50 protein-coding genes and 1 tRNA gene (1 of these 51 running past the window's edge) are annotated in these 56,525 nt (G+C 62.7%); 26 read left to right on the top strand and 25 right to left on the bottom strand.

Annotated elements, in window-relative coordinates; translation table 11 throughout:
• The 3 genes from ACUXUR_RS22800 to ACUXUR_RS22790 form a co-directional block, all read right to left on the bottom strand.
• On the bottom strand, positions 1-274 hold the 5' portion of the coding sequence (locus ACUXUR_RS22800; protein ID WP_445504643.1) for a DUF2937 family protein. Its footprint begins 242 nt before the window's first position; 274 of the gene's 516 nt are visible here — the first part of the coding sequence; the start codon lies at positions 272-274; the stop codon falls past the left edge of the window.
• A gap of 109 nt (positions 275-383) precedes the next feature.
• On the bottom strand, positions 384-662 hold the full coding sequence (locus tag ACUXUR_RS22795) for a hypothetical protein (protein WP_445504642.1): 279 nt from the start codon (positions 660-662) through the stop codon (positions 384-386).
• A gap of 8 nt (positions 663-670) precedes the next feature.
• Positions 671-1,678: a WD40 repeat domain-containing protein gene (locus tag ACUXUR_RS22790; RefSeq protein WP_445504641.1), complete on the bottom strand. Its 1,008-nt coding sequence runs from the start codon at positions 1,676-1,678 to the stop codon at positions 671-673.
• 171 nt (positions 1,679-1,849) lie between these two features.
• Here ACUXUR_RS22790 and ACUXUR_RS22785 point away from each other — a divergent pair, with 171 nt between their 5' ends.
• Positions 1,850-2,113 carry a hypothetical protein gene (locus ACUXUR_RS22785; protein ID WP_445504640.1) on the top strand — a complete coding sequence of 88 codons (264 nt, stop codon included), beginning with the start codon at positions 1,850-1,852 and terminating at the stop codon, positions 2,111-2,113.
• A 53-nt stretch (positions 2,114-2,166) separates the two neighbouring features.
• Here the strand turns inward: ACUXUR_RS22785 and ACUXUR_RS22780 are convergent, their stop codons facing one another.
• The 5 genes from ACUXUR_RS22780 to ACUXUR_RS22760 form a co-directional block, all read right to left on the bottom strand.
• Positions 2,167-3,129, bottom strand: a complete 963-nt coding sequence (locus ACUXUR_RS22780) for a CobW family GTP-binding protein (RefSeq protein WP_445504639.1) — start codon at positions 3,127-3,129, stop codon at positions 2,167-2,169.
• A 210-nt stretch (positions 3,130-3,339) separates the two neighbouring features.
• Positions 3,340-4,272, bottom strand: coding sequence for a metal ABC transporter substrate-binding protein (locus tag ACUXUR_RS22775; RefSeq protein WP_445504638.1), 933 nt, complete (start codon positions 4,270-4,272; stop codon positions 3,340-3,342).
• A 22-nt stretch (positions 4,273-4,294) separates the two neighbouring features.
• Positions 4,295-5,203: a zinc ABC transporter permease AztB gene (gene aztB, locus ACUXUR_RS22770; RefSeq protein ID WP_445504637.1), complete on the bottom strand. Its 909-nt coding sequence runs from the start codon at positions 5,201-5,203 to the stop codon at positions 4,295-4,297.
• Complete coding sequence (gene aztA / locus ACUXUR_RS22765) at positions 5,172-5,921, bottom strand: zinc ABC transporter ATP-binding protein AztA (protein WP_445504636.1); 750 nt, start codon at positions 5,919-5,921, stop codon at positions 5,172-5,174. Before aztA ends, aztB begins: the two co-directional genes overlap by 32 nt.
• Positions 5,922-6,213: 292 nt before the next feature.
• Positions 6,214-7,791: an OpgD/OpgG family glucan biosynthesis protein gene (locus ACUXUR_RS22760; RefSeq protein WP_445504635.1), complete on the bottom strand. Its 1,578-nt coding sequence runs from the start codon at positions 7,789-7,791 to the stop codon at positions 6,214-6,216.
• Between the two features lie 160 nt (positions 7,792-7,951).
• Between ACUXUR_RS22760 and ACUXUR_RS22755 the strand changes: the two genes are divergently transcribed.
• The 3 genes from ACUXUR_RS22755 (at position 7,952) to ACUXUR_RS22745 (ending at position 11,679) form a co-directional block, all read left to right on the top strand.
• Positions 7,952-8,917, top strand: a complete 966-nt coding sequence (locus ACUXUR_RS22755; RefSeq protein ID WP_445504634.1) for a TAXI family TRAP transporter solute-binding subunit — start codon at positions 7,952-7,954, stop codon at positions 8,915-8,917.
• A 93-nt stretch (positions 8,918-9,010) separates the two neighbouring features.
• Positions 9,011-11,311, top strand: coding sequence for a TRAP transporter permease (locus ACUXUR_RS22750; protein WP_445504633.1), 2,301 nt, complete (start codon positions 9,011-9,013; stop codon positions 11,309-11,311).
• The gene (locus ACUXUR_RS22745; RefSeq protein ID WP_445504632.1) at positions 11,308-11,679 is read left to right on the top strand and encodes a DUF1850 domain-containing protein; all 372 of its coding nucleotides are present in this window, start codon (positions 11,308-11,310) and stop codon (positions 11,677-11,679) included. Before ACUXUR_RS22750 ends, ACUXUR_RS22745 begins: the two co-directional genes overlap by 4 nt.
• A gap of 2 nt (positions 11,680-11,681) precedes the next feature.
• Here the strand turns inward: ACUXUR_RS22745 and ACUXUR_RS22740 are convergent, their stop codons facing one another.
• Positions 11,682-11,918, bottom strand: a complete 237-nt coding sequence (locus ACUXUR_RS22740) for a hypothetical protein (RefSeq protein WP_371679239.1) — start codon at positions 11,916-11,918, stop codon at positions 11,682-11,684.
• A gap of 100 nt (positions 11,919-12,018) precedes the next feature.
• Between ACUXUR_RS22740 and ACUXUR_RS22735 the strand changes: the two genes are divergently transcribed.
• A complete protein-coding gene (locus tag ACUXUR_RS22735) occupies positions 12,019-13,614 on the top strand; it encodes a gamma-glutamyltransferase family protein (protein WP_445504631.1) in 1,596 nt (531 codons plus the stop codon).
• Between the two features lie 16 nt (positions 13,615-13,630).
• Here ACUXUR_RS22735 and ACUXUR_RS22730 read toward each other — a convergent pair whose 3' ends face one another.
• The 3 genes from ACUXUR_RS22730 to ACUXUR_RS22720 all read right to left on the bottom strand — a co-directional run bounded on the left by ACUXUR_RS22730 (position 13,631) and on the right by ACUXUR_RS22720 (position 16,023).
• A complete protein-coding gene (locus ACUXUR_RS22730; protein WP_445504630.1) occupies positions 13,631-14,245 on the bottom strand; it encodes a YitT family protein in 615 nt (204 codons plus the stop codon).
• Positions 14,246-14,356: 111 nt separating this feature from the next.
• Positions 14,357-15,379 carry a nickel/cobalt transporter gene (locus ACUXUR_RS22725; protein ID WP_445504629.1) on the bottom strand — a complete coding sequence of 341 codons (1,023 nt, stop codon included), beginning with the start codon at positions 15,377-15,379 and terminating at the stop codon, positions 14,357-14,359.
• Positions 15,370-16,023: a DUF1007 family protein gene (locus tag ACUXUR_RS22720; RefSeq protein ID WP_445504628.1), complete on the bottom strand. Its 654-nt coding sequence runs from the start codon at positions 16,021-16,023 to the stop codon at positions 15,370-15,372. Before ACUXUR_RS22720 ends, ACUXUR_RS22725 begins: the two co-directional genes overlap by 10 nt.
• A 217-nt stretch (positions 16,024-16,240) precedes the next feature.
• Between ACUXUR_RS22720 and ACUXUR_RS22715 the strand changes: the two genes are divergently transcribed.
• A complete protein-coding gene (locus tag ACUXUR_RS22715; RefSeq protein WP_445504627.1) occupies positions 16,241-19,744 on the top strand; it encodes an indolepyruvate ferredoxin oxidoreductase family protein in 3,504 nt (1,167 codons plus the stop codon).
• 270 nt (positions 19,745-20,014) lie between these two features.
• Here ACUXUR_RS22715 and ACUXUR_RS22710 read toward each other — a convergent pair whose 3' ends face one another.
• Together ACUXUR_RS22710 and ung are read right to left on the bottom strand one after the other, a co-directional pair.
• On the bottom strand, positions 20,015-21,214 hold the full coding sequence (locus tag ACUXUR_RS22710) for an amino acid aminotransferase (protein WP_445504626.1): 1,200 nt from the start codon (positions 21,212-21,214) through the stop codon (positions 20,015-20,017).
• A gap of 93 nt (positions 21,215-21,307) precedes the next feature.
• Positions 21,308-22,015 (bottom strand): uracil-DNA glycosylase, encoded by a 708-nt coding sequence (gene ung, locus ACUXUR_RS22705; RefSeq protein ID WP_445504625.1) that lies wholly within the window; start codon positions 22,013-22,015, stop codon positions 21,308-21,310.
• A 197-nt stretch (positions 22,016-22,212) separates the two neighbouring features.
• Between ung and ACUXUR_RS22700 the strand changes: the two genes are divergently transcribed.
• The 6 genes from ACUXUR_RS22700 (at position 22,213) to ACUXUR_RS22675 (ending at position 29,479) form a co-directional block, all read left to right on the top strand.
• Positions 22,213-23,721, top strand: a complete 1,509-nt coding sequence (locus tag ACUXUR_RS22700; RefSeq protein ID WP_445504624.1) for a bifunctional metallophosphatase/5'-nucleotidase — start codon at positions 22,213-22,215, stop codon at positions 23,719-23,721.
• Between the two features lie 159 nt (positions 23,722-23,880).
• On the top strand, positions 23,881-26,100 hold the full coding sequence (locus ACUXUR_RS22695) for an HWE histidine kinase domain-containing protein (RefSeq protein WP_445504623.1): 2,220 nt from the start codon (positions 23,881-23,883) through the stop codon (positions 26,098-26,100).
• 126 nt (positions 26,101-26,226) lie between these two features.
• Complete coding sequence (hemH, locus tag ACUXUR_RS22690) at positions 26,227-27,288, top strand: ferrochelatase (RefSeq protein WP_445504622.1); 1,062 nt, start codon at positions 26,227-26,229, stop codon at positions 27,286-27,288.
• An 81-nt stretch (positions 27,289-27,369) separates the two neighbouring features.
• A complete protein-coding gene (locus ACUXUR_RS22685; RefSeq protein ID WP_445504621.1) occupies positions 27,370-28,359 on the top strand; it encodes an SPFH domain-containing protein in 990 nt (329 codons plus the stop codon).
• Positions 28,356-28,805 (top strand): NfeD family protein, encoded by a 450-nt coding sequence (locus ACUXUR_RS22680; protein ID WP_445504620.1) that lies wholly within the window; start codon positions 28,356-28,358, stop codon positions 28,803-28,805. The genes ACUXUR_RS22685 and ACUXUR_RS22680 overlap by 4 nt, the downstream gene beginning before the upstream one ends.
• Positions 28,806-28,825: 20 nt before the next feature.
• Positions 28,826-29,479 (top strand): glutathione S-transferase family protein, encoded by a 654-nt coding sequence (locus tag ACUXUR_RS22675; protein ID WP_445504619.1) that lies wholly within the window; start codon positions 28,826-28,828, stop codon positions 29,477-29,479.
• A gap of 11 nt (positions 29,480-29,490) precedes the next feature.
• Here the strand turns inward: ACUXUR_RS22675 and ACUXUR_RS22670 are convergent, their stop codons facing one another.
• Together ACUXUR_RS22670 and ACUXUR_RS22665 are read right to left on the bottom strand one after the other, a co-directional pair.
• Positions 29,491-30,486 carry a KpsF/GutQ family sugar-phosphate isomerase gene (locus ACUXUR_RS22670; RefSeq protein WP_445504618.1) on the bottom strand — a complete coding sequence of 332 codons (996 nt, stop codon included), beginning with the start codon at positions 30,484-30,486 and terminating at the stop codon, positions 29,491-29,493.
• A 50-nt stretch (positions 30,487-30,536) separates the two neighbouring features.
• Complete coding sequence (locus tag ACUXUR_RS22665; RefSeq protein ID WP_445504617.1) at positions 30,537-31,403, bottom strand: UTP--glucose-1-phosphate uridylyltransferase; 867 nt, start codon at positions 31,401-31,403, stop codon at positions 30,537-30,539.
• 212 nt (positions 31,404-31,615) lie between these two features.
• Here ACUXUR_RS22665 and galE point away from each other — a divergent pair, with 212 nt between their 5' ends.
• The 3 genes from galE (at position 31,616) to ACUXUR_RS22650 (ending at position 35,351) form a co-directional block, all read left to right on the top strand.
• Entirely contained in the window at positions 31,616-32,602 is a 987-nt protein-coding gene (gene galE, locus ACUXUR_RS22660; RefSeq protein ID WP_445504616.1) for a UDP-glucose 4-epimerase GalE, read from the top strand.
• A gap of 220 nt (positions 32,603-32,822) precedes the next feature.
• Positions 32,823-34,037, top strand: coding sequence for a lytic murein transglycosylase (locus ACUXUR_RS22655; protein ID WP_445504615.1), 1,215 nt, complete (start codon positions 32,823-32,825; stop codon positions 34,035-34,037).
• A 54-nt stretch (positions 34,038-34,091) separates the two neighbouring features.
• Positions 34,092-35,351 carry an SGNH/GDSL hydrolase family protein gene (locus ACUXUR_RS22650; RefSeq protein ID WP_445504614.1) on the top strand — a complete coding sequence of 420 codons (1,260 nt, stop codon included), beginning with the start codon at positions 34,092-34,094 and terminating at the stop codon, positions 35,349-35,351.
• A 56-nt stretch (positions 35,352-35,407) separates the two neighbouring features.
• Here the strand turns inward: ACUXUR_RS22650 and ACUXUR_RS22645 are convergent, their stop codons facing one another.
• Together ACUXUR_RS22645 and gltB are read right to left on the bottom strand one after the other, a co-directional pair.
• The gene (locus tag ACUXUR_RS22645) at positions 35,408-36,829 is read right to left on the bottom strand and encodes a glutamate synthase subunit beta (protein ID WP_445504613.1); all 1,422 of its coding nucleotides are present in this window, start codon (positions 36,827-36,829) and stop codon (positions 35,408-35,410) included.
• Positions 36,830-36,847: 18 nt separating this feature from the next.
• Positions 36,848-41,548, bottom strand: coding sequence for a glutamate synthase large subunit (gene gltB, locus ACUXUR_RS22640; RefSeq protein ID WP_445504660.1), 4,701 nt, complete (start codon positions 41,546-41,548; stop codon positions 36,848-36,850).
• Between the two features lie 621 nt (positions 41,549-42,169).
• On the opposite strand from gltB, the gene ACUXUR_RS22635 reads away from it, so the two are divergent.
• The gene (locus tag ACUXUR_RS22635) at positions 42,170-43,246 is read left to right on the top strand and encodes a threonine aldolase family protein (RefSeq protein WP_445504612.1); all 1,077 of its coding nucleotides are present in this window, start codon (positions 42,170-42,172) and stop codon (positions 43,244-43,246) included.
• 166 nt (positions 43,247-43,412) lie between these two features.
• On the opposite strand, the gene ACUXUR_RS22630 is transcribed toward ACUXUR_RS22635, so the two are convergent.
• Positions 43,413-43,871 (bottom strand): Hsp20 family protein, encoded by a 459-nt coding sequence (locus ACUXUR_RS22630; RefSeq protein ID WP_445504611.1) that lies wholly within the window; start codon positions 43,869-43,871, stop codon positions 43,413-43,415.
• A gap of 177 nt (positions 43,872-44,048) precedes the next feature.
• On the opposite strand from ACUXUR_RS22630, the gene ACUXUR_RS22625 reads away from it, so the two are divergent.
• Positions 44,049-45,122, top strand: a complete 1,074-nt coding sequence (locus ACUXUR_RS22625; protein WP_445504610.1) for an alpha/beta fold hydrolase — start codon at positions 44,049-44,051, stop codon at positions 45,120-45,122.
• On the opposite strand, the gene hisN is transcribed toward ACUXUR_RS22625, so the two are convergent.
• Positions 45,042-45,824: a histidinol-phosphatase gene (hisN, locus tag ACUXUR_RS22620; protein WP_445504609.1), complete on the bottom strand. Its 783-nt coding sequence runs from the start codon at positions 45,822-45,824 to the stop codon at positions 45,042-45,044. The two genes, ACUXUR_RS22625 and hisN, sit on opposite strands and share 81 nt — an antisense overlap.
• A 242-nt stretch (positions 45,825-46,066) precedes the next feature.
• Between hisN and ACUXUR_RS22615 the strand changes: the two genes are divergently transcribed.
• Positions 46,067-47,326: an MFS transporter gene (locus ACUXUR_RS22615; RefSeq protein ID WP_445504608.1), complete on the top strand. Its 1,260-nt coding sequence runs from the start codon at positions 46,067-46,069 to the stop codon at positions 47,324-47,326.
• Positions 47,327-47,487: 161 nt separating this feature from the next.
• Here ACUXUR_RS22615 and ACUXUR_RS22610 read toward each other — a convergent pair whose 3' ends face one another.
• Positions 47,488-48,378: an N-formylglutamate amidohydrolase gene (locus ACUXUR_RS22610; protein WP_445504607.1), complete on the bottom strand. Its 891-nt coding sequence runs from the start codon at positions 48,376-48,378 to the stop codon at positions 47,488-47,490.
• 171 nt (positions 48,379-48,549) lie between these two features.
• On the opposite strand from ACUXUR_RS22610, the gene cpdR reads away from it, so the two are divergent.
• From cpdR to ACUXUR_RS22585, 5 genes are all read left to right on the top strand, one after another.
• Positions 48,550-48,906 carry a cell cycle two-component system response regulator CpdR gene (gene cpdR / locus ACUXUR_RS22605; protein WP_047191407.1) on the top strand — a complete coding sequence of 119 codons (357 nt, stop codon included), beginning with the start codon at positions 48,550-48,552 and terminating at the stop codon, positions 48,904-48,906.
• A 92-nt stretch (positions 48,907-48,998) separates the two neighbouring features.
• Positions 48,999-49,073, top strand: a tRNA-Val gene (locus ACUXUR_RS22600).
• Between the two features lie 43 nt (positions 49,074-49,116).
• Entirely contained in the window at positions 49,117-49,242 is a 126-nt protein-coding gene (ykgO, locus tag ACUXUR_RS22595) for a type B 50S ribosomal protein L36 (RefSeq protein WP_009763379.1), read from the top strand.
• A 150-nt stretch (positions 49,243-49,392) separates the two neighbouring features.
• On the top strand, positions 49,393-49,980 hold the full coding sequence (locus ACUXUR_RS22590) for a tetratricopeptide repeat protein (protein ID WP_445504606.1): 588 nt from the start codon (positions 49,393-49,395) through the stop codon (positions 49,978-49,980).
• A gap of 169 nt (positions 49,981-50,149) precedes the next feature.
• Entirely contained in the window at positions 50,150-51,136 is a 987-nt protein-coding gene (locus tag ACUXUR_RS22585) for an alpha/beta fold hydrolase (RefSeq protein WP_445504605.1), read from the top strand.
• A 74-nt stretch (positions 51,137-51,210) separates the two neighbouring features.
• Here ACUXUR_RS22585 and pyk read toward each other — a convergent pair whose 3' ends face one another.
• The 3 genes from pyk to ACUXUR_RS22570 form a co-directional block, all read right to left on the bottom strand.
• Positions 51,211-52,647, bottom strand: coding sequence for a pyruvate kinase (gene pyk, locus ACUXUR_RS22580; RefSeq protein ID WP_445504604.1), 1,437 nt, complete (start codon positions 52,645-52,647; stop codon positions 51,211-51,213).
• Entirely contained in the window at positions 52,644-53,105 is a 462-nt protein-coding gene (locus ACUXUR_RS22575; protein ID WP_445504603.1) for a DUF1036 domain-containing protein, read from the bottom strand. Before ACUXUR_RS22575 ends, pyk begins: the two co-directional genes overlap by 4 nt.
• Positions 53,106-53,308: 203 nt before the next feature.
• Positions 53,309-54,232 (bottom strand): DMT family transporter, encoded by a 924-nt coding sequence (locus tag ACUXUR_RS22570; RefSeq protein ID WP_445504602.1) that lies wholly within the window; start codon positions 54,230-54,232, stop codon positions 53,309-53,311.
• Between the two features lie 108 nt (positions 54,233-54,340).
• On the opposite strand from ACUXUR_RS22570, the gene ACUXUR_RS22565 reads away from it, so the two are divergent.
• From ACUXUR_RS22565 to ACUXUR_RS22555, 3 genes are all read left to right on the top strand, one after another.
• Positions 54,341-55,174, top strand: a complete 834-nt coding sequence (locus tag ACUXUR_RS22565) for an N-formylglutamate amidohydrolase (RefSeq protein ID WP_445504601.1) — start codon at positions 54,341-54,343, stop codon at positions 55,172-55,174.
• Between the two features lie 13 nt (positions 55,175-55,187).
• Positions 55,188-55,493, top strand: a complete 306-nt coding sequence (locus tag ACUXUR_RS22560; protein WP_445504600.1) for a DUF1244 domain-containing protein — start codon at positions 55,188-55,190, stop codon at positions 55,491-55,493.
• 63 nt (positions 55,494-55,556) lie between these two features.
• Complete coding sequence (locus tag ACUXUR_RS22555; protein WP_091137461.1) at positions 55,557-55,814, top strand: DUF2312 domain-containing protein; 258 nt, start codon at positions 55,557-55,559, stop codon at positions 55,812-55,814.
• A 209-nt stretch (positions 55,815-56,023) separates the two neighbouring features.
• Here the strand turns inward: ACUXUR_RS22555 and ACUXUR_RS22550 are convergent, their stop codons facing one another.
• Positions 56,024-56,422: a hypothetical protein gene (locus tag ACUXUR_RS22550; protein WP_445504599.1), complete on the bottom strand. Its 399-nt coding sequence runs from the start codon at positions 56,420-56,422 to the stop codon at positions 56,024-56,026.
• Positions 56,423-56,525 lie beyond the last annotated feature (103 nt).

Raw genomic sequence — 56,525 nt, 5'->3', positions numbered from 1 at the left:
GAAGCCGTTCGAGGCGCTCCACATTCCCCTGCATGGCCGCCCCCTGTCGGTTGACGAGAGTGTCCGGGTTCGAGCGCAATCGTGCGATGGCGCCATCCTGCGTTTCGCCATTGGCCTGCGCATCCGCATCGAATCGCGCGATCACGCGCTTGAGCTCGTCGATCGCACCGCCGAGGCGCTGGCGATATTGCTGGGAATATTCCGGTCCCTGCGACGCAACAACACCGCCGAGCAGACCGAGGCCGAAAGCGATGATGCGAACGATGCGTGACACGGCTCAAACCTCTAAGCCATCGGGTGGATCCCTTTATACACAGCGCATCGTTCGAGCGGAAAGCCGGTCCACTTTTTGCTGACGCGGCCCTCCGGTTCCGCGCGATGCGCTAAGCGTCAAACGCAGCGCGGATATCTTGTTCCGTCACTTCGTCGAGGGTCTTCTGCACTTTGAGCGCTCTGGTCTTCTTTCCCGGCTCCATCACCAGAATGACGGTTTCGATGCCGGGACAGCCAGGATCGTTGCAGGCAATCTCGTTCACGGCAAAGGCCGTCTCGGGCGAAGACTGGAGCGCCGTGCGCGCCAGCTCCTTCACGCGCTCGACAGCCTTCCGATCCGGTTTCGGTAGGCCGAACGATCCTCTCAGGAAAGCGCCGAACAGAGCCACGGGCGATCTCATGCGGGCAGGGTCAGGATGCCGGCCTGGCCGTCCTCGCAGCCGAAGGCGAGGCGCTTGCCGCCCTTGTCCCAAGCCATGGCCGTGACGCCGCTGCCCTTGACGGCAGGCCGCACGAGCAGCTCGGAAGCATCGTTCAGGCGAATGAGCAGGATGCAGCCGTCCTCGTAAGCGACCGCCAGCACATAAGTATTGGGATGAAACGCCACGCGGCTCACTTTTGCGGGCCGCACGCCGCATTCGCGCGGGGCCTTGCCCATGGGGCCTTCCTTCGACTCGAAAGGCCAGATGATCGCCGCCTCCGCACCGGAGGTGGCAAGCCATTTGCCGTCATGCGACCAGGAGAACGAGCGTGTCTTGGACGGGTAGCCGCTCATGCGCATGTGGCCCTTGTCGGGAATGAGCCGCCAGCCGTGAAGCGCATTCTCCTGCATGGAGGTCACCACGAAGCGGGCATCGGGCGACCAGGTCACATCGAGATGCGAGCCTTTCCACTCGAGCACTTCGGGCTTTGCTTCCACGTTGGGGAACCACAAGGTCGCGCCGTTGTAGTGCGAGATCGCGAGGCGATAGCCCTTGGGGGCGAAGGCAAGGCCGCGCGCGGTGGAGGGCGCCTCCAGCATCTTCTCGCGGCCCCTGTCGTCGCGGGCGAAGACGCGCTTGCCCGCAGCATAGGCGAAGGCGCCGCCGGCGCTCAGCGCCAGCGAGTCGATCCACGCACCCTTGGCCTCGGCCAGGGTCTTCGTGGAACCATCGGCACCGGTCACGGCCACGCGCCCGTCGTCGCCACCGGTGACGAAGCGCTCGCCGTCGCTCGCGCCGACCAGAACGCCTGCATCGGGATGGGCTTCCACGCGATGGGTCTCGCCATCCTTCACCAGCAGCACGCCGCCGTCGCCAAGACCAAAGGCGGCGGTGCCCTTCAGCCAGCCGATGGCGGTCACATGCGCGCCGGCAGCAACGGGCGCCACACTTTGGGTCAAGGACGGAGCAGCTCCAGCACTCATCGAAACATTCCCTTCAGGTGGGTTCCCCATAGCATGGTTGCAGGGATGGAAGGCAAGGCAGGGTTTTACGCTCAGGATGCGCCAAGGCACCTTTGCGGTAAGCCTTTTGAGACATGGCCATCACCGAGCGGCAGACCCATCATAGGATTTTTGATGATTGGGAGCTGCGGCATGCGAATTTTGAGCTTGATCGCTTTTGTCATGACGGCGCTCGGTTCGATGGGAGCCTCTGCTCAGACCATGGGCGGGATTCCCGCTCAAGGAGGGAGCGAGGCCTCGGCTCAAAGGGCGGCTCAAAAGGCATCCTGCGAGAGGGATGCCCGGTTGATTTACCGGAACGGCAGAGACATTTCCGAGCAATGGCTCCAGCAGGTCAGGGCGACCCGCAGAGCCTATGTTCAGGAATGCATGACGAAGGCCGGCTTTGCGCCATGAGCCGATTGTGATTCCAGGGCGCAGGCGACCTGCCTCCTGGAGTGAAACGCGGTTCAAGCCGCGCAGGCGAGGAAGCCCTCGCGGATCGCTTTCTCGTTCAGGTCGCGACCGATGAAGACCACCTTGGAGGTGTGCTTCTCGCCAGGCTTCCACTCACCCTGCACATCGCCGTCGAGAATCATGTGCACGCCCTGGAAGACGAAGCGTTTCGGCTCGTTGGGGAAGGCCACGATGCCCTTGCAACGCAGGATGTTCGGACCCTCGACCTGGGTCAGGTTCGAGATCCACGGCATGAACTTTTCAGGATCCACCTCGCCATCGATGGCGACGGAGACGGACTGCATCTCCTCGTCGTGATGATGGTGGTGGCCTTCCTCCAGGAAGTCAGGCTCGAGTTCGATGATGCGGTCGAGGTCGAAGGCCTTGCGGTCGAGCACTTCCGAGATGGGGATGGCGCAGTTCTGCGTGCGGTGGACCTTCGCATAAGGGTTGATGGCGCGGATGCGCGCCTCGACCTCTTCAAGCTGCTCAGGAGTCACGAGATCGATCTTGTTGAGAATGATCACGTCGGCGAAGGCGATCTGGTTCTTGGCCTCGGGCGCGTCCTTGAGGCGGTCGGACAGCCATTTGGCATCGGCCACCGTCACCACGGCATCCAGGCGCGCGATGTCGGACACGTCCTGGTCCATGAAGAAGGTCTGGGCGACGGGAGCGGGGTCCGCAAGGCCCGTGGTCTCGACGATGATCGCGTCGAACTTGCCCTTGCGCTTCATCAGGCCGTCGAGAATGCGGATCAGGTCGCCGCGCACGGTGCAGCAGATGCACCCGTTGTTCATCTCGAACACTTCCTCGTCGGCGCCGACGACGAGTTCGTTGTCGATGCCGATCTCGCCAAACTCATTGACGATCACGGCATATTTCTTGCCGTGGGGTTCGGTGAGGATGCGGTTGAGGAGGGTGGTCTTGCCGGCGCCGAGATAGCCTGTGAGGACGGTAACGGGGATCTTGTCGGTCATCGGATGGTCCGCAACTTTCATCCTCCCCTTGAGGGGGAGGATCGGCCGAAAGGCCGAGGTGGGGTGGAAACACCAGGTCAGGTGAGGTCGCGCTGCCACCCCACCCCGGATCGCTTACGCGCTCCGACCCTCCCCCATGCAAGCCGGGTGTTCCCGGTTTGCACAGCTAATCGGATCTTGGAACACCCAAGATCCGTGGGAGGGTGGCCTTCAGCTCGACAGGGCCGCGCTGAAAGCCCTTATATTGTGTCTCATCATGTCAATGTAAGTGCCGGCGGGGCCGTTCGGCTCCGAAAGCGCATCGGAATAGACTCTCTCGCCGATCTTGGCCCCGGTCTCCTTGGCGATCCGCTCCATGAGGCGGGCGTCCGAGACGTTCTCCACGAAAACGGCACTGATCTTCTCCCGCTTGATCTGCTGGATGATCCTGGCCACGTCCTTGGCAGAGGCTTCGGCATCCGTCGAGACGCCCTGCGGGGAGACGAAGTCGATCCCATAGGCGTCCTCGAAATAGCGGAAGGCATCGTGAGAGGTGATGATCTTGCGCCGGTCTACAGGGATCTTGGCGACGAGATCCTTCAGTTCCGCCTCGAGGGCATCGAGCTTGGCGAGATAGTCGGCGGCATTGACCTCATACGTCGCCTTGGCTGCAGGATCTGCGGCAATCAGGGCGTCGCGGATATTGGCCACGTAGATCTTCACGTTGCCGATGTTCTGCCAGGCATGTGGATCGACGCCCTCATGACCATGGTCGTGTCCCTGATCATGGCCGTGTTCCTCCTCTCCCTCGAGAGGTTTGAGGCCCTTGGACACTTCGATCTTCGCCGCCCTGGTGCCGGAAGACTTCACGAGACGGTCGATCCAGCCTTCGAACTTGAGGCCGTTGGTGAAGACGATCTTCGCTTCCGTCAGACGGCGTCCGTCGGCGGGTGTGGGCGAATAGACATGAGCATCGCCGTTGGGGCCCACGAAGGTCGTCACATCCACGCGCTCGCCGCCGACATGACGCACGAGATCGCCGAGGATCGAGAAGGTCGCCACGACCTTCAGCTTCTCAGCGGTCTGCGCCGCGGCCGGCATGAGCGTAAAGGCCAAGCCCAGAGAGCCTGCGAGCCAGGACAGAACGGTTCTTCTCGTCGGCATGATGAGATCCTTTGCTTGGATTTTAAGCTTCGAGATGCCTGCCGGGCCATGCGAGCCACAGCACGCCGCCTTCGCGGCCGATCAGGAGAGACGCGACATAGACGACACCGGCCGAAAGAATGATCGCCGGACCCGCGGGCAGTTCCGCATGGAACGAGAGCAGAAGCCCCGCGACACCTGAAACGATGCCGATGAGGATGGAGACGATCATCATCATGGTGATGTCGCTGGTCCAGAAGCGCGCCGCCGTGGCGGGCAGCATCATCATGCCGACGGCGAGCAAGGTGCCCAGGGCATGAAAGCCGCCGACCAGGTTCATCACCACGAGGCCGAGAAAGATGAGATGCGTCGGCGTTCCGGCACGGCTCACGGAGCGCAGAAAGATCGGATCCACGCATTCGAGCACGAGCGGGCGGTAGAGAACGGCGAGCGCCAAAACCGTCAGCGATGAAATGGACGCGAGCAGCAGCAGCGTGTTGTCATCAAGCGCGAGCACCGTGCCGAAGAGCACGTGCAGCAGATCGACATTCGAGCCGCGAAGCGACACGATGGTGACGCCGAGCGCGAGCGACAGCAGATAGAAGGCTGCGAGCGACGCATCTTCCTTCAGAGATGTGAAGCGCGAGACGAGGCCCGCCGCCATGGCGACGACGACGCCTGCCGCCAATCCGCCGACAGTCATGGCGGGAAGCGACAGGCCCGCGAGCAGATAGCCGATCGCCGCGCCAGGCAGGATGGCATGCGCCATGGCATCGCCCGTGAGGCTCATGCGGCGCAGCATCAGGAACACGCCGATGGGACCGCCGCCGAGGGCGATGGCGATCACGCCCACGAGCGCGCGCTGCATGAACTCGAATTCGGAGAAGGGGGAGTAAAGGAGGTCGAGCACGGATGGTTCCTTACGCGGCGCCGCGCTGGCAGATATGCGCATGCGGATCATACGCCTCGACCATGCGGCGGGCCTTCAGGAGATTTTCGGCGCTCAACACGCCAAGCGTCTCGCCCCAGGCCACAGGCTCGCGGGCAATGAGCAGCGTCTTGGGGAACACACGGCGGACCATGTCGAGATCGTGCAGAACCGCCACGACCGTGCGGGATTCGTCATGCCAGCGGCGCACGAGATCGAGCAGGTCGGCGGTCGTCTTTGCGTCGATGGCGGTAAACGGTTCGTCGAGCAGGATCACCGGCGCATCCTGCAGCAGCAGGCGCGCGAAGAGGGCACGCTGCATCTGGCCACCGGAGAGGGTGGAGATGGGACGACGCTCGAAACCGATGAGGCCGACGGCCGCCAGGGCTTCCTCGACCCTGGTGCGATCCTTCGCCGAGATGCCGCCGAAAAGCCCCGAGCGGGACCAGAGCCCCATGGCGACGAGATCATAGACCGAGAGGGGGAAGGACCGGTCGATCTCCGCCGCCTGCGGCAGATAGGCGATCTCGGAGGAGGGGCCGTCGAGCCGGATATGGCCCTCGAGCGGCTTCAGGGTGCCGACGATGCCCTTGAGCAGGGTCGACTTGCCGGCGCCGTTGGGGCCGACCACGGCCATGAGGCTCCCGGCCGGGATGTCCCCGTCGAGATGGTGTACGGCAGGCCTGCGGCCATAGCCGAGGGTCACTTCATCGAAACGGATGGCAGTCGAGGGCTTCGGCATGGCTTATCCCATCACCTGGAGAACCATCAGCCACAGGGCGCCCAAGAGCACGGCAGCGCCCGCCAGTCGCTGCCAGACCGAGAGGCGAAGCAGCGAAAAGGTCGGGTCTGCGGCCAAAACTCGGTGTTCCAAAGCTTGGTGTCCATGGACCCGGTGCTCATGGCCATGATGATGTTGACCGTGGTGGTGGCTGTGCGACATGCCCCCACACATAGACCGGATCGGCCGCCATTTCCAGGGGCGTACAGTATTTTATACGCCCCTGTTAATAGCATGGTTTGCAAGCGAAATCTTAGAACGCTGGATGGTATTGGTAGAGCCAGGTCTCGCTCAACACCTCATCCCCGTTGCGGAGATAGCAGCGCATCTCCACCGGCTCGGTGCCGGTCACCGTCAGGTCGAACTGGGTGCGCCAATGTCCAGGCACGTTGTCGGGCACCGCCTCGGTGAGAACATTCGAGAACTCGCCGCGGGAGGCGGAGAGCACGGGCTTCGGGATCACGCCGCTGGGTAGCTTCGTGAGAGGCTCGCCGATGAACTCCACCATGAACTTGCGCACGCCCTTGGGGCGAGCCGTGCCGGCCTGCCCGCCATTGCCGAAGCGGGTGGCGATCACGCGGGCGAGGGGGGTCGGGTAGGGCTCGTCCGCCGACCAGTGCATGCGATAGCGGAAGTTGAGTGCCTGGCCTGCACGGGCTGGGTCCGCGGGTACCCACATGACGACGATGTTGTCGTGGATCTCGTCATCGGTGGGGATTTCCACGAGCTGGATGGCGCCCTGGCCCCAGGAGCCCTGCGGCTCGATCCAGAGCGAGGGGCGGCGGTCGTAATAGACGCCGTCGAGATAATGGTCGAAGTTCCGGTCGCGCTGGAGAAGGCCGAAACCCTTCGGGTTCTCGTCCGAGAAGGCCGAGGTGATGATGCGCGGCGGGTTGTTGAGGGGGCGCCAGATGCGCTCACCGGTCCCGGTCCACATGGCCAGACCGTCGGAATCGTGGATTTCCGGACGCCAGTCGATCGCGGTGGTCTTCGCCTTCTCCGAGTACCAGTACATGGAGGTGAGCGGAGCGATCCCGAGGCGCTGGATATCCTTGCGGAGGAACAGGGCGCTGTCGAGATCCATGGTCACGGCGGCAGCGCGCTTCATCACGAAGCGATAGGCGCCCGCCACACTCGGTCCGTCGAGGAGGGCATAGACCGTGACCGTGTCGGAGCCAGGGCTTGGCGTCTCGAAGTAGACATGGGTGAAGTCCGGGAATTCCTCGGCCTTCCCATGAACCGCCACATCTACGGCGAGGCCGCGGGCGGAGAGGCCGTACTGATAAAGCTCGCCGATGGCGCGGAAATAGGACGCGCCGAGGAAGGCCACCCAATCGTTCTTCTTCCAGTCGAGCTTGCCGTTCCGGGCCTCCTGGAAACGGAAACCGGCAAAGCCCGTGTTGTCAGGGAGTTTCCGGGCAGGCGAGTCCGCCGGCATGTCGAAATACTCGGTGTCGTAGATGATCTCCCGAGCCTGGCCGTTCTCCACCACATGCATGCGCACCGGCTTCTGGAAGAAGCGGCCCATGTGGAAGAAGGTCACCGGGAACTCGCCGGGGCCATTGGCCCAGAGCGCGAGATCCGTCTTGAACCTGATCTTGCCGTGGGCGTCGTAGTCGATCTGGTAGAGAATGTCCGGCGAGGGGCTCGGTGGGGCCATATAGGCCGTGCGGGCCATCGTCTCTGCCTGCTTCTTCAGGTCATCGAAGGAAAAGGGGGCCGGTGCTCCCATCTTCAAACCCTGCTGCGCCATGGCCCGGCTTGAGAAGCCCTGGGCGGCCAGAGCGGCCGTGGCGGTGGCTGTTTGGAGAAACTGGCGGCGGTTGAGCATGGTTCGACGCATTGATTAGTTGTGGAGAGACGGACCCCTACCGACCAAGGTGGCAGGAATAAGTCTCTCTTATCCTCTTGAGAAATCCTCGTCAGCCGTCAAAACTAGCCCCATGCACAAGCGCCGTAACGTCACAGCGCCACAAAACAGGGAGTATGCCATGCGTCAAACATTCACGCGCCGCCTCGTCGGCGCAGCGGCAGCCATTGCCATTGCGGGAGCAAGCCTTCCTGCCCAGGCCCAGGATTTCATCAATATTCTGACCGGCGGCACTTCGGGCGTCTATTATCCCCTGGGCGTTGCTCTCTCCAAGGTGTTCACGGAAAAGGTCCAGGGTTCGCGGCCTTCCGTTCAGGCCACCAAGGCTTCTGTTGAAAACCTCACCCTGCTGCAGCAGGGCAAGGGCGAGATCGGCTTTACCCTCGGCGACAGCCTGGCCATGGGCTGGGCCGGCGACGAGGAGGCGGGCTTCAAGTCCAAGCTCGACAAGCTGCGCGGCATCACCGCCATCTATCCCAATTACATCCAGATCGTCGCCACCCAGGAATCCGGCATCAAGTCGTTGGCCGACCTGAAGGGCAAGCGCCTCTCCGTCGGCGCGCCGAAATCCGGCACCGAACTCAATGCCCGCGCGATCCTCCAGGGGGCTGGCCTGACCTACAAGGATCTCGGCAAGGTCGAGTACCTGCCCTTCGGCGAATCCGTCGAGCTCATGAAGAACCGCCAGCTCGACGCCACCCTGCAATCGGCAGGTCTCGGCGTGTCCTCGATTCGCGATCTCGCCACCTCCGTACCGATCGTCGTCGTGGAGATCCCCACCGCCATCGTGGATAAGGTCGGCACGCCCTACATCAAGGCCACGATCCCGGCGAACACCTATGAGGGCCAGACCGCTCCGGTGCAGACGGCCGCCGTCGTGAACTATCTCGTCACGCATTCCGGCGTGAAGGACGAGACCGTCTATCAGATGACGAAAGCTCTCTACGAGAGCCTGCCCGAGCTCGCTGCCGCTCATGCTGCCGCCAAGGACATCAAGCTCGAGAACGCGCTCTCCGGCATGCCGATCCCTGTGCATCCGGGTGCGCAGCGCTATTTTGATGAGAAGGGCGTGAAGAAGGGTTCGTAAGCCCTTCGGCCGATTTACATTCAAGCCGGGGCAGGTGAACTGCTCCGGCTTTTTGCATGACAAGAAGAACAATTCATCAAGGAGAGGGCGCAGATGAGCCACGGCATGAATGCATCCGAGATCGCAACATTGGAGCAGCCGTCCACGCCGCCAGCCAATCCTGAGCACGGCCTGCCGGAGAATTTCGGCGAAGGTGTTCTGGGCACGCTCCTGTTCTGGATAGCGGTGGCCTTCTCGACTTTTCAGATCGTTACGGCCTTCGGCATCCCGCTCGACCATCCGCTTTTCGGTGGCGTGTCGATCATTTATCTGATCGGTGCAGCCTTAGTGGCTTGGGCCGGATGGCTCGTCTTTCTGAGCCTCAAGGGCCGCAATGTGATCAATGGCGCCTTGGCGCTTGTCTCACTCGCCGTTACCTACCTGCTCATCTTCAAGTTTCCCGGCAGCTTGCCGAGCCAGGTGGTGCGTGCGCTGCATGTGGGATTCCTCTGCCTCGTCGCGGGCGCGATGCTCGCGAACCATAAGGCACGCAATCCCGTCACCGTTGCGCTTGGCTGGATCGTCGGTCTCATCGGCTTTGGTATCGGCGTCTACCACTGGGCCCTCTACGAGCAGCTCGTGGCCCGCTCAGGCGAACTGACGCAATCCGATCTCGTGGTCGGCATCGCGGCCATTGCGGTTCTGTTTTATCTCGTGTGGCGCGTCATGGGGCCCGCGCTTCCCATCGTCGCCGGGATCTTTCTCGCTTATTGCCTGTTCGGTAATTATCTGCCCGCACCGTTCGATCATCGCGGCTATTCGCTGGAGCAGGTGGTCGAGCATATGTCCTTCGGCACCGAGGGGCTGTACGCAACGCCCACCCTCGTTTCCGCGACTTACATCTTCCTCTTCATCCTCTTCGGTGCGTTCCTTGAGCGTGCTGGCATGATTCAGCTCTTCACCGACGTGGCCATGGGCCTGTTCGGCGGAGCGCGCGGTGGGCCGGCGAAGGTCGCCGTCTTCTCGTCCGCGCTCATGGGTACGATCTCGGGATCGGGTGTCGCGAACGTCGTCTCCACGGGCCAGTTCACCATCCCGCTCATGAAGCGCTTCGGCTACAAGGCGGAGTTCGCAGGCGGCGTCGAAGCCACAGCGTCCATGGGTGGCCAGATCATGCCGCCGGTCATGGGCGCGGTCGCCTTCATCATGGCCGAGACCATCGACGTGCCTTATGTCGAGATCGTGAAGGCCGCGATCATTCCGGCCATTCTCTATTATGCGTCCGCCTTCCTCGCCGTCCATCTCGAAGCCGGTCGCTCCGGGCTCATGGGGCTTGCGAGATCCGAACTGCCGAGCGCAGCGCGCGCGCTGAAGGAGAAGTGGCATCTCATCCTGCCGCTCGCAGTTCTCGTCTATCTGCTCTTCTCCGGCTATACGCCGCTGTTCGCAGGCTCCATCGGCCTTGCCCTCACCGTCGTGCTGATCCTTGCGGGTGCACTCGCCCTGGGCCTCGTGAACGAGACGGTGCGCCTCGTGTTCTGGATCGGGCTTGGCCTTCTGGCGGCAGCGTTCCTCTGGGCTGGCGTGACGCTCGTGCTCGTTCTCGTCGCGGCTCTCGTGCTCCTGAGCCTGTTCGTGCGCGGTGGTCCTGAAACGCTGGAAGCCTGTCGCGATGCTCTTGCCGATGGTGCGCGTCAGGCGCTGCCTGTCGGCTTGGCGTGCGCGGTCGTCGGCATCGTGATCGGTACGATGACACTGACTGGCGTCGGCACGATCTTCGGTAACTGGGTGGTGTCCATCGGACGCGACTCGCTGATCACGTCGCTGGTGCTCACCATGTTCGTGAGCCTCATTCTCGGCATGGGCATCCCGACGATCCCGAACTACATCATCACGTCGTCTCTCGCCGCACCTGCACTGCTGACCTTGGGCGTGCCGCTCATCGTCTCGCACATGTTCGTGTTCTATTTCGGCATCATGGCGGACCTTACGCCGCCGGTGGCGCTCGCGGCCTTCGCAGCGGCTCCCATTGCGAAAGCATCGGGTTTCAAGATCGGATTCCAGGCTTTGCGCATCGCGCTGCCCGGATTCGTCATTCCCTACATGGCTGTTTACGATCCTGCTCTCATGATGCAGCCCGTGGCGGGCCTTTCCGGCGCTGCCTATTGGGCGAACGTCGCTTATATGGTCGTGAAAGCTGGTCTTGCCGTGGTACTTTGGGGCGCGGCCTCCGTCGGCTATCTCAATGCGAAGATGCCCTGGTGGGAGCGCCTTGCTGCCGCCGTTGCAGCGGCCTTCCTGGTGCTGGCCTTGCCGGTCACAGATGAGATCGGCTTCGTCCTCACCGTGCTCGTTTTCGGCTTCCATTTCTGGCGCTCACGCCGGACGGCCTCGACGGTCGCGGCCCGCTCATGATCTGCCTGGTCGCGGGCAAGGTCATCGCGCCGCTCATGGCTGGCGCGATGACCCTTGCCTGGACGCACTCGGTCGAGAAGATCGCGTGGGAGGAGGATTGGCGCGCCACGCCTGCGGGGCTCGAACTGATGGAAGCGCGGGTGAAGGGCTCGGGCGCCGGGATGGAGCCGCCGCCGGACGCGCGGCTCGTCAATGGATCTTACGTGTGGAAGCCGAACCTGCAGCCTCAGGCGGAGGTGGTCATGCGCCGCTCGGGCGCCACGGCGGATTGGCGGATCTGCATCGAGGGGCAGTGCCGCCCCATGGAGGCCTATGTGCCGCCCCAGGCCGATCCGGTCGTGATGGAGGTTTGTAAGGAAAGCCCGTGAGCTTACTCGGCCAGGGGCTCGACGGCGACGCAGCGGCGCCAGAGGTTCACGAGGAAGTAGGCTGCGAGCAGGCTGAAGAGGCCCATGAGGGCATAGCCCACGATGTGGCCCAGCTCGAAGAGGCCCGCGATGGCCCAGCCGGCGGAGATCGCCACGCCGAACACCTCCGCACCGACCAGAATCATGATGCTGATCACGGTGATGAGGTTGCGCCAGTTGGTGCTTTTCGCCTGAGCCACGGTCACGTACTCCATTCTTTGCCGGAAGGGACTACCCTAAACGCCCCCTCCGGTGCAAGTTTTGCTTAGAAATCCCTTCTGACGCCTCCATCGAAGAGACATGCCCGAAACCCCTGTATTCTCGACTGCCGCCGTCGCCGCTCCCCATATGCTCGCCGCCGAGACCGGCCAGACCATTCTGGCTGCGGGCGGGAACGCCGTGGAGGCCATGGTCGCCATGGCCGCCACCGTTGCCGTCGTCTATCCGCACATGAACGGCTTAGGCGGCGATGGGTTCTGGCTGGTGCGGGAGCCTCATGGCCGCGTGCATGCCCTCGACGCCTCGGGACCTGCCGGGTCGCTCGCCACCATCAAGCGCTATCGGGACAAGGGCTATGACAGCATTCCCCCACGCGGGCCCGATGCGGCACTCACCGTCGCGGGAGCCGTGAGCGGCTGGGGCCTGGCGCTGGAATTGGCCAAGGCGCTCGGCGGGCAGCTGCCGCGCGACATGCTGCTGGCCGATTCGATCCGCCTTGCCCGCGAGGGTTACAGGATCGGCGCCGCCGAGGGGCGTAATCCCCTGCTGGAGGAGGCCGCACTCTTCGCCGCTCCCGGCTTCGCCGAGGCCTTTCTCAAGGATGGCAAGCTGCCGTCTGCGGGCGAGACGCGGCGTTCCCTCAAGCTCGCGGACGCCCTCGAACAGCTCGCCCATGCTGGCTTTGCCGATTTCTATCGTGGCGATGTGGGGCGGGAGATCGCGGCGGACCTGGAGCGGATCGGCAGCCCCATCACGCGCAAGGACGTCGAGGCCTATCAGGCCCGCGTGGTGAAGCCGCTCTCCGTGGAGCTGAGGCATTCAACCGTCTACAACATGCCGCCTCCGAGCCAGGGTCTTGCCACGTTGCTGATGCTCGGCCTGTTTCATCGGCTCGATGTGAAGCATGGCGAGACGCCCGAGCACCATCATGGGCTGATCGAAGCGGCGAAGCGCGCCTTTGCCATCCGCGACAAGGTCGTCACGGATCCGCGCGACATCACGCTCGATCCGGCCTCATTTCTTAACCCTGCCGTGTTCGAGAAGGAGGCGGCGATGATCGAGGCGCGCCGCGCCGGACCCTATCCGCCGCGCCCGGCGGACGGCGACACGATCTGGATGGGCTGCATCGACAAGGATGGCTTGGCGGTCTCCTACATCCAGTCGGTGTACTGGAGCTTCGGTTCGGGCTGCGTGCTGCCGACGACGGGCATTCACTGGCACAACAGGGGCTTCAGCTTCTCGCTCGATCCGAAGAGCCTGAAAGCCCTGGCGCCGGGCAAGAAACCTTTCCATACGCTGACGCCCGGTCTCGCCGTGTTCAACGACGGGCGTGTGCTCTCCTACGGCACCATGGGCGGCGAGGGACAGCCGCAGATTCTGGGCCAGATCTTCACGCGTTACGCCGATTTCGGCATGAGCCTCGCGGATGCCATCGATGCGCCGCGCTGGCTCTTCGGCAAGAGATGGAAGGAGCCCTCCGCAACGCTGAAGGTCGAGAACCGCTTCGATCCGAGCCTGCTGCGTGCGCTCTCGGGCTACGGCCATCCGGTCGAGGAGCTGGCCAAGCCTTATGCGGACATGATGGGCCATGCGGGCATGCTGGTGAAACACCCGCGCAACGGCCGCGTCGAGGCGGTGCACGATCCGCGCTCGGATGGCGGCTCGCTCGGATTGTGATCAGCTCACGTCCGAACTAGCTGACGCCCATGTAGCGACCGGGCCGGTGATTGGTCGCGAGGATGAGGTTGAGCACCGCAGTGCCGACGAGGGAGAGCGCGACCTTGTCGTACTCGATCACGAAGAGCGACGAGAGCAGGATCACCGCGTCGATGCCGAGCTGCACATAGCCCGCGCGGATGTTGTAGCGCTCCTGTGCATAGAGCGCGAGGATGTTGATGCCGCCGAGACTCGTGCGGTGCCGGAAGAGGACGAGAAGGCCGACGCCCATCAGCACGCCGCCCATCACCGCCGCATAGATCGGATTGAGATGCTCGATCCCGAGCCAGCCGGGCGTGAACTTCGAGAGGTACGACACGAGGAGTACGGCGAGAAACGTGCGCAACGTGAGCTTCCAGCCCATGCGCAGAATGGAGAGCCCGTAGAAGGGCAGATTGATGGCAAAGAAGAGGGGGCCGAAATCGAGCTGCGTGGCATATTGCAGGAGCAGCGCGAGGCCCGCCGTGCCGCCGGTGAGGAGCGTTGCTTTCGTGTAGAGCGTCACGCCGAGCGCGACCATCAAGGTGCCGGTGAGCCCGGCCGAGATGTCTTCATAAAGTCGATGCGCGCTTGGTGAAGAAGGATTGGACACGCTCTTGCCCCTGTGCCTGCTCGGCGGAGCTATAGCGGGCCTTCTGAGGTGCCACAACGCATCGAAACGAAGAAACGTGTCGAAAGCGTTGCGCTCCTTGCAATCCTCAGGTCAGAGCCCCTGGCTCCAGAGGCCGATGAGGAGACTCGCTCCCAGAACCAGAACGAAGGCGGCGGCCAGAAGCTCGATGCCTGCGATAGCGATGGCACCCGTCGCTCCACGTCCGCCCGCCAATCTCAGCGCCAGCGTCTTGGCAAAGACCGCAACCGCCGCGATGGCGCTGGTGGTAAGCGCCGTGCCGAGCGCCATGGCGAAGGTGGCGGCGATTCCGGCTGCGAAAAGACCCTGCGCCAGCGAGAAGACGAGCACGATGAGGGCCCCGGCGCAGGGGCGAATGCCGGCGGCAATCGCCACGCCCGCCATGTCGCGCCAGCGGGTGAGGCGGTTAAGCTCCTCGGGCGGCGGCATGTGCACATGATCGCAGCTCTCGTCCTGCGCCGGAGCCAGAGGATTGCGTGCGAGCGCCAGCACGCCCAGCACCTTGCCGCTCTTGCGCCACGTGATCGCAAGCCCGAGCAGGGCAACGGCGATGAAGCTCACGAGCTCCACGTTCATGGCGAGCTTGTTCATGGTGGAAGCGGTGGCGCGCAAAGCGAGGCTCACCGTGCCGACGATGGCAATCGCGACGAGCGCCTGCACCAGGGCGGCGGCAAAGCTCAAGAGAAAGCCTTTGCGCAGCGCCTTCTCGTCGGCCATCAGATAGGCCGAGATCACGCTCTTGCCGTGCCCCGGGCCCGCCGCATGGAAGACGCCATAGGCGAAGCCGACGAAGAGAAGGGAGCCCAGGGCTGCGCCACTCTCCTTCAATGCGCGCACGCTCGCCTGGAGGCTCGCATAGAAGCCGGATTGGATGGAGAGGATCCAGGCGCCGAAATTACCGGAAGGAGCGGCCTCCCGGATTCCCATGCCGAAGGGGCTGCGGGGTGGAGGCGCACTGACAGGGCCGATCCAGAATGCGAGCAGTGCCATGGCGGCGGCCATGATGGCGACCGCCGCAACCATCAGGCCAAGCCGCTGCCAGAACCGTGCCCGGCCGGAGGCCGGAGAGGTGAGGGGAGCCGAGCTCACGGACATGCGATGATGGCCTTGTTGGAATACTCGACGCTGAAATTCGCGTTTGGCGGCGCGGCCTGGATCGCCCCCTCGTCCTGCAGAATCTTCTGCATGGTGGCATCGAGCGCCTTGGCCTTGGCGATGCTCGTGATGCAGCCTTGAGGCGCATTGGCGAGCGTCACAGCGGATTGGTCCGTGAGGCTGAAATAGACGAAGAAGGTCGGATCATCGATCTCGATGGCGAGAGCTCCGGAGACCGAGGTCGGAGCCTTCAAGGGCAGCAGGAACGAGAGGGCGACCTGCTGGGGCTTCTCCATCGTCATGCGGGCTTCCCGCGGCTCGCCGAATCCTTGAGGCTTTCCCTTCACCTTCAGGGTCGTGAAATAGTCGAATTCGGTAAGGCCGGCGGCGTTCTCGTTCGCCAGATCCTGCAACTCCTCCGGGGAGAGCTTGCCGTCATTGTTCTTGTCGAGCCCCTGGGTCACGTAGGCCGTATAGGCCTCGTCGAAGGTCCAGTGATGGCGGATGCCCGTGACCTTGCCGTCGGGGGCGAAGACCACCTCGGCCCTGGCGCTGATCCACACATGGGGATGCGCGAAGGCAGGCAGGCTGAAGCCCGTCAGCAGGGTGGCGAGGCAGAGCGTGAGACCAGGGCGGCGTTTCATGTGTCGACTGTAACAGCAGCGCTTCCAGGGACATGCGGAAGCTAAGAGAACAATATCTAGACGCATCATGGTTAATGGAGGCGAAACGAAGGCCAAGAGCCAGCTCGCTTGATTGACGGGCTCCGGTAATTATGTCAGCATTGCTGACGTAAATTCAAAAATCGATAAGAACCGGGTAACCGGCAAACGGGGCGAGAGGGCTCCAAGGAGGAACGGCATGGCCGAAGGTCATGTGGCGCTTCGTAGCGTTACGCTCGACGACAAGTACGATCTCACCAAGGATCACGTGTTCATCACGGGCACGCAGGCCGTCATCCGCATGCTGCTGATGCAGCGCGAGCGGGACAGGCTGGCAGGCCTCAGCACGGCAGGCTTTGTCTCCGGCTATCGCGGCTCGCCCATCGGCGGCCTGGACCAGAACCTCTGGCGGGCCCGGAAATGGCTTGAAGCCTCGAACATCGTTTTCCAGCCCGGTCTCAACGAGGAGCTGGCGGCCACCGCCGTCTGGGGGGCGCAACAGGCCGAGATCCGCGGCGACGGCAAGTATGACGGCGTGTTCGGCCTCTGGTACGGCAAGGGCCCGGGCGTCGACCGCTCCGGCGACGTGTTCCGCCACGCCAACATGGCCGGTTCCTCGAAGCATGGCGGCGTGCTCGCGCTGATGGGCGATGACCACACGGCCGAGTCGTCGACTGTCGCGCATCAGTCCGAATTCCACTTTGTCGACGTGATGATCCCGATCCTGAACCCGGCAGGCGTTCAGGAGATCCTCGACTACGGTCTCTATGGTTACGCCATGAGCCGCTTCTGCGGCACGTGGGTCGCGTTCAAGTGCGTGAAGGACAACATCGAGTCCACCGCCTCCGTGGACGGTTCGCTCGACCGCGTGAAGATCGTCATGCCCGATGACTTCACCATGCCGCCCGGCGGGCTCAACATTCGCGCCCGCGACGGCGTGCTCGATCAGGAGGCGCGCCTTCAGGACTTCAAGCGCGACGCGATGCTGGCGTTCGTGCGCGCCAACAACCTCAACCGCATCATTTTATCAGGCGGCCGCAACGCGAAGATCGGCGTGATCACGGTCGGCAAGTCCTATCTCGACGTACGCCAGGCGCTCGACGAACTCGGTCTCGACGAGGTGAAGGCGAACGACATGGGTCTTCGCCTCTACAAGGTTGCGTGCCCCTGGCCACTCTCGCAGCGCGAGTTGCTTGAATTCGCGCAGGGTCTCGACAAGGTCATCGTCGTCGAGGAGAAGCGCTCCCTGATTGAAGTGCAGCTGCGCGAGGAGCTTTACGGCACCGCCAACCAGCCGCTCTGCATCGGCAAGAAGGATGAGGGCGGCAACTGGCTTTTCCCCGTCAAGGGCGCACTCGATCCGAACGATATCGCCATCGTCATCGGCGAGCGTCTTCTCCAGTACCACAACAACGACGATCTGCGCGGCCGTGTGGCGCGTCTTCGTCACGCGCAGGAGGTGCTGAAGGCCACCAACGACGTGGCGACCCGCGTGCCGCATTTCTGCTCCGGCTGTCCGCACAACACCTCGACCAAGGTGCCCGAGGGCATGCGCGCCTATGCGGGCATCGGCTGTCATTACATGGTGCAGTGGATGGACCGCTCCACCGATGGCTTCACGCAGATGGGCGGAGAGGGCGCAAACTGGATCGGCGAAGCGCCGTTCTCCACGCGCGATCACGTGTTCCAGAATCTCGGCGACGGCACCTACAACCATTCCGGCATTCTGGCCCTGCGCTGGTCGGTCGATACCAAGACCAACGTCACCTACAAGATCCTCTTCAACGACGCCGTCGCGATGACCGGCGGGCAGCCGCACGAGGGCAGGCTCACCGTCGACATGATCGCCCGTCAGGTGCGCGAGGAGGGCGTGGAGCGGATCGCTCTCGTCACCGACGAGCCGCACAAATATCCGAAAGACATCCGCTGGCCTGCCGGCATGACGATCCATCACCGCGACGAATTGGATAATGTGCAGCGCGAGCTGTCGCAGATCCCGGGCGTCACGGTGATGATCTACGATCAGACCTGCGCCTCCGAGAAGCGCCGCCGCCGCAAGCGCGGCGAGTTCCCGGATCCGGACAAGCGCGTCATCATCAACGATCTCGTCTGCGAGGCCTGCGGCGACTGCTCCGTGCAGTCGAACTGTGTGGCCGTGCAGCCGGTCGAGACCGAGTTCGGCCGCAAGCGCCAGATCGACCAGTCGAACTGCAACAAGGACTTCTCCTGCGTGAAGGGCTTCTGCCCGTCCTTCGTGACGGTACACGGCGCCAAGATCAAGAAGGCGGTGCCGGAGACGCTCTCGACGGATGGCATGACGCTCACGAAGCTGCCCGATCCGGCGATCCCCGCCATCGACCGCACCTTTAACGTCATCGTGACCGGTGTGGGCGGCACGGGTGTCGTGACCATCGGCGCGATCCTCGGCATGGCGGCGCATCTCGAAGGCAAGGGCATGGGCATGATCGACATGGCCGGCCTCGCGCAAAAAGGCGGCGCTGTCTACAGCCATGTGCGCCTGGCCAATAAACAGGAAGACATCCACGCCATCCGCGTCAGCGCGGAATCGGCACACCTTGTCCTCGGCTGCGATCTCGTGGTGACGGGCACGAAGAAAGTGCTGGCCTCCGTGAAGCAGGGGCAAACCGCGCTTGTCGTGAACACGGCGGAGGTAATGCCCGGCGAGTTCACGCGCAATGCCGATTTCTCGCTGCCCACCGAGCGCCTGAAACGCGCGATCAAGGGGGCTGCCGGTGAGAACGGCGCAGCCTTCGTGGATGCGACGGCGATTGCCACTGCGCTTCTCGGCAATTCGATCGCGGCCAACATGTTCATGCTGGGCTATGCCTATCAGGCTGGCCATGTGCCGCTGTCGGCTCAGGCCATCGAGAAGGCGATCGAACTCAACGGCGAAGCGGTGAAGATGAATTTGTCCGCCTTCACCTGGGGCCGCCGCGCGGCGGCAGAGCCTGAGCTGATTGCGACCATGATGAGCGAGCTGAAGGCGCCGAACGACGAGCTGAAGATCTCCAAGACCCTGGACGAGGTGATCGAGCGGCGCGTGACGTTCCTCAACGAGTATCAGAACAAGCGCTATGGCAAACGTTATCGCACATACGTTCAGCGTGTGCGCGAGGCTGAAGGAAAGGCCGTTCCGGACTCGACCGCGCTGACCGATGCGGTGGCGCGCTCGCTCTTCAAGCTCATGGCCTACAAGGACGAGTACGAGGTGGCCCGTCTCTACACGAGTGGTCACTTCGAGCGCCAGGTCGCCTCGGCTTTCGAGGGCGAGAACCTGCGTTACGAATTCCACATGGCTCCGCCCATTCTGGCCAAGAAGGATCCGGCCAGCGGTCTGCCCAAGAAGATGAGCTTCGGCCCGTGGATGATGAAGGCCATGCGGGTTCTGGCGAAGTTCAAGAGCTTGCGTGGCACGCCGCTCGATGTCTTCGGCTACACGCACGAGCGCCGCACCGAACGCGAACTCATCCGCGAGTTCGAGGGACGCGTCAGTGAGATCGTGGCAAAGCTCAACGCAGACAATCACGCGATTGCCGTGGGCCTCGCCACCATTCCGCAGAAGATCCGCGGTTTCGGCCACATCAAGGAGCGAAACCTTAAAATCGCGAAGGCGGAAGAGGCGGAGCTGCTTGCCAAGTTCCGCGCCGAGCCGCAGCAGCCATTGCCGATTGCGGCGGAGTAAGGAGCATTACTCGGACGCCTCGCACTTTCATGTCTTGGCCGTTCCTGGACTTGATCCGGGGATCAGTCCCGGCCACCGCCTTTTCACATTCACAGTCCTCATCCTGAGGAGGTCGCACCGCGACCGTCTCGAAGGAGGATCCAGTGCTCTCTGGATCCTCCTTCGAGACGCAGCCTCACGGCTGCACCTCAGGATGAGGGTGAAAGAAGCGGAAACGAAAAATGCCCGGCATATAGCCGGGCATGATGAATGGAGTGACGTTGTTGAAGCTTACGCCTGGCTCACTTCCACGAAGCTCTTTGCGACCTTCGGCACGTTCTCCTCGTTGAGGCCCGCCACGCACATGCGGCCCGAACCGACGAGGTAGACACCGTCCCGCTCGCGCATGGTGTCGACCTGCTGTCCGGAGAGCCCCGTGTAGCTGAACATGCCACGCTGGTTCGTGAGGAAGCCCACGTCGACTTCGTTGGACAGGGCGCGGATGTGCTCGGCGAGAAGCTTGCGCACCAAATCCATGCGGGTGCGCATCTCATCGACCTCGCGGATCCACTGGGCACGAAGGTCGTCGTTGCCGAGAACGGTGGCGACGAGGAGGCCGCCCATCATCGGCGGACTCGAATAGCTGCGGCGCACGGCGAGCTTCAGCTGGCCCAGCACGCGCTCCGCCTCGTCGCTGTCCTGGCAGACGACGCTCAGGCCACCGCAGCGCTCGCCATAGAGCGAGAAGTTCTTCGAGAAGGAATTGGCGATGAGGCAGCTGGCGCGCTCCGCGTACCGGCGCACGAAAGCGGCATCCGCATCGAGGCTCGTGCCGAAGCCCTGATAGGCCATGTCGAACACGACGATGTGGCGCTTGGCGACCAGCACATCCGTGACGGCAGCCTGCTGCTTCTCATCGAGATCGACGCCGGTCGGGTTGTGGCAGACGGGCTGAAGAATCACGATGGAACCGGAATCAGCAGCCTCCAGTGCTTTCACCATTCCGTCGAAATCAACGGATTTGGTGGCGCGGTTCCAATAAGGATAGGTTGTCGTCTTGAAGCCCGCGCGCTGGAACAGGCCGTGATGGTTCTCCCAGGTCGGATCGCTGACGAGAACGGTGCGGCCGGGGCAGTGCTTGGCCAGGAAGTCGGCTGCGATGCCGACCGCGCCCGTGCCGCCGATGGTCTGGATCGTGGCGATACGCTTCGCCTCGCGGGCCGGGTGATTGTCGCCGAAGATCAGCTTCTGCACGCCCTCGCGATAGCCGGGGTGACCTTCCATCGGAAGATAGGGCCGCTCGGCAAAGCCGATGCGCTCATAGGCAGCTTTCACCGAGCCCAGCACAGGAATGCGGCCTTTCTCATCCGTGTAGACGCCAATGCTGAGATTGACCTTTTCGCTCCGGGGATCGGTCTTGAAGCTGTCGTTGAGCGACAGGATCGGGTCGCCCGCGAAGGCTTCGACGCGTCCAAACAATGATTCCGCCATGCTGATCTCCAGGCTCATCGCGGTATGTGCTTCGCGAGAGCATCGTTGTTTCGCGAGAGACCTACCCCTTAGGCAGTCCCCCGGCAAGGTCGTTCAGGTGTCGAGCCGCCAATCCACCGGCTCCAGGCCCTTCTTGACGAGCCAGGCATTGGCGCGGCTGAAGGGGCGGGTGCCTTTGAAATCGTTGAGGCGGTTGAGCGGAGAGGGGTGTCCCGCCTCAACGATGAGATGCTTCTTCCGGTCGACGAGTGCGGCACGTTTCCGGGCGGGCCCGCCCCACAGCAGGAAGACCACGGCAGATCGCCGCTCGGAGATCGCGGTAACGGCCTGATCGACCAGTTCCGACCATCCGAACCTCATATGAGCGCCGGACTTGCCCTTCTCCACCGTCAGGGCCGTGTTGAGAAGCAGCACGCCCTGCTCGGCCCATTTCGTCAGGTCGCCGGATTTCGGCATGGGCACATCCAGATCCGCCGCCATCTCGGCGAGAATCGTGCGCAAAGATGCGGGCAGCCGTCGCGATCCGCGATAGGAGAAGGCGAGGCCATGGGCATCGCCGGGCGTCGGGTAGGGATCCTGGCCGAGGATGACAACTTTCACCTCGTCGAGGGGCGTGAGTGTCAGGCTTGAAAAGACGAGATCCGGAGGGGGCAGGACATGACCGCCCGCGGCAATCACCGCGTCGACCCTCTCGGCCACGCGGTCGGCGCTGCCGTCCTGGAAGAAGGGCAGCTTGAGCCACGCGGCGGCCCGCTTGTTGCGGCTGAACTTGGCAAGGGCTTGGGCGATGGGGCCGGTCATGGGAAGCAACGCCTCGTGAAGAGATGCAGCATTGATGCGCTGCAAGCTCTCTAGACCAGATGGATGAAAATGGCATCACCTCATGCCGAGCATCTGGGCGCCGAGGACATCGACAGAATGTTACTTCTGTGACACGTTTCCGGCCTGGGCTCCACGCCTCTCGCTGTGGGCGCCGCCCGAAATGAGGACCTTTGACGATGTTGACTAGCCGATCTTCCACTGCCCTTCGCGCCGGTTTCCTTGGATTGTCCCTGCTCTTGTCCGGCACCGCCCTGGCGCAGGAAGCCGTGACCATCCGCTTCGTCCAGACCAACGACATCGACCGCATGGCGCCTGAGAAGGGCCGCGGCGGTTTCGCCAAGCTGGCCACGGTGATCAAGGAGGAGAAGGCGAAGGGCAATGCCTTCTTCGTTCATGCCGGCGACACCATCTCCCCCTCGCTCCTGTCGGGCTTCGACAAGGGCGCGCATGTGATCGACATTCTGAACCGCATGGGCGTGGATGCCATGACGCCGGGCAACCACGAGTTCGATCTCGGCCCCGACGCTTTCCGCGCTCGCATGAAGGAGGCCAAGTTCGACGTGCTGGCCACCAACATCGTCGACGGCAACGGTCTCCCTGAGAACACCAAGCCCGACAAGATGATCGAGGTGCAGGGCGTCAAGATCGGCTTCTTCGGCCTCACCACCGAGGATACGCCCATCGCCTCGAGCCCAGGCAACATCAAGTTCTCCTCCACCATCGACACAGCGCGTGCCAAGGCGAAGGAACTGCGGGCGAAGGGTGCGGACATCGTGGTCGCCATCGCCCACACGCCGCTGGAAGTCGACATGATCATCGCCCGCTCCGCCAGCGTCGACGTGATCATCGGCGGCCATGACGAGCACCTGCTCGCCTTCTACGACGGCAAGGTGACGCTGACTGAGTCCGAGTCGCAGGGCAACTACATCACCATCACGGAGCTCTCCGTGAAGAAGGCGGAGAAGGATGGCAAGGTTACCGTCTCCTGGACGCCGAACTTCCGTATCGTGGACAGTGCGACCGTAAAGCCCGATCCGGAGATCGAGGCCGTCGTGAAGGGCTACGAGGACAAGCTCTCCAAGGAGCTCGACATCGATATCGGCGTGACGGAAACGCCCCTCGACAGCCGACGTGCCACGGTTCGTGGCGGCGAGGCCGCCATGGGCAACCTGATCGCCGATGCGCTCAGAGCCTCCGTCGGTGCCGACGTCGCCATCACCAATGGCGGCGGCATCCGCGCGGACAAGCAGTACGAGGCCGGCCAGAAGCTGACCCGCCGCGACATTCTGGCGGAGATGCCCTTCGGCAACACCACCGTGCTGCTCGAGGTCAAGGGCGAGCAGATCAAGGCTGCGCTCGAGAACGGCGTGAGCCAGGTGCGTGAGCTCGGCGGCCGCTTCCCGCAGGTCTCCGGCATCGTGGCCGACGTCGACCTGAAGGAGCCGGTGGGCAGCCGCGTGAAGTCGGTGAAGATCAATGGCGAGCCGCTTGATCCGGCCAAGACCTACAAGCTCGCCACCAACGACTTCATGGCCCGCGGCGGCGATGGCTATCGTGTGTTCACGGACGCCAAGTCCCTCATCGACGTCTCGGCCAGCCAGCTCATGGCGAGCCAGGTGATCGACTACGTGGCGAAGGCCGGAAAGGTCGCTCCGAAAGTCGAGGGCCGTATCGTCCTGCGCTGATCCGGCGGCCGACACTTATTCGCCGAGACCCGCTGCGGGTCTCGGCGGCTTATTTTTCAAGAGGGAGGGGCCATAATTTACCCTCTCCATCTCTCGCCCTTGCTGTGCCATGTTTGGCGCCCATTCAAACGAATCGCAGCATCAAAGCGACTTCATTCATTGCAATTTTCACCCCGTCCCGAACGTTCTAGCTCGTCCTTCAAGCGCCGCCGCCAATTGCTGGCACGCGGCCGCCTGACCCTGATCATGGGCTGGTTCGGGGTTTTCTTCATTCTCACCACCTTCGGCTACATTGCGTGGGAACAGCGCAACCGCCTGATTCAGCGCAACGAGCGGGAGATTGCCAGCAACGCTTACTTCCTGGCAGATCATACGGCCCGTCTTCTCGAAGTCGCCGACCTCACCCTGAAGCAGGTGGCGGTTCTGGTCGAAGGGGGCAACTGGGATCTGATCGAGGCTTCCAAGCCCCATTGGCAGCACCTGGTCACCATCAAGGAAACGCTGCCGTATTTCGACAACCTCTGGCTCAATGATGCGACAGGCCGCCTGCGCCTGACAACTGCGGGGTTTCCTACGCCACCCTCGAACGCGGGGGACCGGGATGCCTTCAAGGCTCAAATCAAGTCGGATCAGGGGCTGTTCGTCGGCGAGCCCATCATCGGGCGGGTCACGAAGCAGCCGACCTTCATGATCAGCCGTCGCCTCAATGGCGAGGATAACACCTTCCATGGCATCGTCTCGGCTACCGTGGCACTCTCCTATTTCGAAACCTATTGGGGCAAGCTCTTCTTGCCGAAGGGCAGCCGGGTTACTTTGGTGCGTGCTGCCGATGGGGCGATCATCGCGCAGCTCCCGCTATCCTCCGACGGGCTGTCTTTCTTCCCCATCGACAAGGCCGCTCTCGATCAAGCCATTGCGGGCAATGCCGTGGCGGGCACTTATTCTTTTTTGAGCAATGGGGAAGAGCGAACCGGAGCCTACCACCGGGTCGGTGAGATGCCACTCTATATCAATATCAGCATCCCGGATGATGCCTATTGGGGTCCCTGGACCATCCAGATGAAGCTCTACGGCGCCTTCGCGCTGATTGCGTTCCTGGCCCTGGCGGCCCTCACGGCCCTGGCCTCGCAGCAGTTCCGGGAGCAGGCCGCCACTGAGGCTTTCCTGCAGAAGGAGGTGGCGCTGCGCACCAGTGAGTTGCAGGCGGAAACGGCGGCTCTCGAGGTGCTGAACCGAACGGGTCGGGCTCTTGCGGCCGAACTCGATGTGGACCGGCTGATCGAGAACGTGGTCGAGGCGGCGGTGCTTCTCACCGGCGCGCAGGCTGGTGCCTATTTCTCCAACCGAGGTGATGCCTCCACGGCCGGCACACGCGCGGAAGAGTATGGTCTCTACACTTCCGGAGGCTCCCGCTCGGCCTTTGCGAAGCTCCCCATCGACCAGATCTGCACGGCTGTCTTCGAGCAGGGCCGAAGCATCCGGTTTGACGACATCGCCGACGATCTCGAGTTCGGAGCCGCCTCTGTCGTTCCTCATTCTCATGATCGCGCCAGAGCGCGCAGCGTCATGGCGATTCCCGTCTCCTCGCGCAACGGGCAGATCCAGGGGCTTCTGCTTTTCGCCCATGAGCGGGCAGGAGCTTTCACGGAACGTGCCGAACGCCTCGTGACAGGCCTCGCCGCCCAGGCGGCCGTCGCACTCGAAAACGGTCGCCTTTATCAGGAAGCCCAGCATGAGATCGAAGAGCGCAGGCAGGCGCAGAATCAGCAATCCTTTCTCATCCGCGAGCTGCATCACCGGGTGAAGAATACGCTTGCGACCGTACAGGCCGTGGTCGGCGCGACTGCACGCTCCACCTCGAACATCGACGAGTTCTACAAAGCCTTCGTGGGTCGCATCGTCTCGCTCGCGAACACGCATTCTCTGCTCACCGAAGCGCTCTGGCAGACCGCGCCGCTTCGCGAGATCCTGGAGAAGGAGCTCGAACCCTACAACGATGCGCGGGGCGAGCGGATCACGCTCGAAGGCCCGATCGTGGAGCTGCCCTCCGAGATCGCCGTGCCTATCGGCATGGCCATTCACGAACTGACGACGAATGCCGCAAAATATGGCGCTCTCTCCATGCGCAACGGCAAAGTTTCCGTGACGTGGGATGTGCATGGCGAGGGCGATGAGAAGCGTCTCACGATAACCTGGCAGGAGCGGGGTGGGCCCAGCGTGTCCCAGCCGGATCGGCAGGGCTTCGGCTCTCGCCTGCTGCACCGGGTCTTGACGACACAGCTCAATGCCAAGGTTGAGGTCGATTACGACCCGGCAGGCCTGCGTGTCGCCATCGACGCGCCGCTCAAGTCCACCGCGAACCTGAGCCCGCCGATCTGACGGCCAGGGTTAGACCTGCATCAATGTGAAACATGAACACATTGGCGTAACAGACAAAAAGTCACTATCTAGAACGCCATCAACGAGCGGGCTCCACGCTGGTCCCGCTGCAAGGGTCTTTTGTCGATGAACGAACGTGTCAACGTGACCGGAACGAGCCAGATCGTGCGCCCGGTGGACCACCCGCCCGTGAGGGCGGGTCGGATCGGCGTGCTTCTGATGAACCTCGGAACGCCGGAGGGAACGACCTACTGGCCCATGCGGCGCTACCTGAAGGAGTTTCTCTCCGACCGGCGCGTGATCGAGACGCCTCGCCTGCTCTGGTGGCCGATCCTCAACCTGATCATTCTCACCAAGCGCCCCGGGCCCAAGGGCCGCGACTACGCCTCGATCTGGAACAACGAGCTCGACGAGGGGCCGCTCAAGACGATCACCCGCAATCAGGCGGAGAAGGTGACGGCGCATCTGAGGAGCATCGCCGGCGACAAGATCACCGTCGACTGGGCGATGCGCTACGGCAAGCCCGAGGTGCGCGAGCGCATCCAGACCCTGCTCGATCAGGGCTGCGACCGCATCCTGCTCGTACCGCTCTATCCGCAATACGCGGCAGCGACTTCCGCGACTGCTTGCGATCAGGCCTTCCGGGCGCTGATGGACATGCGCTGGCAGCCGACGGTGCGCGTCTCGCCGCCCTATCATGACGACCCCGTCTATATCGAATCCGTCGTCGCTTCGATGAAGCAGGAACTCGCCAAGCTCACCTTCGAGCCGGAAGTGATCCTCGTCTCCTTCCATGGCGTGCCGAAAGAATACCTGCTCAAAGGCGATCCCTATCACTGCCAATGCGTGAAGACCTGGCGCCTGATGCGCGAAGCCTTCGGCTGGCCCGAGGACAGGTTCCGCATGAGCTTCCAATCCCGCTTCGGCAAGGCGGAATGGCTTCAGCCCTACACGGACAAGACCGTGGAGGCTTTGGCGAAAAGCGGCGTGAAGCACATGGCGATCGTTGCGCCCGGCTTCTCCGCCGATTGCCTGGAGACGCTGGAAGAGCTCAACGGCGAGAACCGCGAGATCTTCATGCACAATGGCGGCGAGGAATTCGTCTATCTGCCGTGCCTCAACGATTCTCCGGAAGGCATGCGCGTGATCAACCACATCGTGGAGCGCGAACTTCAGGGGTGGATCTGAGGACAAGAGGCTACCGCTCTAGGCGGCCTCTTCGCTTTCGGCTAGCTTAGGCCCCTGCAACTCCGTTGCCTGGGGGACTGAATGCTGTTTGGTGGTTTCGATATCTTCGCGATCGTTCTCGTGCTTGTCGTCATCGTGACGATTGCGATGGGGGTGAGAACGGTGCCGCAGGGCTATGCCTATACGGTGGAGCGCTTCGGTCGTTATTCACGCACGCTCACGCCGGGCCTCGGCCTGATCATTCCCTATATGGAGCAGATCGGGAAGAGGGTGAACGTCATGGAGCAGGTGCTCGACGTTCCGAGCCAGGAGGCCTTCACCCGGGATAATGCGGGCGTCACCATCGATGCAGCCGCCTTCTACCAGGTGCTCGATGCGGCGCGAGCCTCCTATGAGGTATCGGATCTCAATCAGGCACTTCTCGTGTTGACCATGACCAATATCCGCACGGTCGTCGGATCCATGGATCTCGATCAGCTCCTGTCGCATCGCGACGAGATCAACGAGCGGCTGCTGCGCGTGGTCGATGCGGCGGCATCTCCCTGGGGCGCCAAGGTCACCCGTGTCGAGATCAAGGACATTCTCCCGCCGCAGGATCTTGCCGGCGCCATGGCGCGTCAGATGAAGGCCGAGCGCGAGAAGCGCGCCGCCGTGCTCGAAGCGGAAGGCTTGAGGCAGGCTGAAATCCTGCGGGCAGAAGGCGAGAAGCAGTCGCAGATCCTGTCGGCGGAAGGCCGCAAGGAAGCAGCCTTCCGCGATGCCGAGGCACGCGAGCGTCTCGCCGAAGCCGAGGCAAGGGCCACCGCCATGGTAAGCGATGCGATCACGCGCGGCGATCTCGCGGCCGCGAACTTCATCGTCGCGGAGAAATACATTGATGCGATCCGCAGCCTCGCCACGGCTCCTAACCAGAAGGTCGTGATCGTTCCCATCGAAGCAGCCGGTCTTGCCGGCACGCTCGGCGGCATCGCGGAGCTTACGAAATCCGTATTCGGTGGCAATGGCAGCGCGGCTGCTTCGAAGGCACCACGCAGCGTGCCTGCTGTGACGAAGGGAGCGGAGCGCTCATGATCCGCGATGCGTTCGTCAGTCTTGGAGCCTGGAGCTGGATCATCCTCGGACTCGTGCTGATCGGCGTCGAGTTGCTGGCTCCCGGCGTCTTCTTTCTCTGGCTCGGATTGGCGGCCATCGCGACAGGTTTGCTCGATGCGGCACTCGATCTCTCCTGGCAGGCGGCCTCCATTCTCTTTGCGCTGCTCGCCGTGACGGCGGTGATTCTGGGGCGGTTCGTGACGCGCTCGAAGGAGCCATCCGAACCGTCGGTCTCTCATCTCAATCAACGCGGACAGGCCCTTGTCGGGCGCGTGTTCACGCTGGAAACGCCGATCAAGGATGGGGAAGGGCGCATCCGCGTCGATGACAGCTCATGGCGCGTCACGGGTGCCGATCGCTTCAAGGGGGCCAAGGTCCGCGTCGTTCGCGTGGAGGGCTCGACGCTCGTCGTCGACGACCCCTGAGTCACTGGAGTAAAACAGGCATGGCCTTGACGCTGTATGCGCATCCCTTCTCGTCCTATTGCCAGAAGGCTCTCATCGCGCTTTACGAGAACGGCACTCCCTTTGAATACCGCATGCTCGATAACGAGAAGGCGAATGCCGAACTCGCTGCTCTTTGGCCGATCAAGCGCTTCCCGGTTCTGATCGATGGCGAGCGGACGGTGGTCGAAGCGAGCATCATCATCGAACATCTCGGACTCCATCATCCCGGACCTGTGAAGCTCGTTCCCGACAATGCACGCGCGGCCCTCGACGTACGGATGATGGATCGCTTCTTCGACAATTATGTCATGACGCCGATGCAGAGGATCGTGGGCGATTACATCCGCGCAGAGGTGGACCGCGATCCCTATGGTGTTGTCGAAGCACGGCGAATGCTCGACACGGCCTATGCATGGCTCGATCACGCGATGAGCGGACGGGAATGGGCGGTGGGGGATGCTTTCAGCATGGCCGATTGCGCGGCTGCTCCGGCACTGTTCTATGCCGATTGGGTTCATCCCATCGGCGCGACCCATGCAAACGCCCGGGCCTATCGCAAGCGACTGCTCGACCGCCCGTCATTCGCGCAGGCCGTGGATGAGGCTCGTCCCTATCGTCCGTTCTTCCCGCCGGGAGCACCCGACCGCGATTGATTGGAGAAGACTTAAGCAACCCCCGCCCGCAGCAGGTCGAGATAATGCACGAGGCCGATGGGCCTGTTGTTCTCGACCACGATCAGCGCCGTGATGCGTGCGGTTTCCTCGATCTCGAGCGCGGTGGCCAGAAGCGCATCCGGTGCGATGGTGCGCGGTGTGCGGGTCATGATCGCGGTGACCGGCAAGATGCCGAGATCGGGGCGCAGATTGCGGCGCAGATCGCCGTCCGTGACGATGCCGGCGAGTGTGCCGTCCGCGTTCACCACGATCACCGAGCCGAAGCCCTTGCGGCCGATCTCCTCGATGGCCTGATCCATCCGCGCATCAACGCCGACGATTGGCAGTCGCTCGTCCTTGTGCATGATGTCGCGCACCAGTTTCAGGCGCGCGCCGAGCTTGCCGCCTGGATGGAACACGCGGAAGTGCTCCGCCGTGAAGCCACGTTTTTCGAGCAAGGCAATGGCGAGTGCGTCGCCCAAGGCGAGCTGAATGGTTGTCGAGGTGGTCGGCGCGAGCCCATTGGGGCAGGCTTCCTTGGCCTTGGGCAGCGCCAGGCAAATGTCGGCGGCTTGACCGAGCGTCGAGCCTGCATTCGAGGTGAAGGCGATTAGCGGCACCCGGAAGCGCTTGGCATAGCCGATGATGTCGGCCAACTCCGTCGTCTCGCCGGACCAGGACAGGGCGAGAATCACGTCCTCTGCCTGCACCATGCCGAGATCGCCGTGGCTGGCCTCGGCGGGGTGGACATAATGGGCGGGAGTGCCGGTGGAGGCGAAGGTGGCGGCGATCTTGCGGCCCACATGGCCGGACTTGCCCATGCCGGTCACGATCACCCGGCCCTTGGCGGCAGCAATCGTCTCGACGGCCGCGGTGAAGAGCGAGCCGAGCCCGTTTCCGATAGCGTCCATCAGGATGGTCAGGCCCTCGCGCTCGGTTTCGAGCGTGCGGAGGGCCGAGGTGACAGCTTGGTCGGGCGAAGCGGATTGGGTCTGTGCAAGTGCCATGGCCGCCCCTCTAGCATATCGGGGCGGCCATGGGTAACCCTGAAACGTGGTTACTTTTGGCGCAGGAAGGCTTCCAGCTCCTGGCGGAAGGCGGAGCCCAGATCCTCTCGCTCCAGGGCATAGGCCACGTTGGCCATGAGGAAGCCGATCTTCGAACCCGTATCGTAGGTCTTGCCCTCGTACTTCATGCCGAAGAACTTCTGCTCCTTCATCAGGCGGATCATCGAGTCGGTGAGCTGGATCTCGTTGCCCGCGCCGCGCTCCTGAGTGGAGAGCAGGTCGAAGATCCCAGGCTGCAGGATGTAACGGCCGGAGATGATGTAGTTCGAGGGAGCCGTGCCCTTCGGGGGCTTTTCCACCATGCCGGTGATCTCGAAGGTCTGGCCGAATTCCTGGCCCACCGAAACGATGCCGTATTGATGGGTCTGGTCGTCCGGCACCTGCTCCACGGCGATGATGTTGCCGCCATGCTTCTCGTAGGCCGCGATCATCTGCTCCATGGAGCCACGGCTGAGCATGTCCGGGAGAATGACCGCGAAGGGCTCATCGCCCACGAGCTCACGGGCGCACCACACCGCATGGCCCAGGCCCAGCGGCTCCTGCTGTCGGGTAAAGCTCGTCTGTCCGGCCTGAGGCTGGTCCTTGGCCAGAAGCTCCAGCTCCTTCGTCTTGCCACGCGCCTCAAGGGTCTGATTCAGCTCATAGGCGATGTCGAAATGATCCTCGATCACGGCTTTGTTGCGGCCCGTGACGAAGATGAAATGCTCAATTCCGGCGGCCCTGGCCTCATCCACCACGTGCTGCACCACGGGGCGGTCCACCACGCACAGCATCTCCTTCGGCACGGCCTTGGTTGCGGGAAGGAAACGGGTGCCGAGACCGGCAACAGGAAGAACTGCTTTGCGAATGCGCTTCATCGATCGAGCCATGTTTGAGCAGGAAGAGGGGGACAATCTAAGGCAGGACAAGGAAAAGAAAACCGTTCACTGTCAAGCTTAAGGTCCCTTCCAACGCCGGATACCCTGCCTTTGCATCGGAGTTGCATCCTCTATTGAAGCCCGGGACCTGAATTGAAGCTGAAGCGTTTTTGTTAAACTGTCATGTCAGGCAGGCTTTGAGGAGGATGAACATGGCGGTACTGGTCACGGGCGGCGCAGGTTATATCGGCAGCCACATGGTGCTCGAGCTTCTGGATGCGGGCGAGCAGGTGGTGGTTCTCGATAATCTGTCCACCGGTTTCCGCTGGGCCGTCCCGTCCGAGGCCACTCTCGTCGTAGGTGATGTGGGCGATCAGGCCCTGGTGACCAGAATCGTCGAGGAGCACGGGATCGACAGCATCATGCATTTCGCAGCCCGGATCGTGGTGCCGGAATCGGTCACCGATCCGCTGGGCTATTACTTCAACAACACCGTCAAGACGCGTGCGCTCATTGAGACGGCGGTCCAGACGGGGATCAGGAGCTTCGTCTTCTCCTCGACGGCCGCCGTCTACGGCAATGCCGAAGCTCCGCTTCTGACCGAGGACATGCCCTTGGTCCCGATCAATCCTTACGGACGCAGCAAGCTCATGAGCGAGTGGATGCTCCAGGACGCCCACACCGCCCATGGGCTTCGCTACGCCATCCTGCGCTATTTCAATGTCGCCGGCGCAGACCCCAAGGGCCGTTCCGGCCAATCGACACCTCAGGCCACCCACCTCATCAAGGTGGCAGCCCAGGCGGCCCTCGGCCAGCGGCCCTATCTCGACGTGTTCGGCACGGATTACGTGACGCCCGACGGCACCTGCGTGCGCGACTATATCCAGGTGAACGACCTCGCCCGTGCCCACCTCGTGGCCCTGAAATCTCTGCGCGAGGGTGGCGACTGTGCCGTCATGAATTGCGGCTATGGCCACGGCGCTTCGGTTCTGGAAGTCGTGGACGTAGTCAGACGGGTTTCCGGCATCGATTTCGAGGTGCGCCTGAGCCCCCGTCGCCCGGGCGATCCGGCTCAGCTCGTGGCCCAGGTCGACCGCATTCGTAAGCTGGGCTGGAAGCCGCAGCATGACGATCTCGCGGAAATCGTCGATCAGGCCCTGCGTTGGGAGCGAACCCTGGCGGAACGAAAGGCCGCATAGGGACTACCTATAAGGCTACCTATCAACCGGCTGTTAACTCTCTTAGTGTCGCAATGGCAGGGCTAAATCCGCCCTGTCTCCGTGAGCGACATTCATGGCCCTGCCGCCTTTCCCGAGCATCGGACCCAAAAGTGGGATCCACTTTTGGGACTCATCCGATGCTCCCTTCTTTAAGCAACTCATCGTTCGGGGCGGAAAACCGGAGCCACTTTTCCGCACGATGCGCTTGGTCCGCCGCTTCTGTGGCGCCCTCCTTCTCGGTCTGAGCATCACCATCGGTGTGGAGGATGGGCTACGTCCCGCGCAGGCGCAGGAGGTCTCGGAGGCCGGGTTCCAGCGCTTCGTGCAGAGCCTGTGGCCGGCGGCCAAGGCGCGCGGCATCTCGCGCGCCACCTTCGACGAGGCCTTCCGAGGCGTTCAGCCCGACCCCAAGATCATTGCGCTCACCAAAAAACAATCCGAGTTCGTCCGCCCGATCTGGGACTACATCAACGGCTCCATCTCGGCTCAGCGCCTGCAGCGGGGTCGTGAGATGAATGCCGAATGGTCGAAGACCCTGGCGGCTATCGAGAGGACCTATGGCGTCCCCCGCTCCGTCGTGCTCGGCGTCTGGGGCATGGAGACCAATTTCGGCAGTTTCACCGGCTCGATCTATGCGGTACGGGCGCTCGCGACGCTGGCCTATACCGGCTACCGGGACGACTTCTTCAAGGAGGAGCTGCTAATCGCACTCCAGATCCTGGACGAGGAGCATATCGATCGGGACAAGATGCTGGGCTCCTGGGCCGGAGCCATGGGCCAGACCCAGTTCATGCCCTCGAGTTTCATGAAATACGCCGTCGACGGCAATCGGGACGGGGTACGCGACATCTGGTCCTCGGTGCCGGATGCCATGGCTTCCACCGCCAATTACCTGCGCAAGCAGGGTTGGCAGCCGGGGCTGCCCTGGGGCTTCGAGGTCAAGCTGCCGCAGAGCTTCGACTTCCGTCATCTGAAGCAGAACTTCGCCTATTGGCAGGCGCTGGGCGTTCGTCGGCTTGACGGCAAGGCCATGCCGCGGACGGGGGAGGCCAGCCTGTTCCTGCCCGGCGGAGCGAACGGCCCGGCCTTCCTGGTCACGAGCAATTACGACGTGATCAAGACCTACAACTCGTCCGATGCCTACGCCATGGGCGTGGCGCATCTGGGCGACCGGATCATGGGCGGGCTGCCGATCCAGGGGGCATGGCCCAAGGACCAGCCCATGCTCGCCAAGGACGAGCGTCAGGAACTGCAGCAGCGCCTGGCCCGGCTCGGCTTCTACGAGGGCGAGACGGACGGCAAATTCGGCTCCAAGACCCGGGAGGCCGTGCGGAACTTCCAGCTCCGGCGTGGCTTGATTCCCGACGGCTATGCCGATTACGCGGTCTTGCGCGAATTGCGCACGGCCCGCTGACAGGTCCGGGGAAGGCTCTATAACAGGGTGGACCGGACCGGAGTGGAACCACCCATGCGTTTGCTGACGATCCTTCGCCTCGTGACTTTAAGCCTGCTTCTCGCATGGGGAAGCGGGGCTTCGGTCATGGCGCAGGGCTATTATTATCAGCAACAGCCGGCTGCGCCGGCTTATCGCGATTCTCGCGCCTACCCACCCGGCTATTATCCAGGCAAGCTCGTGCAACCGGCCCAGCCTCAGCAGGGCTTCAGCCTGCGCCGTTTCTTCGGTGTTCCGGACGATCCGCCTCCGCCTGCGCGCCAGCCCGTCGCCAAGCCGCGCAAGGCGGCTCCCCCGCCAGCCGCCGCCGCGCGCGCCGAAAAGCCCAAAACGAACCCCACCACCCATGTGGTGGTTTTCGGCGATTCGCTTGCCGAGTTCGCACGCCAAGGTCTCGACACGGTCTATGCCGAAAACCAGGATGTGGCCATCGTGGGCAAGATCCGGGGCGGCAGCAATCTCGTGCGCAGCGATCCGGCGGAATGGCCGAATTTCATCAAGGCGACCCTCGATTCCGGACAGAAGGCAACACTCGCCGTCGTCATGCTGGGCTTGAGCGACCGTCAGGCCCTGCAGGAGGGCGATGACAGGATCGATCTTCTCTCCGACCGCTGGAAGGAGATCTACACGAAGCGTGTCGATGTCATCCTGGACACGTTCAAGGAACGCAACATCCCCGTGGTCTGGATCGGCCTGCCGCCGATGAAGAGCAGCAGGCTTTCCGAGGATCTCATGGCCATGAACGAGGTCTACCACGAAAGCGTGCAGCGTCATGGTGGAGCCTACGTGGATATCTTCCCCGGCTTCGTGGACGATGAGAACCGCTACACTTCCTTCGGCCCCGACGTCGATGGCGAGCCCGCGCGGCTTCGCACGGAAGACGGCGTGTCCTTCACCAAGGCGGGGGCGCGCAAGGTCGCGCATTTCGCCGATGTGGAGATCAAAAAGATCCTGGAATCGATCCGCACCGGCGCGCCGGTTGCGGCAGCCCCCGCGGATGGCCAGCCTGTCACGAACATCGAAGCGGCCATTCCCGCCCCGCCCGATCCTGCCGTTCCAGTTGCATTGCCTGCGAAGCCCCTTGTCGGCCCTGTGCTGCCGCTGACGCGCCAGGATGTAGCGCCCGGCGGAAAGTTGGTCTCCGGCGCACCGAAGCTCAACGGTGACAACGCTTATCCCGTGCAGCGCGCCCTGCGCACCGGTATCGCACCAAGCTCCCGCCCCGGACGCGCCGACGATTTCCGTTGGCCGCGGAGCTATTCATCAACAGAATGAAAAAGGCGGCCTGATCCGGTGGATCGGCCGCCTTTTTGTTTGCTGAGGCCGATTGATCAGACCGGCAGGTTGCTCTCGCCCATCAGGTAGATGTCAATGGCACGCGCTGCCTGGCGACCTTCGCGGATCGCCCACACCACGAGGGACTGGCCGCGGCGCATGTCGCCAGCCACAAAGACCTTGTCGTTCGAGGTCTTGTAGCTCTTGTCATCGGCAACCACGTTGCCGCGCCGATCAATAGCGACGCCGGACTGCTCCAGCAGGCCTTCCTTCACGGAGCCTGCAAAGCCGATGGCGACGAACACGAGATCAGCCTTGAGCACGAACTCGCTGCCCGGAATAGGCTGGCGCTTCTCGTCGACGCGCGCGCATTGCACGCCGGTGACGTAGCCCTTCTTGCCTTGGATGCCCAGCGTCGCCGCCTGGAACTCGCGCTCGGCACCTTCGGCCTGGCTGGAGGAGGTGCGCATCTTCGTCGGCCAATAGGGCCACACGGTCAGCTTGTCCTCACGCTCCGGAGGCCTGGGGCGAATGTCGAGCTGCGTCACGGAGACCGCGCCCTGACGAAACGCGGTGCCGACGCAGTCGGACGCCGTATCGCCGCCGCCGATGACGACGACGTGCTTGCCGCCTGCGAGGATCGGCTCAACTGTTACCTCTTCACCACCGACGCGCTGGTTCGACTGGGTGAGATACGGCATCGCGTAATGCACACCCTTCAGGTCCTGGCCCGGCAGGTTCGGATTGCGCGGATCTTCCGCGCCACCGGCGAAGAGCACCGCATCGTACTCGTTGTGGAGCGAGGCGAAGCTGCGATCCACGCCGATATTGACGCCGCAATGGAAGACGACGCCTTCGGCCTCCATCTGCTTCACGCGGCGGTCGATGTGGTACTTCTCCATCTTGAAGTCCGGAATCCCGTAGCGCAGCAGACCGCCGGGCTTTGCCTGGCGCTCGAACACATGCACCTCATGGCCTGCGCGCGCGAGCTGCTGTGCAGCCGCAAGACCCGCAGGACCGGAACCGATGATCGCAACCCGCTTGCCAGTCGAGATCTCGGCAGGCTCGGGCTTGATGAAGCCCATTTCCCATGCCTTGTCGGCGATGGCCTGCTCAATCGTCTTGATGGTGACCGGCTGGTTTTCGAGGTTGAGCGTGCATGCCTCCTCGCAGGGCGCGGGGCAGATGCGGCCCGTGAACTCGGGGAAGTTGTTGGTGGTGTGGAGGTTGCGCGCAGCCTCCTCCCAATCGCTCTGCCAGACCAGATCGTTCCAATCGGGAATCTGGTTGTGCACTGGACAGCCCGTCGGACCGTGGCAGAAGGGAATGCCGCAATCCATGCAGCGTCCCGCCTGCTTCTTCAGATCGTTGTCGTCGAGCGGCAGCGTGAACTCGCGAAAGTGGCGCACGCGCTCACCGGCGAGCTGATACTTCTGCTCCTGCCGGTCGTATTCGAGAAAGCCTGTGACCTTACCCATCGGTTTGCCCCTTAATCCTTATTCCGCAGCCTGCAGGTTCCGGAGACGATCCATCTCCTGGAGCGCGCGACGGTATTCAACCGGCATCACCTTCACGAACCTGGTGCGGAAGGTCGCCCAGTTGTCGAGGATCTCCTTCGCACGAGCCGAACCCGTATAGGTGTGGTGATTGGTAATCAGCTGCATCAGGCGCTCTTCGTCAGGGCCGGACATGTTGGCCATGATGTCGATGCGGCCCTTCGTTTCCAGATCGCCGCCGTGATGGTGGAGACGACGCATGAGGTCCTCCTCCTCCTCGACGGGTTCGAGATCGACCATGGAGAGATTGCAGCGCTTGGAGAACGTGCCGTCCTCGTCGAGCACATAGGCGATGCCGCCCGACATGCCCGCGGCGAAGTTGCGGCCCGTCTGACCGAGTACGACCACGAGGCCGCCGGTCATGTATTCGCAGCCGTGATCGCCCGTGCCTTCCACCACCGCGATGGCGCCGGAATTGCGCACGGCGAAACGCTCGCCCGCCACACCGCGGAAGTAAGCCTCGCCGGAGATCGCCCCATACATCACGGTGTTGCCGACGATGATCGAGCGCTCAGGCACGGCTTTGGTGTCGGGCGACGGCTTGATGATCAGCTTGCCGCCGGACAGGCCCTTGCCGACATAGTCGTTTGCAACGCCTTCGAGTTCGATGGTCACGCCTGCGGCGAGCCATGCACCGAAGCTCTGGCCAGCGGTGCCCTTCAGCTTCACCTTGATCGTGTCGTCGGGCAGGCCCTCATGGCCGTAGCGCTTGGCGACTTCGCCGGAGAGCATCGCACCCGCCGAACGATCGGAGCTGCGGATCGTCGCCTCGATCGTGACGGCTTCGCCTTTCTCGAGAGCAGGGCCAGCCTGCGCGATGAACTCGCGGTCGAGCACGTTCGCGATGGGATGGACCTGACGCTCCTGGTGGCGGATCGCGACGGATGCCGGCACCTCCGGCTTGTGGAAGAGCTTCGTGAAGTCGAGACCCTTCGCCTTCCAGTGGTTGATGGCCGCGTTCTTGTCGAGCAGGTCGGATTGGCCGACCATCTCGTCAAGCGTGGTGAAACCCATCTCCGCCATCAGCTCGCGCACTTCCTCGGCGACGAAGAAGAAGTAGTTGATGACGTGCTCGGGCAGACCCTTGAAGCGCTTGCGCAGCACCGGATCCTGCGTGGCGACGCCGACCGGGCAGGTGTTCAGATGGCACTTGCGCATCATGATGCAGCCGGCAGCGATCAGCGGCGCGGTTGAGAAGCCGTACTCGTCGGCACCAAGCAGCGCCGCGATCACCACGTCACGGCCGGTGCGCAGGCCGCCGTCGGCCTGCAGCGCCACACGGCCGCGCAGACGGTTGAGCACGAGGGTCTGCTGCGTCTCGGCCAAGCCGATCTCCCATGGCGAGCCCGCATGCTTGAGCGAAGTGAGGGGGGACGCGCCCGTGCCGCCCTCGAAGCCCGAGATCGTAATGTGATCGGCTCGTGCCTTGGCGACGCCTGCGGCCACGGTGCCGACGCCGACTTCCGCGACGAGCTTCACGGAGACATCCGCTGCCGGGTTCACGTTCTTCAGGTCGAAGATCAGCTGCGCGAGATCCTCGATCGAGTAGATGTCATGGTGCGGCGGCGGGGAGATGAGGCCCACGCCCGGGGTCGAGTGACGCACGCGGGCGATCTTCACGTCGACCTTGTGACCGGGCAGCTGGCCGCCTTCGCCGGGCTTTGCACCCTGCGCGACCTTGATCTGCATCATGTCCGCGTTGACGAGATATTCCGTCGTCACACCGAAGCGACCGGAAGCGACCTGCTTGATGGCGGAACGCTTGGAACGTCCATCGGGCAGAAGCCTGAAGCGCTCCGGCTCCTCGCCGCCTTCGCCGGTATTGGACTTGCCGCCGATGGCGTTCATGGCAAGCGCGAGCGTCTCGTGGGCTTCCTTCGAGATCGAGCCGAAGGACATGGCGCCCGTGGAGAAGCGCTTCACGATCTCCTGCGCAGGCTCGACTTCACTTAAGGGAACCGGTGCGCGGCCCGTCTCCTCCGCCCTCTTGATGCGGAAGAGGCCACGGATGGTCTTGAGCTCGTTGTCCTGCTCGTTCACGAGGCGCGCGAACTCGCGATAGCGCTCCTGCGCGTTGAGGCGAACGGCGTGCTGGAGCGTGGCCACCGTGTCCGGGTTCCAAGCATGCACTTCGCCGCGCTGACGGAAAGCGTATTCGCCGCCGACATCAAGCGCGTTACGGTAGATCGGCGCATCGCCGAAGGCGTCGCGATGACGGCGCACGTTCTCCTCCGCGATCTCGTCCATGCCGACACCCTCGATAGAGGTCGCGGTGCCGAAGAAGTCGCGTGCCACGAATTCGGAGCGCAGGCCAACCGCGTCGAAGATCTGCGCGCCGCAATAAGACTGGTAGGTCGAGATGCCCATCTTGGACATCACCTTGAGCAGGCCCTTGCCGATGGACTTGATGTAGCGCTTGATCGCCTCGTCAGCGTCCACCTCTTCCGGCAGCTCACCCTTGGCAAGCATGTCGGCGATGGTGTCGAAAGCAAGATAAGGATTGATCGCCTCCGCACCATAGCCGGCGAGGCATGCGAAGTGATGGATCTCACGCGGCTCGCCGGACTCGACCACGAGGCCGACCGAAGTACGTAGGCCCTTGCGGATCAGGTAGTTGTGCACCGCAGCCGTCGCGAGGAGTGTCGGGATCGGAATGCGGTCTGGGCCCACCATGCGGTCGGAGAGGATGATGATGTTGTAGCCGCCATGGACCGCTGCTTCCGCACGATCGCAGAGACGGTCGAGCGCACCGTCGAGAGCTGAAGCTCCGAGCTCCGCCGGATAGGTGATGTCGAGCGTTTTCGTGTCGAAGCGATCCTCGAAGTGGCCAATGCAGCGGATCTTCTCCAGGTCCTCATTGGTGAGGATCGGCTGGCGAACTTCCAACCGCTTGCGGCGTGAGGTGCCCTCGAGATCGAGGATGTTCGGACGCGGGCCGATGAACGACACGAGGCTCATGACGAGTTCCTCGCGGATCGGATCGATCGGCGGGTTCGTCACCTGCGCGAAGTTCTGCTTGAAGTAAGTATAGAGCAGCTTCGGCTTGTCGGAGAGCGCGGAGATCGGCGTGTCCGATCCCATGGAGCCGACCGCTTCCTGGCCGGTGACGGCCATGGGCTGCATGAGAAGCTTTAGGTCTTCCGCCGTGTAGCCGAAGGCCTGCTGGCGATCGAGCAGCGACACATCGGTGCGCGACTCGCGAGCCTGCACGGGCTTCAGATCTTCCAGCACGATCTGCGTGCGCTTCAGCCACTCCTTATAGGGATGCGCATTGGAGAGCTGCTGCTTGATCTCGTCGTCGGAGATGATGCGGCCTTCCTCCAAGTCGATAAGGAGCATCTTGCCTGGCTGCAGGCGCCACTTCTCGACAATCTTCTCTTCCGGAATCGGCAGCACGCCCATCTCGGAGGCGAGGACCACGAGGCCGTCATCGGTCACGAGGTAGCGCGCAGGGCGAAGGCCGTTGCGGTCGAGTGTCGCGCCGATCTGCTTGCCGTCGGTGAAGCACACGGCGGCGGGGCCGTCCCACGGCTCCATGAGAGCGGCGTGATATTCATAGAACGCGCGGCGATCGTCGTTCATGAGCGGATTGCCGGCCCATGCTTCCGGGATCAGCATCATCATCGCGTGTGACAGCGAGTAGCCGCCGCGCACCAGGAACTCGAGCGCGTTGTCGAAGCAGGCGGTGTCGGACTGGCCCTCATAAGAAATCGGCCATAGCTTCGAGATGTCGTTGCCGAAGAGCTCGGAATCGACGGAGGCCTGGCGCGCCGCCATCCAGTTCACGTTGCCGCGCAGCGTGTTGATCTCGCCGTTATGCGCGACCATGCGATAGGGATGCGCGAGCTGCCAGGTGGGGAAGGTGTTCGTCGCAAAGCGCTGGTGCACGAGGGCGATGGCGCTCTCGAAGCGCGGGTCCTGCAGGTCGAGGTAATAGTCGCGCAGCTGCGTCACGAGCACCATGCCCTTGTAGACAATGGTGCGCGAGGACAGGCTCACCGGGTAGTAACCGGCGGTGCGCTCGTCCTTCATATCGTAGACGGCATTGGAGATGACCTTGCGGGCGAGGAACAGGCGACGCTCGAACGTCTCCTGGTCGTCCATTCCCTTGCCCTTGCCGATGAAGATCTGGCGGTGCAGGGGCTCGGTGGCCTTCACGCTCTCGCCGAGATCGCTCGAGTCGACCGGCACCTCGCGCCAGCCCAGCACCTGCAGGCCCTCGTCGGTGATCGCCTTGGTGACGATCTCCTCGACGAGCTTGAAGCCTTCCGGGTCGCGCGGCATGAACAGGTGGCCGACGCCGTACTGGCCTTCCTCAGGCAGCCAGATGCCGACCTTGGCGCATTCAGCCGCAAAGAACTTGTGCGGGATCTGAACCAGGATGCCGCAGCCGTCGCCCATCTTCGGGTCCGCGCCCACCGCACCGCGATGGTCGAGGTTGTGAAGGATGGCGAGGCCCTGCTCAACGATGTCGTGCGACTTGCGGTTCTTCATGTCGGCGATGAAGCCGACGCCGCAGGAATCCTGCTCGTTGGAAGGATCGTAGAGGCCTTGGGCCGGGGGCAGGCCCGGATCGCGCACGGACCGCGCATCCGTTTTGACGGCCGTGCGGCTCGAGACTTTCACTCCAGGGCTCTTCATCGGCACGTCGCTCATTATCAGATCCTCACATCCGAACACGTCATCTGAGCATCGGACCCAAAAGTGGGACGCACTTTTGGGAACAATCCGATACTTGTTTTTAACTTCCGCATCGTGTGGGGCGGAAAACCGGTTCCCACTTTTCCGCACGATGCGGTGGTTTTCGAGGCGGTTTTCGGGCCGCCGGATGAGGGGATCGTCCGGAGTGCCCGCCGCTTTTCGGGTTGTCGAGGGTTGGGTCCGGCAGGGGAGCCCGCACCTCGCGGGCACCTTTGGGCTGTCTTTAGCCCAGAGTCGCCCGTTCCGCCCACGCTTTGCGGGCGGCTTTCGTGGTATCTCGTTTCGTTCGCGTCTGGCGAAGCATCAAGAAAACCTCAGGCGAAAAGGAGTGCAGGCACCCCAAAAGGGACAGCATCACTGTCCTAATGCCGGCAAAGTGCCAGAGTTCATGACCCCGCACAAGAGGGTTTAGAAAAATTTTAGACAAAAGTTACAAGCCGACGACTCGGAATGTAACAAAAGCAATTCTTCCCAATCCCGAAACGAAAGTCTTCTCCGATGGGTCAACCATCTTGACATGTTGGCTTCAATGAAGAGGGTAGCCGCACCGAGGAGAGGTCTATGAATTTCGCAAGCGACAACATCGTGGGCGCCAGCTCCCGGGTTCTGCAGTCCCTGGCAGAGGCCAATGCCGGGGCGATGGCGGCCTATGGGGGCGACGAGATCACCAAGCGGGTGAAGGCGCGCTTCAACGAGATCTTCGAGCGGGACGTTTCGGTGTTCTTCGTCACCACGGGCACCGCCGCCAACGCGTTGGCGCTCTCCTCTGCCGTGCCGCCCTATGGCCTGTGCGTCTGTCATCGAGAGGCGCATGTCATTGACGATGAATGCGGCGCGCCGGAATTCTTCATGCACGGGGCAAAACTGGCAGGCCTCCCGGGCACCGGGGCCAAGCTCACGGCCGAGGGCGTCTCGGCTTATCTCAAGGGCCTGCCGAAGGCAGTGAAGCAGATGCCGCCCAAGGCCCTGTCAATCTCGCAGGTGACCGAATGCGGCTTGGTCTATGATCTCGACGAACTTAAAGGCCTGGGCCAGATCTGCCGCGAGCATGGTCTTGCCTTCCACATGGACGGAGCGCGCTTTGCCAATGCCCTCGTGTCGCTCGGCTGCACTCCCGCCGAGATGACCTGGAAGCAGGGCGTGGACATTCTCTCCTTCGGCGCCACGAAGAACGGTTGCCTCATGGCCGAGGCCATCGTGGTGTTCAAGCCGGAACTCGCCGAGGCGCTGGACTACCGGGCTAAGCGCGCAGGCCAGATCATCTCCAAGGGCCGCCTGATCTCCGCGCAGTTCGAAGGCTATTTCGCGGACGATCACTGGTACGACAATGCCCGCCACGCCAACAGGCTGGCAAGGCTCCTTTCGGACGGGCTCGCCCGGCTTCCCGGTGTGCGCCTCGCCTGGGAGACACAGGCCAACGAGGTCTTCCCCATCATTCCGGCCGCTATGGACAAGGCCCTCAAGAGTGCGGGCGTACTCTATCATCCCTGGACGGAACTGAGCCTGCCTGAGGCTGAGCAGGTCGGCCCGGATGAGGCATTGATCCGCCTCGTGGTGTCCTTCGCGACGAGAGAGGAGGATGTGCACAAGGTGCTCGACATTGCCTGTTCGGTGGCTTCCCGACAGGCGGCAGAGTGAGATTGCCCTAACCCTGCCGCATTCGCCCGCAATGTGTGGCCCCACGAGACCTTTACCAAAGGGGCCCACCTCCAGCCCCGGCGGGACAACCAGGACCAGGTTTCAAAAAAGAAAAGCGCCCCGGGCCAACCGGGGCGCTCTTTTATTTCAGGGTCTCAAGAAGGCCTTAGGCGGCCTGCTTGGTCTCGACGGCCTGGGCGCCGTTGGAAGAAATCGGAATGAGCTTCGGCTTCTTGGCCTCGGGCGTCTCGCGCACGAGGTCGATGTGGAGAAGGCCGTTTTCGAGGGCAGCCCCCGTTACCTGAACGCCATCGGCCAGCTGGAAGCGCCGATCGAAGCTGCGTGCCGCGATGCCCTGATGGAGCACGGCAGCCTTGCGCTCTTCATGGGGCTTGCGCTCACCGTGCACGGAGAGGGTGTTTTCCTTCACCTCGATGGTGAGATCTTTGTCGGTAAAGCCGGCAACCGCGATCGAGATGCGATAGGCATTCTCGCCGGTGCGCTCGATGTTGTAGGGCGGGTAGCTCGGAGCCGCGTCGACGCCAACCATCTGGTCGAGCATCGAGAACAGGCGGTCGAAACCGACCGTGTTGCGGTAGAGCGGTGCAAGATCGAACTGTCGCATGGCATATCCTCCATCAGAAGCAACATGCATTTGTTGAAGATCCACCTTCATGAGGCTGGATCCGGGTTTCGTGACGCCAACTGGCCGCCACGGTTTCCATGTGGGAATAGATGCGGCAGCTTTCAAGGCTCGCCCTTTGAGGGAAAAGCGCCCTATAAAGAAGGTGACAGCCTTGCCATGAGACCTGCCGTGGAATTCTTCCCCACCCCTGATAACCCTGTGCCCGGCAAGCCGGTGCTCACCAGCATCACTACCGCCGACGGCGTATCTCTGCGTGTTGCCTATTGGATGGCCGAAACAGACCAGCCCAAGGGCACGGTCTGCGTGCTGCAGGGCAGGGCGGAGTTCATCGAGAAGTATTTCGAGACGGTGAGCGATCTCCTGAAGCGCGGCTTTGCAGTCGTGACGTTCGACTGGCGCGGGCAGGGCCTGTCGGGCCGTCAGGTAAAAAACCCCCGCAAGGGCCATGTGCGGCGCTTCGCCGATTATCGGCTCGACCTCGAGGCCGTGCGCGACCAGATTCTGATCCCGCACATGCCGCAGCCCCATTTCGCGCTCGCCCATTCCATGGGAGGAGCCATTGCGCTCAACGAGGCCCATGAAGGCTGGCTCCCCTTCCGCAGGCTCGTGACCACGACGCCGATGATCGCGCTCTCCATCATCAAGAACCCGCGCTCTGCGGCCTTTCTTGCGTCGGTCTTGCGGCTCCTCGGGCTCGGCAAGATGTTCGTTCCCGGCGGTGGTGAAACATCAATCTCCACCATGCCGTTCAAGGGCAACCGCCTCACGAGCGATCCGGTGCGCTACTCTCGCAATGCCGATGCGGCTACGGCCATCGGGCCCGGTGCCATTGGCGCGCCGACGGTGGCGTGGCTCGATTCCGCTTTCCGCTTCATGAAGTGCTTCACTGCGCCGAATTACGCGCTGAAGATCCGCCTGCCGACGCTCATCATTGCAGCCGGCGAAGATCCGGTCTGCGCGACGCCTGCGACGGAGCGTTTCGCGGCGCGCCTCAAGGCAGGGCACGCCATCGTCATCCCCGGCGCGCGGCACGAGATTCTCATGGAGCGTGACGAAATCCGGGAGCAGTTCTGGGCAGCCTTCGATGCCTTTATTCCCGGAACGCCTGATCCGGTGTTCGAGCAACAGGCGGACTTGGATGCGTTGGGTTTATCGGCTGAGCAGCTCGACGGCGGCGGTGTGGACCCGGCGATCGCCCGCCGCGACGATGCGCCCGCCATTGGCGGCTGAGCCGCCGTCCCAGGTGGTGACGATGCCGCCTGCGCCTTCGATGATCGGCACCAAAGCCGCGATGTCGTAGGGCTTGAGGCCCGATTCCACGACGAGATCGATGTGGCCGGCCGCGAGCATGCAATAGGCATAGCAATCACAGCCATAGCGGGCGAGGCGCGCGACGCTCTCCACACGATCATAGGCGCGCAGCTCCTCGCCGGCGAAGAGGCGCGGGCTGGTGGTGGAGATGACGGCGTCCTTGAGCGAGGCGCAGCGGCGCGTCATGAGCTTGCGCTCGCCGCCGGGGCCCCGATAGCTGGCGCTACCGCCATCGCCGAAGAAGCGCTCACCCGTGAAGGGCTGGTGCATCATGCCGAAGACCGGCCGGCCCTTGTAGGTAAGGCCGATCAGCGTGCCCCAAGTGGGAAGGCCTGCGATGAAGGCGCGCGTGCCGTCGATGGGATCGAGCACCCACACATAGTCGGCATCCGCGTTCTCGGACCCGAACTCCTCGCCGATGATGCCATGCGTGGGGAAACTGCGCTTGATGAGATGGCGCATGGTGGCTTCGCTCGCCCGGTCCGCTTCCGTCACCGGATCGAAGGCGCCGCCGCGGGACTTGTCCTCCGACGCGATGGCCGTTCGGAAGAACGGCATGATCGCTTGGCCGGACGAAGTGGCAAGCTCGTTGACGAAATGCGTGAAGTCGATGAGCCCCATGCCCGGATTTCCTCTTCAATCGTATCGGCAGGCCTTGGCCTGCTGTCGTTCCGCTTTTATCAAGCGTTTTGCGCGCGGCAAGAGCATCGGACCCAAAAGTGGTCTCCACTTTTGGGTCCGATGCTCCTGTCTTAAACAGCGCATCGTTTTGCGCGTAAAACCGGAGCCACTTTTCGCTGACGCGGCCCTCCGGGTCCGCACGATGCGCAACGGAGCAGCGGCACGATAAGGACAAGACGCCCATGGATTCAGCAGCCAAGGTTGCTCCCGCCCGCACGGAAACCGCCGTGTTTCTCATCGCCTCGCTGGTGGCGATCTACGCGGTCAGTCAATTCCTGCGCAATTCCATCGGCGTCATTGCCAACGATCTGGCTCGCGAGCTGTCGCTCTCCGCGACCCAGACCGGCCTTCTGTCGAGCGCCTTCTTCTTCACCTTTGCGGCGGTTCAGATCCCCATCGGCATCCTCATCGATCGCTACGGTCCGAAGCGCGTCATGCTCACCACGGCTGTCGTCGCAGTTGTCGGAACAGTTCTCTTTGCGATCGCCCCCTCGGCATCGCTGCTGATCGCCGCCCGCGCTCTGATGGGGCTTGGCTGCTCCACCTTTTTCATGGCGCCGCTCGTGATCTATGCGCGGCGCTTCCCGCCGCAGCGCTTTGCGAGCCTCACCAGCATCCAGATGGGCGGCGCCAATCTCGGGACGCTTGCCGCCACCGCGCCGTTGGCGGCCTCGGCAGCGGCAATCGGCTGGCGCGGTTCGTTTCTCGTCGTGGCAGCGGTGACGGTGGTTCTGGCCCTTGTGATCGTCGTTGCCGTACCGAAGGACGCCGATACCGCTAAAGGGCGGGAGAGCTGGACCGAGGCCTTCCGAGGTGTCGCCGCTGCCGTGAAGGTGCCGTCCTTCCGGTCAGTCTTCTTCATGCACCTGACCACCTATTCCTGCTTCGTCTCGATTGTCGGCCTCTGGGGCGGCCCATGGCTGACCGATGTGCATGGGGCGGATCTCGCCACTCGCGGGCGCATCCTGCTCCTCGGGGCAGGGGCTCAGATCTGCGGCATGCTGCTGTGGGGCGCGATGGACCGGTTCTGGGGCAGCTACAAGAGGCCGGTTTTCTTCGGCGGCGCGACGGCAGTGCTGATGATGGCGATCCTAGTCTTCGCGCCGCTCGACCTCACTCTGGTCTCGGTCTGGTTCGTTTTTTTCGGCTTGAGCGTGTCTTACACCCCCATCCTGACCTCACACGGGAAATCCCTGTTCCCGTCGCATCTGACCGGGCGGGGGATCACGCTCATGAATATTGGCACCATGGGCGGAGCCTTCCTCTCCCAGAGCATCACAGGCGTCCTGATAGACCTCATGGGGCGCTCGGAGACGGGGACCTACTCGCCTGAAGGGTATAGGCTTGTTTTTGCAGTCCTAGGTAGTTGGCTGCTTCTAAGCCTAGTCTTCTATTTCAAGGCTATTGATCCGCATCCGAGCAGATATGCGCCTAAAGCATAACAAAATCGGTAATTCTCACTTGATTTTTGTGCAGCGCGAAGCCAATATTGCAGTGCGATATGGCGATGGCGTCGCCTTATCGTAGCCCTTCTTGGGCGTTTCCTCCCTAAACTTCGGGCCGCTCACAGCGGCCTTTTTTCTTTTCCAGGCTTGAGTTGAAGCTATTCCGCCGCGATGCGCCGGGTCGTCAGCTCTCCCTCAAGGTCCGCAATGACCTGGATGAAGGCTTGGGACAGATCATCCGCCAGGGTTGCGAAGCCAGGCTTCTTTCCCATGCTGCGCTCATCCATATAGAGCGCCCGATTGATTTCCACCTGCAGCGCATGCCGGCCCAAGGCCGGTTCCCCGTAATGCTCGGTGATGAAGCCGCCGGCATAGGGCTTGTTGCGCACCACCGTATAGCCGCGTCCCCTGAGGGCTGCTTCCACAAAATCGATCAGGAGGCCGGCGCAGGAAGTGCCGTAGCGGTCGCCGAGAACGATGTCAGCCTTCGGCCCATCGTCCCGGCTCACACTGGAGGAGGGCATGGAATGACAATCAATCAGGATGGCGTGGCCGAACAGGTCGGCCGTGCGGCGCACGAGTTGGCGCAGAGTCCGGTGATAGGGCTTGTAGAGCCATTCGATCCTGTGCAGAGCCTCATCGACGGCTAAGCGCGAGTGATAGATCTCCTGCCCGTCGGCGACGATCCGGGGGATGGTCCCCAAGCCCCCCGCCACCCGCATGGAACGGGTATTAACGAAAGGCGGAAGCCTTCCGTCGAACATGCGGGAATCGAGCTCGTAGGGCTCCCGGTTGAGGTCAAGATAGGCCCGGGGAAAACGGGCTGCCATGAGCGGTGCGCCCAGCTCAGGGACGGAGGCGAAAAGCTCGTCCACATAGGCGTCCTCCGACCGGCGCAGGGCCACGGCGTCGAGGCGGGACGCGGCCAGGAAGGAGGCCGGATAGACGGCTCCGGCATGGGGGGCGTTGAAGACGAAGGGAATCGTCTGCGCCGTGGGTTCGCTGAGGACAAAAGGGGGATCGAACTCGTCGACAATGGCTGGCCGCATGAAAATGGCTGTTCTTGAAGAGAAATGGCGTTTCTCGATAGTGTAAGGCAGCCGGGCCGCCTGTCCACGACAATATCATGGGGGTGCTGCGTCGTTCCTTCACGGGTTATTTACCCGTCCGGCGCCATGAAGGCGTGAGTTCATTCGCCACGATTCGGGGCTTGGCAGCCGATGAAGATCCTTCTCGCCGAAGACGACAACGACATGCGGCGCTTTCTGGTGAAGGCGCTGGAGAACGCAGGCTACGAGGTGGCCCCGTTCGACAACGGCCTTTCCGCCTATAACCGCCTACGCGAGGAGCCGTTCGAACTTCTCCTGACGGACATCGTCATGCCGGAGATGGACGGGATCGAGCTGGCCCGCCGGGCCACCGAGCTCGATCCGGACATCAAGGTCATGTTCATCACCGGCTTCGCCGCCGTGGCTTTGAACCCCGATTCCCAGGCTCCGAAGGATGCGAAGGTGCTTTCCAAGCCTTTCCACCTGCGCGACCTGGTGAGTGAGGTCGATAAAATGATGGCAGCCTAAAAAAGGTTGCTCATCATGACTTGCGCATATGCCCACTTCTGGGTATATCGCCCCCCACAGCCGAGACGGGACGTCAAACATCACCGTTTCCCGGGCGCGTAGCTCAGCGGGAGAGCACTACGTTGACATCGTAGGGGTCGCTGGTTCGATCCCAGCCGCGCCCACCATTTTCTTTTTCCGGCCTTCCCGAAGGGCCGCAGGAGACCGGATATGAAGATCCGTAACTCGTTGAAGTCGATCCGCGGCCGTCACCGCGACAACCAGCTGGTGCGTCGCAAGGGCCGGGTCTATATCATCAACAAGACCCAGAAGCGCTACAAGGCTCGCCAGGGCTAAGGCATCGTGCGGGGAAGTGGACTCCGGTTCCCCGCCAAAACGATGTAACCCTGGAGACAGTGGCGCTGCGGCAACGCCGCACACACTTTTATGAATTGACCGCGCATGCCGGGATCCTAAAATCCCGGCATGCGCTTTTTTGCGTCTTTGATGACTCTGTTCCTGAGCTTGGCCGCGTACCCCTTGAGTGCGCAGGAGGCTGCTCGGCCCAAGGCTCCGTCCAGGGATGAGGCTCCCGCATCCCGTCCGGCTCCGAAGCCTGTCACCCTCGATGACCTGTTCGACCGCCTTGCCAAGGCCGGGTCCGAACGGGAAGCTGAAGGGATCGCCAATCTGATCGAGCGCCGATTCTCCCGCTCCGGCTCCGACACGGCGGATCTGCTCCTGAGCCGGGCCACGGAGGCCTTCACCGAGAAGGATTATCCGCTCGCCATCGAACTGCTCGACCGGGTGCTGGCCCTTCAGCCGAATTGGGCGGAGGCCTGGTACCGTCGGGCGACGGTCTTCTATCAGATCGATGATCCCGTCGGAGCCATGGCCGATCTCCACCGCGCCCTCAAGATCGAGCCTCGTCACTTCAATGCCTGGACAGGGCTTGGCCATATCCTCATGGCCTCGGACGACAAGGCGCGCGCTCTCGAGGCCTATCGGCGCGTGCTGAAGATCAACCCTCAAGCAACGAGCGTCCAAACCATTGTGAGCCACCTCCTCCCCGATGTAGACGGGCAGGATCTCTAGCGCATCGTGCGGACCCGAGGGGCCACGCCAGTGACCCGAAGGACCGCGTCAGCGAAAAGTGGATCTGGTCTTCCGCAATCAGCGATGCGCCGTTTAAAGCGGGAGCATCGGATCGAATCCCAAAAGTGGATTCCACTTTTGGGTCCACTGCTCCAACCCACGGTTCACGATGAGTTTCGTTTTAAGCCTCCTGGCTGCACTCCTTTTCCTTGTCGTGGCCGGGGCGTTGTTCACCCATGCTTACGGCTGGATCATCGAGCGGCGCTATCCACCCACGGGACAATTCATCGAGGTAGATGGCTGTCGGCTTCACTACAGAGATGTCCGACCGGAAGGTGAGCCGCGCGGCACCATTGTGTTGCTGCACGGGGCCTCGTCCAACCTCGTCGAATCCATGCTCGGCCTCGGGTCGTATCTCGCGCAAAGCTATCGCGTCATTGCCTTCGACCGGCCTGGACATGGCTGGAGCGAGAGAAAAGGAGGCTTGAGCGGTGCCAAGTCTGAGCGACAGGCGGCGCTGATTGCGAGCGCCTTACGCAAACTCGATGTGCGCAACGCCGTGATCGTCGGGCATTCCTGGTCCGGCGCCATCGTGCCGTACTTCGCCCTGGACCATCAGGACGTGGCAGGCGCCATCCTCGTTCTCGCGGGAATTACAACGCCGTGGCCCGGCGGCTATATCGGCTGGTATCGGCGCTTCATCGCATCCTGGGCCGGCTGGCTTCTCATGCGCACGGTCGCGCTGCCCATCACCCTCATGCTGCGGCCCTGGATGAAAAGAAAGACCTTCGCGCCGCAAAAGCCGCCGCCCGGAATCGTCCGCAGAGGCTTCATTCCACTCGCCTTCCGGCCGCGTGCCTACGAGGCCAACATGCAGGACTTCGCTGTCATGTATGACGCGGTGACACGTCAAAGCGACCGCTATCATGAAATCCGCATGCCGGTGGTCGTCGTGGCGGGGGATTGCGACGAGATCGTCTGGACCGATCTGCACAGCCGCGCTTTCGCTCATGCCGTGCCTGGCGCGAAGCTGATCGTGATGCCAGGCATCGGGCATATGCCGCAATATGCGGATGGAAAGCGGGTCCTGTTCGCCATTGAAGAATTGGCGGAGCGGATTGCAAATCCGGAATGTTTCCTGAAGACCTCATCCTGAGGAAGTCGCGCCGCGACCGTCTCGAAGGAGATTCCAGAGAGCACTGGATCCTCCTTCGAGGTGCAGACAGCGCCTCAAGCCTGAGCGGCGTGCTCCTGATTGACGAAAGCGATGCGTACCATGTTGGTGGCGCCTGGCGTGCCGAACGGAACGCCTGCCACGATGATGATGCGGTCACCCACGTCCGCATGGCCTTCGCGCACGGCGAACTTGCAGGCGCGGAAGGCCATGTCGTCGATGTCACTCGCATCCTTGGTGCGGATCGAGTGCACGCCCCACACGAGCGCGAGGCGACGGGCCGTGTCCTGGCTCGGGGTCAGCGCAATCAGAGTGGAATTCGGACGCTCGCGCGCGATGCGGAAAGCCGTGGAGCCCGAGGACGTCCAGGCCGCCATGGTCTTGAGATTGAGCGTGTCGGCGATCTGATGCGCGCCGGCGGCAATCGCGTCGGAGCCCGTTGCTTCCGGTTCCGTGTTGAGGGTGCGCATGATCGACCAGTAGTTCTGGTCCTGCTCCACTTCCTCTGCGATGCGGTTCATGGTGGCAACGGCATCGACGGGATACTGGCCGGAGGCGCTTTCTGCTGAGAGCATGACCGCATCCGCGCCATCATAGACGGCGGTGGCCACGTCCGAGACTTCCGCGCGGGTCGGCACCGGCGACGTAATCATGGACTCGAGCATCTGCGTTGCCACAACCACGGGCTTGCCGAGGCGGCGCGCGGCGCGCACGATGCGCTTCTGGATGCCGGGCACTTTTTCCAGCGGCATCTCGACGCCAAGATCGCCGCGTGCGACCATGACCGCGTCGGAGATCTCCATGATCTCATCGAGGCGGGCGATGGCCTGCGGTTTCTCGAGCTTCGACATGACGAGCGCGCGCCCACGCGCGACCTTCTTGACCTCGGCTACATCCTCAGGCCGCTGCACGAAGGAGAGAGCGATCCAATCGACGCCCGCATCGAGCGCAGCTTCGAGATCGGAGCGGTCTTTCTCCGTCATGGCCGCAACGGGGATCGTGGTATCCGGCAGGCTCACGCCCTTGCGGTTCGAGATCTTGCCGGCAACTTCCACCGTCGTCGTGGCGGAGCCCTGCTTCACGCTCTTCACGCGAAGGCGCAGCTTGCCGTCATCGATAAGAACAGTATGGCCAGGCTCGAGGGAGGAGAGAATTTCCGGATGGGGCAGGTGCACGCGGTCCTTGCCGCCGAGCGCCGTATCGGCATCGAGCGTGAAGTTCTGACCTGGCGCCAGCATGGCACTGTCGCCCTCGAACGTGCCGACGCGAAGCTTCGGGCCTTGCAGGTCAGCGAGAATCGCGATGGGGCGCTTGAACTTGGCCTCCACCGCGCGGATCATTGCGACGCGCTCTTTCAGCTTCTCGCGTGGCAGGTGACTCATGTTCAGGCGGAACACATCGGCACCGGCCTGAAAAAGCTTCTCGATCATCTCCTGAGACTCGGAAGCCGGCCCGAGAGTTGCGAGAATCTTCGTTCGCCTTGAGCGTTTCATGGTTGCGTCCCCCCACGGTTCGTGTCCGTCAGCTGAATGGTCCAGCTCTTTTGTTCACCAGTATCGACTTCGAAGAAGCCGCTGCGATCGAAGCCTCGGGCCAGGCAATCTTCCGTGCCGCGGATCGTGAACTCCCGCTCGCGGGTGCACATGAAAGATCGTCCGCTCCATTCGCCGCCCCGGTCATAATCGATGGCGTAGATGTAATAGAAACGGCCGCCGAGCTGACCCTTGAGCAGGGTTTCGCAGTCGCGGGCGTTCAGGTTCCACCAGCCTTCCGTGACCCAGCCTTGAGCGTCGCGATAGCCGAGCGCGATGCCGACGCGGCTCGGCGTCATGTTGCAAAGGCGCAGGTCCGCGCGCGCCGGAGACGCGGCAACGAAGAGGCCGAGCAGGAACACGGTCAGCGCAAGGCTTGTCTGCCAGCGGGAGGCCGATATGAGGGTCAGAGCCTTCATGGATGTCGATTCGGTAACGAGTCAGGAATGAAATCGCACAATGCTTCGAGAACTATGTCGAATCCTTGTCTGTCAGAAGACGGATCGCATCAAGATAAAAAGCAGCTTCTGCCGACATTTAGCCTGCTGAAAATTCCATGAACGACTTTCGAACGGCAACGGAAAGCGCGACTCCCCTTTGTTTGAGGAGGGCGCGAGGGGATTTATGGCTCCGGACGAGCCACCCAAATTCCCAGTAGAATCAACGCGCCACCTGAGGATTGGATCAGGGTCAACGGCTCGCCCAGAATGATCCAGCCGAAAACGGCCGCTGCCATCGCCTCGAGAAAGATCACAAGGGACGAGAAGACCGGGGGCAGGCTGCCCAATGCGATCGAGAGCAGGCCCTGACCGCCCGCGTGGCTGACATAGGACATCGCAAAGAGTGATGCCGCGCCGGCCCAAGTCTGAGGCAACACACGGCTTTCGAAGATCAAGGTCACTATGAAGAGAAGGACGGCGGTGATGAGGCTGGTTTCAAAAGTCACCCGCGCCGCGCCGGCGGTCTTGCGGGCCTTGCTGGCGACAATAAAGTACAGGCCGAAGAAGAAGGCTGTGGCGAGGCCGTAAAGGTCGCCTTCGAGGCGGGCAGGATCGGCCTGCAGGCTCTCGCCGATCAGGGCCGCGCCGCCGACAAGGCAGAGACCCAGGCCGATGAAAGTGCCTCGGGAAACTTTCTGCCGGAGCACGAGCCAGACCACCAGCACCACGACGAGCGGGGCCATGGTGGCAAAGAAGGTGGCGTTCGCCACCGTCGTCTTCAGGATCGCGAGGTGCCAGACCAGGAGGTCGCCCGTGAAGACCAGCCCTCCCAGAACGGCGGCCCTGGAAAAGGGGACACGCGGCGCGTCCTTGGGTGCCTTTCTCTCCTCAATCCGCATCCAGGCATAGAGCAGCGGCAGGCACAGCGAGACGCGCCAGAAAGCGCTGGCGAAAGGCCCCACATCGGGAGGGGCCCCGCCCATGCTGGCGGAGGCGAAGCGCACGAAAATCGGGGAGATGCCCATGGCCACCGCGCCGAGGCAGAGAGCTGCAAAAGCGGGGGCGAAGCCGGTCTCAGCGCGTGCCGGGGTCGAGGTGGAGGACATCGTCTTTTCGTGAATCTCTGTTGCGCGGATGGTCGCGTTGTCAGGGGGCAGCGTGCAGGGTAAGGATTTTCCTCCACCGATCAATGTTTCGTTTGTCAGCCTCACATCATGCCCGCCTCTGCCGCGCTCAAGAGCGCCGAGCCCGCCCTTGAGCCCCATCCTGTCGAGATCATCGAGGGTGCTCTCGAATCCGGCCTTCTCCTTCTCTGCGACCACGCCTCCAATGCCGTCCCGCCGGATTTGGGTGACCTTGGCCTGCCGGAGGGCGAATTCCAGCGCCATATCGCCTATGATATCGGCGCCGCCGCGGTCACGCGCTCGCTCGCCCGCCGCCTGAACGCTCCGGCGATCCTCACTCAATTCTCCCGCCTCGTCATCGACCCCAACCGGGGCCGGGACGACCCGACGCTCGTGATGCGCCTCTCCGACGGCGCCGTGGTGCCGGGCAATGCCAAGGTGGATGAGGCGGAGGTCCAGAGGCGCATCGAGCGCTTCTACGATCCCTACGATTCTGCTATTTCCACAGCAATCCACAGGGCCATGGCGGCAGGCCATCCGCCCGCCATCGTGACGGTGCACAGCTACACGCCGGTCTGGCGCGGCTGGCCGCGCCCCTGGCATGTGGGAATTCTTTGGGATGCGGACGAACGCTACGCGAAGCCTCTCCTGGAGGGTCTGATGGCTGAGAGCGGACTCGTCGTGGGGGACAACGAACCTTATGATGGGGCGCTTGCCGGCGACACCATCGACCGGCACGCCACGATCCGAGGCCTCGCCAATGCATTGATCGAGATCCGGCAGGATCTGATCGCCTCGGACGAGGGAGCTGAGGAATGGGCCGAGCGCTTTGCCCGCCTTCTCAAGCCTTTGTCCGAAAAGGCGGATCTGCGGAAGCCTACGATTTTCGGAACGCGCACCCGCGAGCGCCTGCGCCAGCTTTGAACGGAGGGCTCCCATGAAGGATCTCGATGCCACCACCCGTACGGAACTCGAGGCGGCTGCCTTTCGCAGACTGCTGGAGCATCTGCGCGAGCGCACGGATGTCCAGAACATCGACCTCATGAATCTTGCAGGCTTTTGCCGCAACTGCCTGTCGAACTGGCTGAAAGACGCGGCCGACGCCAAGGGCGTGGCGCTCTCCAAGGAGGAGAGCCGATCTTACGTCTACGGCATGCCTTACGAGGAGTGGAAGGAGCGCTATCAGAAGGAAGCCTCTCCCTCACAATTGAAGAATTTTGAGGAATCGAAGTCGAAGCATTAAAAGGGCTTCAACTAAATCCAGGGTATCACTGGCGCCAACGCCACAATCTAAAGGGGCTTCATCATGGATGACGCAGCTTTCAACACCGAATCCGTCGCAGCCGACCAGCTGAAGGCCTTCATCGAGCGCATCGAGCGCCTCGAAGAGGAAAAGGCCGGTATCGCCGGAGACATCAAGGACGTCTATGCCGAGGCCAAGGGCAACGGCTTTGACACCAAGGTCCTCCGCAAGATCGTTTCCCTACGTAAGCGCGATTACGCCGAGCGTCAGGAAGAAGAGGCGATCCTCGAGCTCTACATGCAAGCGCTCGGGATGGTCTAACGGCCAGCATGGCTCATCGCGTTGCCAAAAAGCGGGGTCTTAGCCCCGCTTTTTTCATGGTCGCAGGTTAGTCGGACTTCATCTGAGGATTGCGATGCGGGTCTATTGTCAGCCTAGAGCTGATTCCATGGCAATGGAATCAGCTCTCTTTTTTGATGGGCCGCATTTTTGACGGTGAACCGGATCCACTTCACCGAAAATGCTCTGGATCAGGTGCGCTTCTGTCCGCATGTTTCGCAGCTTGCAGCCCTCATCATGTCCTCGGCTCCACGAGCGGCCGCCGCTTTGATGTCCTCGAACAGACATGCGATCTCTTTGAAGACGCTCACATCCGTTTCCTCTGTGCCGATCGTATCGAGCTCGCCGACGAGTTCGAGAAGAGCGGCGATCCGTTCAGCTTGATGACGCGCATCGAGGATCAAGCCGCGCAGCCGGCGTCGCGTTTCCAGCGCTTCGAAACGCTCCAGGGCAGCGTCGACCTTGCCTCTGCATTTGCAATCCAGATCGAGTGTATCGAGCACCGCGCGGACGCGATTGAGGAGAGGTGATCGATTGGCTTTCAGAGCTTGATCCGAGTTGTTTTCATTCTCGGTTGAAATCAGCTTCATGGTCATCGTCTCAGCTGTGAAATCAGACATGACAATGGATGAAAGGCCCGGGGTTGGTGCCGGGCCTTTGCGCGTGTGTCGGTGTCAGTGGCCGCTGGCGGAT

This window comes from Microvirga medicaginis (genome assembly GCF_052658925.1).
The sequence above is the reverse complement of the archived record's forward strand: the minus strand, read 5'-3'. Positions and strand labels throughout refer to the sequence as shown.

Bases quoted from the DNA above. Each gene is read 5' to 3' on its own strand.
- ACUXUR_RS22560 (WP_445504600.1), top strand. From the start codon at position 55,188: ATGAAGGATCTCGATGCCACCACCCGTACGGAACTCGAGGCGGCTGCC.
- ACUXUR_RS22670 (WP_445504618.1), bottom strand. From the start codon at position 30,486: ATGGCACTTGCACAGACCCAATCCGCTTCGCCCGACCAAGCTGTCACC.
- ACUXUR_RS22700 (WP_445504624.1), top strand. From the start codon at position 22,213: ATGTTGACTAGCCGATCTTCCACTGCCCTTCGCGCCGGTTTCCTTGGA.
- ACUXUR_RS22645 (WP_445504613.1), bottom strand. From the start codon at position 36,829: ATGGGTAAGGTCACAGGCTTTCTCGAATACGACCGGCAGGAGCAGAAG.
- ACUXUR_RS22680 (WP_445504620.1), top strand. From the start codon at position 28,356: ATGATCCGCGATGCGTTCGTCAGTCTTGGAGCCTGGAGCTGGATCATC.
- ACUXUR_RS22650 (WP_445504614.1), top strand. From the start codon at position 34,092: ATGCGTTTGCTGACGATCCTTCGCCTCGTGACTTTAAGCCTGCTTCTC.
- ACUXUR_RS22570 (WP_445504602.1), bottom strand. From the start codon at position 54,232: ATGTCCTCCACCTCGACCCCGGCACGCGCTGAGACCGGCTTCGCCCCC.
- ACUXUR_RS22610 (WP_445504607.1), bottom strand. From the start codon at position 48,378: ATGCGGCCAGCCATTGTCGACGAGTTCGATCCCCCTTTTGTCCTCAGC.
- ACUXUR_RS22655 (WP_445504615.1), top strand. From the start codon at position 32,823: ATGCGCTTGGTCCGCCGCTTCTGTGGCGCCCTCCTTCTCGGTCTGAGC.
- ACUXUR_RS22780 (WP_445504639.1), bottom strand. From the start codon at position 3,129: ATGACCGACAAGATCCCCGTTACCGTCCTCACAGGCTATCTCGGCGCC.
- ACUXUR_RS22710 (WP_445504626.1), bottom strand. From the start codon at position 21,214: ATGGCGGAATCATTGTTTGGACGCGTCGAAGCCTTCGCGGGCGACCCG.
- ACUXUR_RS22760 (WP_445504635.1), bottom strand. From the start codon at position 7,791: ATGCTCAACCGCCGCCAGTTTCTCCAAACAGCCACCGCCACGGCCGCT.
- ACUXUR_RS22685 (WP_445504621.1), top strand. From the start codon at position 27,370: ATGCTGTTTGGTGGTTTCGATATCTTCGCGATCGTTCTCGTGCTTGTC.
- ACUXUR_RS22555 (WP_091137461.1), top strand. From the start codon at position 55,557: ATGGATGACGCAGCTTTCAACACCGAATCCGTCGCAGCCGACCAGCTG.
- ACUXUR_RS22585 (WP_445504605.1), top strand. From the start codon at position 50,150: ATGAGTTTCGTTTTAAGCCTCCTGGCTGCACTCCTTTTCCTTGTCGTG.
- aztA (WP_445504636.1), bottom strand. From the start codon at position 5,921: ATGCCGAAGCCCTCGACTGCCATCCGTTTCGATGAAGTGACCCTCGGC.
- ACUXUR_RS22775 (WP_445504638.1), bottom strand. From the start codon at position 4,272: ATGCCGACGAGAAGAACCGTTCTGTCCTGGCTCGCAGGCTCTCTGGGC.
- ACUXUR_RS22785 (WP_445504640.1), top strand. From the start codon at position 1,850: ATGCGAATTTTGAGCTTGATCGCTTTTGTCATGACGGCGCTCGGTTCG.
- hisN (WP_445504609.1), bottom strand. From the start codon at position 45,824: ATGGGGCTCATCGACTTCACGCATTTCGTCAACGAGCTTGCCACTTCG.
- ACUXUR_RS22635 (WP_445504612.1), top strand. From the start codon at position 42,170: ATGAATTTCGCAAGCGACAACATCGTGGGCGCCAGCTCCCGGGTTCTG.
- ACUXUR_RS22615 (WP_445504608.1), top strand. From the start codon at position 46,067: ATGGATTCAGCAGCCAAGGTTGCTCCCGCCCGCACGGAAACCGCCGTG.
- ACUXUR_RS22750 (WP_445504633.1), top strand. From the start codon at position 9,011: ATGAGCCACGGCATGAATGCATCCGAGATCGCAACATTGGAGCAGCCG.
- ACUXUR_RS22625 (WP_445504610.1), top strand. From the start codon at position 44,049: ATGAGACCTGCCGTGGAATTCTTCCCCACCCCTGATAACCCTGTGCCC.
- pyk (WP_445504604.1), bottom strand. From the start codon at position 52,647: ATGAAACGCTCAAGGCGAACGAAGATTCTCGCAACTCTCGGGCCGGCT.
- ykgO (WP_009763379.1), top strand. From the start codon at position 49,117: ATGAAGATCCGTAACTCGTTGAAGTCGATCCGCGGCCGTCACCGCGAC.
- ACUXUR_RS22675 (WP_445504619.1), top strand. From the start codon at position 28,826: ATGGCCTTGACGCTGTATGCGCATCCCTTCTCGTCCTATTGCCAGAAG.
- ACUXUR_RS22575 (WP_445504603.1), bottom strand. From the start codon at position 53,105: ATGAAGGCTCTGACCCTCATATCGGCCTCCCGCTGGCAGACAAGCCTT.
- ACUXUR_RS22735 (WP_445504631.1), top strand. From the start codon at position 12,019: ATGCCCGAAACCCCTGTATTCTCGACTGCCGCCGTCGCCGCTCCCCAT.
- gltB (WP_445504660.1), bottom strand. From the start codon at position 41,548: ATGAAGAGCCCTGGAGTGAAAGTCTCGAGCCGCACGGCCGTCAAAACG.
- ACUXUR_RS22755 (WP_445504634.1), top strand. From the start codon at position 7,952: ATGCGTCAAACATTCACGCGCCGCCTCGTCGGCGCAGCGGCAGCCATT.
- ung (WP_445504625.1), bottom strand. From the start codon at position 22,015: ATGACCGGCCCCATCGCCCAAGCCCTTGCCAAGTTCAGCCGCAACAAG.
- ACUXUR_RS22665 (WP_445504617.1), bottom strand. From the start codon at position 31,403: ATGAAGCGCATTCGCAAAGCAGTTCTTCCTGTTGCCGGTCTCGGCACC.
- ACUXUR_RS22720 (WP_445504628.1), bottom strand. From the start codon at position 16,023: ATGAAACGCCGCCCTGGTCTCACGCTCTGCCTCGCCACCCTGCTGACG.
- ACUXUR_RS22565 (WP_445504601.1), top strand. From the start codon at position 54,341: ATGCCCGCCTCTGCCGCGCTCAAGAGCGCCGAGCCCGCCCTTGAGCCC.
- galE (WP_445504616.1), top strand. From the start codon at position 31,616: ATGGCGGTACTGGTCACGGGCGGCGCAGGTTATATCGGCAGCCACATG.
- cpdR (WP_047191407.1), top strand. From the start codon at position 48,550: ATGAAGATCCTTCTCGCCGAAGACGACAACGACATGCGGCGCTTTCTG.
- ACUXUR_RS22745 (WP_445504632.1), top strand. From the start codon at position 11,308: ATGATCTGCCTGGTCGCGGGCAAGGTCATCGCGCCGCTCATGGCTGGC.
- ACUXUR_RS22790 (WP_445504641.1), bottom strand. From the start codon at position 1,678: ATGAGTGCTGGAGCTGCTCCGTCCTTGACCCAAAGTGTGGCGCCCGTT.
- hemH (WP_445504622.1), top strand. From the start codon at position 26,227: ATGAACGAACGTGTCAACGTGACCGGAACGAGCCAGATCGTGCGCCCG.
- ACUXUR_RS22590 (WP_445504606.1), top strand. From the start codon at position 49,393: ATGACTCTGTTCCTGAGCTTGGCCGCGTACCCCTTGAGTGCGCAGGAG.
- ACUXUR_RS22715 (WP_445504627.1), top strand. From the start codon at position 16,241: ATGGCCGAAGGTCATGTGGCGCTTCGTAGCGTTACGCTCGACGACAAG.
- aztB (WP_445504637.1), bottom strand. From the start codon at position 5,203: ATGCGCATATCTGCCAGCGCGGCGCCGCGTAAGGAACCATCCGTGCTC.
- ACUXUR_RS22725 (WP_445504629.1), bottom strand. From the start codon at position 15,379: ATGTCCGTGAGCTCGGCTCCCCTCACCTCTCCGGCCTCCGGCCGGGCA.
- ACUXUR_RS22550 (WP_445504599.1), bottom strand. From the start codon at position 56,422: ATGAAGCTGATTTCAACCGAGAATGAAAACAACTCGGATCAAGCTCTG.
- ACUXUR_RS22630 (WP_445504611.1), bottom strand. From the start codon at position 43,871: ATGCGACAGTTCGATCTTGCACCGCTCTACCGCAACACGGTCGGTTTC.